We start from the raw sequence: 57,671 nt of genomic DNA, 5'->3' as shown, positions 1-57,671 counted from the left end.
ACGAGACCGACCCAGAGCCGCACATGGATGGCCGCCGCATGGAATGTGGCCGCGGCAAGGGCCTGGGTGGCTCTTCGCTGATCAACGGCATGTGCTACATCCGCGGTAACGCCATGGACTTCGACGGCTGGGCAGAACTGCCGGGCCTGGAAGACTGGACCTACCTGGACTGCCTGCCGTACTTCCGCAAAGCGGAAACCCGCGACATCGGCCCTAACGACTACCACGGTGGCGAAGGCCCGGTCAGCGTCGCCACGCCCAAGGCTGGCAACAACCCGCTGTTCCACGCCATGGTCGAGGCCGGCGTGCAAGCCGGTTACCCGCGCACCGAAGACCTCAACGGCTACCAGCAGGAAGGTTTCGGTCCGATGGACCGTTCGGTGACCAAGAACGGCCGCCGTTCCAGCACCGCGCGCGGCTACCTGGACCAGGCCAAAAAGCGCCCGAACCTGACCATCGTCACCCATGCCCTGAGCGACCGCGTGCTGTTCGACGGCAAGCGTGCCGTGGGCGTGACCTACCTGGTCGGCGACAGCGAAGAGCGCGTCGAAGCCCGCGCGCGCAAGGAAGTCATCGTCAGCTCCGGCGCCATCGCTTCGCCGCAACTGCTGCAGCGCTCCGGCGTCGGCCCACGCGCCCTGCTGGAAAGCCTCGACATCCCGGTCGTGCATGACCTGCCGGGCGTTGGCGAAAACCTGCAGGACCACCTCGAGCTGTACCTGCAGTACGCGTGCACCCAGCCGGTGTCGCTGTACCCGTCGCTGCTGTGGTGGAACCAACCGGCCATCGGCGCCGAGTGGCTGTTCAATGGCACCGGCATCGGCGCCAGCAACCAGTTCGAGGCCGGTGGTTTCATCCGCACCCGCCCTGAATTCGAGTGGCCGAACATCCAGTACCACTTCCTGCCGGTCGCGATTAACTACAACGGCTCCAATGGCGTGAAGGAACATGGCTTCCAGGCGCACATGGGTTCGATGCGTTCGCCAAGCCGTGGGCGCATCCAGGCCAAGTCGAAAGACCCACGCCAGCACCCGAGCATCCTGTTCAACTACATGGCCACCGAGCAGGACTGGCAAGAGTTCCGCGACGGCATCCGCCTGACCCGCGAAATCATGGCCCAGCCGGCGCTGGACCCGTACCGTGGTCGCGAGATCAGCCCGGGTGCCGACGTACAAACCGACGAGCAACTGGACAAGTTCATCCGCGAGCACGCCGAAACCGCCTTCCACCCGTCCTGCTCGTGCAAGATGGGCACCGACGACATGGCGGTGGTCGATGGTGAAGGCCGCGTGCATGGCATGCAGGGCCTGCGTGTGGTCGATGCGTCGATCATGCCGATCATCATCACGGGCAACCTCAACGCCACCACGATCATGATCGCCGAGAAAATCTCGGACAAGATCCGCAACCGCAAGCCACTGCCGCGCAGCACGGCCAAGTACTACGTGGCCAACGGTGCGCCGGTCAAAGGCAAGCCGATGCGTGAAGTGAAGCAAGGCTGATTGCCCTGAGGGCCGCTTTGCGGCCCATTCGCAGCACAAGGCTGCTCCTACCGGGGAACGCGCTCCCTTGTAGGAGCAGCCTTGCGCTGCGAAGAGGCCCACCCAGGCAACACAAAAGAAGGCACCCCTCGCGGTGCCTTTTTTTCATCTGCAGAAACGCTTTACATGCTGCCAATTCATCAGGTTAGAATCAGTTGGCACGCGACTTGCCAGTCAAGCCCCCTTCCCGCGATATCCCGGAGTACCTGCCTTTGGATGCCAGCACCATCAACAGCCTGTTTCTGATCGGCGCATTGCTGGTGGGTGCAAGTATCCTGGTCAGTTCGCTGTCCTCACGTTTGGGCATCCCTATTCTGGTCATCATTCTCGCCGTCGGCATGGTCGCCGGCGTGGACGGTGGCGGCATCATCTTCAACAACTACCCGACCGCCTACCTGGTGGGCAACCTGGCACTGGCGGTGATCCTCCTCGACGGCGGCCTGCGCACCCGCGTGGCGAGCTTCCGCGTGGCGTTGTGGCCGGCGTTGTCGCTGGCCACGGTCGGGGTGATGATCACCACCGCCCTCACCGGCCTGGTAGCGGCGTGGCTGTTCAACCTGAGCCTGATCCAGGGCCTGCTGATCGGCGCCATCGTCGGCTCCACCGACGCCGCGGCGGTGTTCTCGCTGCTGGGCGGCAAAGGCCTGAACGAACGGGTCACCGCTACGCTGGAGATCGAGTCGGGCAGCAACGACCCGATGGCAGTGTTCCTCACCGTCACCCTGATCGACATGATCGCCAGCGGCCAGACCGGGCTGCACTGGAGCCTGCTGACCCACCTGCTGCGCGAGTTCGGCATCGGTGGCCTGCTGGGCCTGGGCGGCGGCTGGCTGATGCTGCAACTGGTCAACCGAATCAACCTGGCCGGTGGCCTGTACCCGATCCTGGTGGTGGCGGGCGGCCTGGTGGTGTTCTCGCTGACCAACGCCCTGCATGGCAGCGGCTTCCTCGCCGTGTACCTGTGCGGCCTGGTATTGGGCAACAAGCCGATCCGCAGCCGCCACGGCATCCTGCACATGCTCGACGGCATGGCCTGGCTGGCGCAGATCGGCATGTTCCTGGTGCTGGGCCTGTTGGTCACGCCGCATGACCTGCTGCCGATCGCCCTGCCGGCCCTGGGCCTGGCACTGTGGATGATCCTCATTGCACGCCCGCTGTCGGTGGTCGCCGCGTTGCTGCCGTTCAAGGCCTTCCATGGCCGCGAGAAGGGCTTTATTTCCTGGGTCGGCCTGCGCGGCGCGGTACCGATCATTCTGGCGGTGTTCCCGCTGATGGCCGGGCTGCCCGATGCGCAGCTGTTCTTCAACCTGGCGTTCTTCATCGTGCTGGTGTCGCTGCTGGTGCAGGGCACCAGCCTGCCGTGGATGGCCAAGCTCCTGAAGGTCACGGTACCGCCAGACCCGGCGCCGATCTCCCGCTCGGCGCTGGAAGTGCACATCACCAGCGAGTGGGAGCTGTTCGTCTACCGCCTGGGCGCCGAAAAATGGTGCATCGGCGCGGCCCTGCGCGAGCTGAAGATGCCCGAAGGCACACGGATTGCCGCACTGTTCCGTGGCGAACAACTGCTGCACCCGTCGGGCAGTACGGTACTTGAGGTGGGCGACATGCTCTGCGTGATCGGCCACGAACATAACCTGCCCGCGCTGGGCAAGCTGTTCAGCCAGGCGCCGCAGCGTGGCCTGGACCTGCGTTTCTTCGGCGACTTCGTGCTCGAAGGCGATGCCGAACTGGGCGCCGTGGCTGCACTTTATGGCCTGAAACTCGACGGCCTGGACGCGAAAATGCCGCTGGCACAGTTCATCCGACAGAAGGTCGGAGGCGCTCCAGTAGTAGGCGACCAGGTCGAATGGCATGGCACGATTTGGACCGTGGCGACCATGGACGGGAACAATGTCCAGAAAGTGGGCGTCAGATTCCCCGAAGGAACGCGACCCGGACCAGGATTGTTCCTCTAAACTCCGTTTCTGCCTGATCCACAATGTAGTCTGCCTATGTCCCTGCGCGTGTACCTTCGCACAGCCCTGCTCGGGCTGTGCTTGTCCCTCTCGTTCGCGGCCACCGCGAACGCCGCGGCCGAAGCGCCGACCACCGCCAGCATCCAGCACAGCCTCGACAAGATCGCCGAGCGCAAGCTGCCCGAGGCCGATCAGAAGGCCCTGCAGCAGGTGCTCGAACAAACCCTGAGCCTGCTGGCCACCAAGGAAGACAACGAGCGCAAGTTGGCCGCGCTGAAGCAACAGCTGGCCGGCGCACCGAAAGAAACCAGCGACAGCCAAAAAGAATTGGCCCGGCTCAAGGAAAGCAAGCCGCAGCCCGTCGCCCAACGCTATGCCACCCTCTCGGTGCCCCAGCTGGAGCAACTGCTCAGCGAGCGCAGCACCCTGCAAGGCGAGCTGCAAAAGGCGCTGTCCGAAGCCAACAGCCTGATCATCAATTCCCAGACCCGCCCAGAGCGCGCCCAGGCCGAGATCAGCAACAGCCAGGCCCGCTCCCAGCAAATCAACAACGCCCTCAAATCCGGCAAGGACAACGGCAAGGCGCTCAACGCCGACCAGCGCAACCAGCTCAGTGCCGAGCTCGCTTCGCTCAACGCGCTGACCCTACTGCGCCGCCAGGAGCTGGCCGGCAACAGCCTGCTGCAAGACCTTGGCAATGCCCGCCACGACTTGCTGATCGAGCGCGCCGCACGCCTGGAGCAGGAAATCCAGGACCTGCAGACGCTGATCAACGACAAGCGCCTGGCCCAATCCCAGGAAGCGGTCACCCAGCAGTCGATCGAAGCCCAGAAGGCCGGCGGCAGCAGCCTGTTGGCCACCGAAAGCACGATCAACCTCAAGCTCTCCGATTACCTGCTTAAAAGCACCGACAGGCTCAACGAGCTGACCCAGCAGAACCTGCGCACCAAACAGCAGCTCGACAGCCTGACCCAGGCCGACCAGGCCCTGGACGAGCAGATCAACGTGCTCAAGGGCAGCCTGCTGCTGTCCAAGATCCTCTACAAGCAGAAGCAAACCCTGCCGCACCTGAAGGTCGACCGCGACCTCGCCGACCAGATCGCTGACACCCGCCTTTACCAGTTCGAGATCAACCAGCAGCGCGAGCAGATGAGCAGCCCGGTCACCTACGTCGACAAGCTGCTGGCCAACCAGCCGCCGGAAGACGTCACGCCGCAACTGCGCAAAGCCCTGCTGGAAGTGGCGATCACCCGCACCGACCTGCTGGAGCGCCTGAACCGCGAGCTGTCGGCGCTGCTCAACGAATCGATCACCTTGCAGCTCAACCAGAAGCAGTTGCTGGGCACGGCCCAAGGCCTGCGCACCACCCTCGACGAGCAGATGTTCTGGATCCCCAGCAACAAGCCGCTGGACTGGGACTGGCTGCGCTATGTGCCGGAGCGCTTTGCCAGCCAGGTCGCCGACCTGCCCTGGGGTTCCGGCCTCAAGGAGCTGGCCGATGGCTTGAGCCAGCGCCCGCTGCTGTTCCTGCCGCTGCTACTGGTGATTGGCGCCCTGTTGTGGCGGCGCAAATACCTCTACCTGCGCTTGAGCAAGGTCCACCAGGACATCGGCCACTTCCGCCGTGACAGCCAGTGGCACACGCCCCAGGCCATCCTGATCAACATTCTGTTGGCGATGCCGGTGAGCCTGGGCCTGGCCCTGTGCAGTTATGCCCTGCAGATCGACGCCCGCGGTCAAAACGCCAACCTCGGCGCGGCGCTGTGGCAGTTGGCCCAGGCCTGGCTGGTGTTCTACACCGCCTACCGCATCCTCGCCCCTGGCGGCGTGGCAGAAGTGCACTTCCGTTGGCACAAGCCGCAGGTCGAATTCCTCCGGGGCTGGGTGCGCAGGCTGGGCACCGTGGTGCTGGCACTGGTCGGCGTGGTGGCGGTTGCCGAGCACCAGCCTTCGGCACTGGCCGATGATGTACTCGGCATCGGCGTGGTGCTGACCTGCTACGCGCTGATGGCCTGGCTGCTCAGCCGCCTGCTGCTGAGCAGCCCGGCGCATCGCGACACGTCGCTGTTCCGCAAGGCCGTCGGCGTGGCGTTCACCGCCCTACCGATCGCCTTGTTCGTCGCGGTGTGCTTCGGCTACTACTACACCGCGCTGAAGCTGACCGACCGGCTGATCTACACCCTGTACCTGCTGCTGTTCTGGCTGGTGATCGAAGCGGCGTTCGTGCGGGGCCTGTCGGTGGCAGCACGGCGCCTGGCCTACCAGCGCGCCCTGAGCAAACGCGCAGCGGCAAAAGAAGGGCTGGATGGCGAAGTCATCACCGAAGAGCCGACGCTGGACATCGAGCAGGTCAACCAACAGTCGCTGCGCCTGATCCGCCTGGCCTTGCTGGGTGGCTTCATTGCCGGCCTGTACTGGGTGTGGTCGGACCTGATCTCGGTGTTCGCCTACCTCAACAACTTCACCCTGTACGAATACACCAGTGGCACCGGCACTGCCGCGAGCATGGTGCCTATCAGCCTGGGCGACCTGCTCGGCGCGCTGGTGATCGTCGGCATCACCTTCGCCCTGGCCGGCAACTTGCCGGGCTTGCTCGAGGTGCTGGTGCTATCACGCCTGAACCTGGCACAGGGCAGTGCCTACGCCACCACCACGCTGCTCTCGTACACCATCGTCGGTATCGGCATCGTCAGTACCCTGTCGACCCTCGGCGTGAGCTGGGACAAGCTGCAGTGGCTGGTAGCAGCCTTGTCGGTTGGCCTGGGCTTCGGCATGCAGGAGATTTTCGCCAACTTCATCTCCGGCATCATGATCCTGTTCGAGCGCCCGGTGCGCATCGGCGACACCATCACCATCGGCAACCTGTCCGGCACGGTGAGCAAGATCCGCATCCGCGCCACCACCATCACCGACTTCGACCGCAAGGACATCATCGTCCCCAACAAGACCTTCATCACCGGCCAGTTGATCAACTGGTCGCTGACCGACACGGTCACCCGGGTGACCTTGAAGCTGGGCATCGACTACGGCTCCGACCTCGACCTGGTGCGCGACCTGCTGCTCAAGGGCGCCCATGAGAACCCGCGGGTGCTCAAGGACCCGGAGCCGATCGTGTACTTCCTCAACTTCGGCGAAAGCTCGCTGGACCACGAACTGCGCATGCACGTGCGTGACCTGGGCGACCGTAACCCGACGCTGGACGAGATCAACCGCTACATCAACCGCGAGTTCAAGGCGCATAACATCAAGATCTCGGTACGTCAGGTCGAGGTGTTCTTGATGGATCAGAAGGGTGGCAAGCAGCAGTTGATTCCGCTGGAGCAGCCGAAATCGGATGGCACTGAAGCGGTATAAAGGGGCTCGAATACCGTATTCTGTTCTGAATCCTTGCGAGGGCTGCGCCCTCGATCGCAGGCAAGCCAGCTCCTACAGGGGCTGCGCCAGCCCCAAGCTCAGCGCTAATTCGGTAGGAGCTGGCTTGCCTGCGATGGGCCGCGAAGCGGCCCCCTTGGCACCGATTTCCAGGAGCAACCCGTGAAAGCCCTCGACCAACTCAGCTTCGACAACCGCTTCGCCCGCCTGGGCGATGCGTTCTCCACCCAGGTCCTGCCCGAACCTATCGCAGACCCGCGCCTGGTGGTGGCAAGCGAGTCGGCCATGGCCCTGCTCGACCTTGACCCCGCGCAAGCCGACTTGCCGGTGTTCGCCGAGTTGTTCAGCGGCCACAAGCTCTGGGAAGAAGCCGACCCACGCGCGATGGTCTACTCCGGCCACCAGTTTGGCTCGTACAACCCGCGCCTGGGCGACGGCCGTGGCCTGTTGCTGGCCGAAGTGCTGAACGAGGCAGGCGAACATTGGGACCTGCACCTCAAAGGCGCTGGCCAGACCCCGTATTCGCGCATGGGCGACGGCCGCGCCGTGCTGCGCTCGTCGATCCGCGAGTTTCTCGCTTCTGAAGCCCTGCACGCTCTGGGCATCCCGACCAGCCGGGCGTTGTGCGTGATCGGTTCGAGCACCGCGGTTTGGCGCGAAAGCCGTGAAAGCGCGGCCATGCTCACGCGCCTGGCACAGAGCCATGTGCGCTTCGGCCATTTCGAGTACTTCTACTACACCCGCCAGCCCGAGCAACAGCGCGTGCTGATCGACCATGTGCTGGAACAGCACTACCCCGAATGCCGCGAGGCCGAACAGCCCTACCTGGCCATGTTCCGTACGATCGTCGAGCGCAACGCCGAGCTGATTGCCCGCTGGCAAGCCTATGGTTTCTGCCACGGGGTGATGAACACCGACAACATGTCGATCCTCGGCATCACCTTCGATTTCGGCCCCTTTGCCTTCCTCGACGACTTCGACGCCAACTTCATCTGCAACCACTCCGACGACCGTGGCCGCTACAGCTACAGCAACCAGGTGCCTATCGCCCACTGGAACCTCAGTGCGCTGGCCCAGGCGCTGACCACGGTGATCGAGGTGGAACCGCTCAAAGAGGCGCTGGGGCTGTTCTTGCCGTTGTACCAGGCGCATTACCTGGACCTCATGCGCCGGCGCCTGGGCCTGACGACCGCCGAGGATGAAGACCTCGCCCTGGTCGAGCGCCTGCTGCAATGCATGCAAAAGGGCGGCGTGGACTACACCCTGTTCTTCCGCAAGCTGGGTGAACAGCCGGTCGCCGAAGCGCTGAAGGTCGTCCGCGACGACTTCATCGACCTGCTGGCCTTCGATGCCTGGGGCACAGACTACCTTGCCCGCTGCGCGCGTGAGGACGGCAACGGCGAAGGGCGGCGTGAACGCATGCATGCGGTGAACCCGCTGTACGTGCTGCGCAACTACCTGGCGCAGAAGGCCATCGAAGCGGCCGAGGCTGGGGATTACAGTGAAGTGCGCCGGCTGCACCAGGTGCTGAGCCGGCCGTTCGAGGAGCAGGCCGGGATGCAGGCATACGCCCAGCGGCCGCCGGAGTGGGGCAAGCACCTGGAAATCAGCTGTTCATCGTGATGCCTGGAAGGTGTTTGCCTTGAGGTTTTCTGTGCCTGTAAGACCGAGCGCCGCGCGGGCGGCGCTCGGTCTCTGCCCCACCACAACGCTCACGCCCTACCCTTGAACCCCTAAGCGTTTTCTTCCAACAACGAATGCAACGCCACAAACTGCTGGGTCAGCTTGTGCCGTGGTTCCAGGTGAATCAGCGGCAAGCTGGCGTGGTGCGACTCGCGCATCTTCACCGAACTGCCCAGGTACACCGGTAGCACTGGCAGGCCTTCGGCCAGCAGTTCGTCGAGCATCTGCTGGGGCAGGCTGGCGCGGGACTGAAACTGGTTGACCACGATGCCCTCGACCAGCAGGTCCTCATTGTGGTCATCTTTGAGCTCTTCGATTTCCGCCAGCAGGCCGTACAGGGCCTGGCGCGAGAAGCTGTCGCAATCGAAGGGGATGAGCACGCGATCGGCCGCGATAAGCGCAGAAACCGCATAAAAATTCAGCGCCGGCGGCGTGTCGATGTAGATCCGCTCGTAATCCTCGTCCAACTCGTCGAGCAACTTACGCAGCTTGTTGATCTTGTGCTTGGCCTCAAGCTTGGGCTGCAGGTCAGCCAGCTCGGCGGTGGCCGTCACCACGTGCAGGTTGTCGAACGGCGTTTCGTAGATATCGACCTTGTTCTTCTTGCTGAAAGGCCCGCTGGACAGGCTTTGCTTGAAGAAATCGGCGATCCCCATGGGGATATCTTCACCCGTCAGGCCGGTGAGGTACTGAGTCGAGTTTGCCTGGGCATCCAGGTCGATCAACAAGGTCCGGTAACCTTCGCTGGCACTGACCGCCGCCAGGTTACAAGCGATGCTCGACTTGCCCACGCCACCTTTCTGATTGAACACCACGCGCCGCATGAGAGACCTCCGTGTATCAACGAATGCCCGAGTATGTGGTGGCTCGCCAGCTAAGGCCAGCGGCAATTGTCAGGTGATGATGGCGAACTGATCGCGATGCCCGAGCGTGCCTACGAAGGCTTCGTGACCTGCCCGGTCAACAGCTCGGCAAACGCCTTGGCCATCGCTGAACTGCCGTGTTCGCGCTGCACCAGCCATACTGCGGTCATCGCGCCTTCATCCAGCAAGGTCCGGTACACCACACCCTCGATGCGCATGCGCTGGAACGAGGCCGGCAATACCGAAACCCCTAGCCCCGCCGACACCAGGCCGATGATGGTCATCGCCTCCCCCGCCTCCTGGGCGAAATGCGGGCTGAACCCGGCGTGCCGCGCCAGGCTGAGCAATTGCGCATGCAGCCCACTGCCATAGCTGCGCGGAAAGAACACGAACGGCTCATGCGCCAGGGAGGCGATGTGCACCCCCAGCTCCGTGCCCACGGCCAAGGGGTGCGAGGCATTGATCACGGCCACCAGCGGCTCGCGAAACAGCTCGGTCGCCACCAGCCCCTCCGGCAACGGCATGGGCCGCATCAGCCCCACCTCGATGGACTCGTCAAACACCGCTTCAGCCACATCACGGCTGCTCAACTCCTTGAGGTTCAGGTGCACGGCCGGGAAGCGCTGGCGGAAAGCATGGATGGCCTTGGGGATTTTCGACGTGAACGGTGCCGATGACGTGAAACCGATCTTCATCTCGCCGAGCTCCCCCAACTGGGCGCGCCGGGCCACATCGGCCGCTTTCTCGACCTGCGCGAGCACCTGACGCGCTTCTTCCAGAAACAACCGCCCGGCCTCGCTCAGTTCGACCCGACGATTGGTACGGTCGAACAGACGGGCACCCAGCTCTTGCTCCAGCGCCTGGATTTGCTGGCTCAAGGGGGGCTGCGAAATACCCAGTTGCTGGGCCGCGCGGCCAAAGTGCAGCTCTTCTGCCACAGCAATGAAGTAACGCAGATGGCGCAGTTCCATGATCGGCTCCAAACAAGTCGCTAGACGTCTTAAATAGGTCGAACAATATATTGGATCTAATCATTAGCCAGCTATATGCTTTTTTCATTGCGCCAGAGGTACCCGCCCGTGAAAACTGCTGTAGCTCCCCTTCCCGTCGACCCAGAACCTGCCCCCCTTAACGAAATGTGGATCGAGAAAGGCACCCCCGCCTTCATGAAGACCGTGCTGGCCCTGTTCAGCGGCGGCTTTGCCACCTTCGCCCTGCTGTACTGCGTGCAGCCGATGATGCCCCTGCTGTCGCAGGAGTTTTCCATCAACGCGGCACAGAGCAGCCTGGTGTTGTCGGTGTCGACTGCCATGCTGGCGTTCGGCCTGTTGATCACCGGGCCGATCTCCGACCGCATCGGGCGCAAGCCGGTGATGGTGTTTGCGCTGGTTTGCGCGGCCCTGTCGACCCTGGCCAGCGCGGTGATGCCGACCTGGGAAGCGGTATTGGCGACACGTGCACTGGTCGGCCTGTCGTTGAGCGGCCTGGCGGCGGTGGCCATGACTTACCTGAGCGAAGAAATCCACCCGCAGCACATCGGCCTGGCCATGGGCCTGTACATCGGCGGCAATGCCATCGGCGGCATGTGCGGGCGCCTCATCACCGGGGTACTGATCGACTTCGTCAGCTGGCACACAGCCATGCTGACCATCGGCGGCCTGGCACTGGTCGCGGCGCTGGTGTTCTGGAAGGTCCTGCCCGAATCACGCAACTTCCGCCCGCAGGCCGTGAACCCGCGCAGCCTGCTGGACGGCTTCGTCATGCACTTCAAGGACGCCGGGCTGCCTTGGCTGTTCCTCGAGGCATTCCTGCTGATGGGCGCCTTCGTCACGCTGTTCAACTACATCGGCTACCGCCTGCTGGCAGGGCCTTATCACATGAACCAGGCGTTGGTCGGCTTGTTGTCGGTGGTGTACCTGTCGGGTATCTACAGCTCTGCGCAGGTCGGCGCACTGGCGGACAAGCTGGGGCGGCGCAAGGTGTTCTGGGTCAGTATCGTGGTGATGGCGGGCGGCTTGCTGATGACCTTGGCCAGCCCGCTGTTGATGGTGATTCTCGGCATGCTGGTGTTCACCTTTGGCTTCTTCGGTGCCCACTCGGTGGCCAGCAGCTGGATCGGGCGGCGGGCGTTGAAGGCCAAGGGGCAGGCTTCGTCGCTGTACCTGTTCTGCTATTACGCGGGGTCGAGTGTGGCCGGGACGGCAGGTGGGGTGTTCTGGCATGCATGGGGGTGGAATGGCATCGGGCTGTTCATCGGCAGCCTGTTGGCCGTGGCGTTGCTGGTGGCGTTGCGCCTGAGCAAGCTTCAGCCGAAAACGGCTTGAGGGCCATTCGCGGGTAAACCCGCTCCCACAGGTATGGCGCTGGCCTCAAGGGTAGTGCAATCCTGTAGGAGCGGGTTTACCCGCGAAAGGGGCCTCGGATCAGTTTATGATCTCGACGATATCCACATCCACTTCACGGCTCATCAGGTGCTTCTCGACTTCGCCGGTCAGCTTGACCTTGGTCTTGTCGTTGAACGGGGTCGGTGGCAGGTCCTCATCGTCGATCTCGACGGTGATGGTGCCGGTGTTGTCCTTGAATTCGTACTTGTCGTCGTTGTTGATCTTCTTGGTCACATAACCCTGCAGCACCACCGGGGTGTCGTCGGCTGCGTCGTTGGCGGCGGCGACAGTAGTGACCGACTGGGCACCTGGGCCGGTATAACCAGCGGCCAGTGCAGCGGTGCTGAACAAAGGGGCGAGGATCAGGGCGAGGTAACGAGCTTTCATGGGGATCAGGTCCTGTTTCGGTTTCGATGGGACCAGATTAACGACGATCGCTGAATCTAAACTTAATCCAACAAAAAACCGGCACTGAGGCCGGTTTCCTGTTTGCTGCATCACCTCACTGGTGATACTGCGCCGACAACTCGTGCACGGCGTTGATGAACGCACCCGCGTGCTCTGGGTCGACTTCCGGGGTAATACCGTGGCCGAGGTTGAACACATGGCCGGTGCCCTTGCCATAGCTGGCCAGAATACGCGCCACTTCCTTGCGGATGGCTTCGGGCTTGGCGTACAGCACGGTTGGGTCCATGTTGCCTTGCAGCGCAACTTTGTCACCGACACGGCGGCGGGCATCGCCGATCTCGCAGGTCCAGTCCAGGCCCAGCGCATCGGCACCGGCTTCGGCGATGCTTTCCAGCCACATGCCGCCGTTTTTGGTGAACAGAATGACCGGCACCTTGCGCCCGTCGTGCTCGCGGATCAGCCCGCTGACGATCTTGCGCATGTAGGCCAGGGAGAACTCCTGGTAGGCCGCCGCCGACAGGTTGCCGCCCCAGGTGTCGAAGATCTGCACAGCCTGGGCACCGGCCAGGATCTGGCCGTTGAGGTAGCTGGTGACCGACTGGGCCAGCTTGTCCAGCAACAGGTGCAGGGCTTGCGGGTTGTCGTAGGCCATGGCCTTGGTCTTGCGGAAGTCCTTGGACGAACCGCCTTCGACCATGTAAGTGGCCAGGGTCCATGGGCTGCCCGAGAAGCCAATCAGCGGGACACGGCCGTTGAGCTCGCGACGGATGGTGCTGACGGCGTCCATCACGTAGCCCAGGTCCTTCTGCGGATCAGGGATCGGCAGTGCCTCGATGTCAGCCGGGGTGCTGATGACTTTCTTGAAGCGCGGGCCTTCGCCGGTTTCGAAGTACAGGCCAAGGCCCATGGCATCGGGGATGGTGAGGATGTCCGAGAACAGGATCGCCGCGTCCAGTGGGTAGCGGTCCAGCGGCTGCAGGGTGACCTCGCAGGCAAACTGCGGGTTCATGCACAGGCTCATGAAGTCACCGGCCTTGGCACGGCTGGCGCGGTACTCCGGCAGGTAACGGCCAGCCTGGCGCATCATCCAGACCGGGGTGACGTCTACGGGTTGCTTGAGCAGTGCACGCAGGAAACGATCGTTCTTCAGGGCAGTCATGTCGGCATCCGGCAAAAAAGTGCGGGCATTTTCTCAGACGCCAGCACAAAAGGCACGGCCAAGGCCATGCGTTTTGTCTATTGGGTGCCTTGGATCAAGCAATTTTGTATACAAAACGCCAAAGGGGCTGCTTTGCAGCCCATCGCGGCACAAGGCCGCTCCCACTGCAGGAATGCACTTCCCTGTGGGAGCGGCCTTGTGCCGCGATGGGCCGCAAAGCGGCCCCAGCATTCAATCAGACTTCCAGGTAATCCAGGATACCTTCAGCAGCGGTGCGGCCTTCGAAAATGGCGGTTACCACCAGGTCCGAACCGCGCACCATGTCGCCGCCCGCAAAGATTTTCGGGTTGCTGGTTTGGTGCTTGAACTTGCCCTTTTCCGGCGCAACAACGCGGCCCTGGGTGTCCATCTGGATACCATGCTGCTCGAACCATGGCGCCGGGCTCGGGCGGAAACCGAAGGCGATCACCACGGCATCGGCCGGCAGGATCTCTTCAGAACCCGGGATCGGCTCAGGGCTGCGGCGGCCACGGGCGTCCGGCTCGCCGAGACGGGTCTCGACCACCTTCACGCCTTCGACCTTGTCTTCACCGACGATGGCGATCGGCTGGCGGTTGTAGAGGAACTTCACGCCCTCTTCCTTGGCGTTCTTCACCTCTTTGCGCGAACCCGGCATGTTGGCCTCGTCACGACGATAGGCACAGGTCACCGACTTGGCGCCCTGGCGGATCGAGGTGCGGTTGCAGTCCATCGCGGTGTCACCACCGCCCAGCACCACGACCTTCTTGCCCTGCATGTCGACGAAGTCTTCCGGCGACTTCTCGAAGCCCAGGTTGCGGTTGACGTTGGCGATCAAGAAGTCCAGCGCGTCATGCACGCCCGGCAGGTCCTCGCCCGGGAAGCCGCCCTTCATGTAGGTGTAGGTGCCCATGCCCATGAACACCGCGTCGTACTCGGCCAGCAACTGCTCCATGGTGATGTCGGTGCCCACCTCGGTGTTCAGGCGGAACTCGATGCCCATGCCGGTGAAGACTTCGCGGCGGTTGCTCAGCACGGTCTTTTCCAGCTTGAACTCGGGGATACCGAAGGTCAGCAGGCCGCCGATTTCCGGGTTCTTGTCGAACACCACCGGGGTCACGCCGGCGCGCACCAGCACGTCGGCACAGCCCAGGCCCGCCGGGCCGGCACCGATGATGGCGACACGCTTGCCAGTCGGCTTGACCTTGGACATGTCTGGGCGCCAGCCCATGGCGAAAGCGGTGTCGGTGATGTACTTCTCCACCGAGCCGATGGTCACCGCGCCAAAACCGTCGTTCAGGGTGCAGGCACCCTCGCACAGGCGGTCCTGCGGACAAACACGGCCGCACACTTCAGGCAGGGTGTTGGTCTGGTGCGACAGTTCTGCCGCCGCCAGGATGTTGCCCTCGGACACCAGCTTCAACCAGTTGGGGATGAAGTTGTGCACCGGGCACTTCCATTCGCAATACGGGTTACCGCAGCCCAGGCAACGGTGCGCCTGCTCCACGGACTGCTGCGGCTTGAAGGGTTCGTAGATCTCGACGAACTCTTTCTTGCGCTGGCGCAGCAGCTTTTTCTTTGGGTCTTTACGCCCCACTTCGATGAACTGGAAGTCGTTGCTCAGACGTTCAGCCATTTTTCAAAACCTCTTTACCGCAGTCGCAAGCTACAAGCCGCAAGCTGCAAGTCGATCACTTGGGTCCGGCAAACCTCGCACTGCGTTTACTCGCAGTTTGAGGCTTGCCACTTGCAGCTGTTGTTACTGCGGGTTGGCACGGGTGCTGGACAGCAGTTGCTTGAGGTTGGCCGCCTTCGGCTTGACCAGCCAGAAGCGCCGCACGTAGTCGTCCAGGTTCTCGAAGAGCTCACGCCCCCACTCGCTGCCGGTCTCGTCCACGTATTCGCCAAGGACGCGCGCCAGGTGGCTGCGGTACGCCTCCATCGCTTCACCACTGATGCGCTGGATTTCCACCAGTTCATGGTTGAGCTTGTCGACGAAGCTGTTGTCCATGTCGAGCACGTAGGCGAAGCCGCCGGTCATGCCAGAGCCGAAGTTGTAACCGGTCTTGCCCAGGACGCAGACAAAGCCGCCGGTCATGTATTCACAGCAGTGATCGCCAGTGCCCTCGACAACAGCGTGGGCGCCAGAGTTACGCACAGCGAAGCGCTCGCCCGCGGTACCGGCGGCGAACAGCTTGCCGCCAGTGGCACCGTACAGGCAGGTGTTGCCGACGATGGCGCTGTGCTGGGTTTCGAACGGGCTGCCGGCAGGTGGCACGATGGTGACCTTGCCACCGGTCATGCCTTTGCCGACGTAGTCGTTGGCGTCGCCTTCCAGGTGCAGGTTCAGGCCACCGGCGTTCCACACGCCGAAACTCTGGCCCGCAGTGCCCTTGAAGCGGAAGGTGATCGGTGCAGCGGCCATGCCCTGGTTGCCGTGCAAGCGGGCGATCTCACCCGAGATGCGCGCACCGATGGAGCGGTCGCAGTTGCAGATGTCGAGGCTGAACTCGCCACCGGACTGGTCGCGGATCGCCGGCATGGCCATTTCGACCATTTTCTCGGCCAGCTCGCCCTTGTCGAACGGCGGGTTCTTGTCGACTTCGCAGAACTGCGGCTTGTCCGCCGGAATGTGCGAACTGCCCAGCAGCGGCGACAGGTCCAGGTACTGCTGGCGCTCGGTGTCGCCTGGCAGGATGTCGAGCAGGTCGGTGCGGCCGATCAGCTCGCCCAGGCTACGCACACCCAGTTTGGCCAGCCACTCGCGGGTCTCTTCGGCGACGAAGGTGAAGAAGTTGATCACCATGTCGACGGTGCCGATGTAGTGGTCCTTGCGCAGCTTGTCGTTCTGGGTGGCGACGCCGGTGGCGCAGTTGTTCAGGTGGCAAATACGCAGGTATTTGCAGCCCAGGGCGATCATCGGCGCGGTGCCGAAGCCGAAGCTCTCGGCGCCGAGGATGGCCGCCTTGATCACGTCAAGGCCGGTTTTCAGGCCACCGTCGGTCTGCACCCGCACTTTGCCGCGCAGGTCGTTGCCGCGCAGGGTCTGGTGGGTTTCGGCAAGGCCGAGCTCCCACGGTGCGCCCGCGTACTTGATGGAGGTCAGTGGCGAAGCACCGGTACCGCCGTCGTAGCCCGAGATGGTAATCAGGTCGGCATAGGCCTTGGCCACGCCGGCGGCGATGGTACCCACGCCTGCTTCGGCGACCAGTTTGACCGAGACCAGCGCCTGCGGGTTGACCTGCTTGAGGTCGTAGATCAGCTGGGCCAGGTCTTCGATCGAGTAGATGTCATGGTGCGGCGGTGGCGAGATCAGGGTCACGCCCGGTACCGCGTAGCGCAGCTTGGCGATCAGGCCGTTGACCTTGCCGCCTGGCAGCTGGCCGCCCTCACCCGGCTTGGCGCCTTGGGCTACCTTGATCTGCAGCACTTCGGCGTTGACCAGGTATTCCGGGGTCACGCCAAAGCGGCCGGTGGCCACCTGCTTGATCTTGGAGCTGCGCACGGTGCCGTAGCGCGACGGGTCTTCACCGCCCTCGCCCGAGTTGGAACGCGCGCCCAGGCGGTTCATGGCCTCGGCCAGCGCCTCGTGGGCTTCTGGCGACAAAGCGCCCAGCGAGATACCGGCGGAATCGAAGCGCTTGAGGATGGCCTCCAACGGTTCGATCTGCTCGATCGCCAGCGGCTGGTCAGCCACTTTGACCTTGAGCAGGTCGCGGATCATGGACACCGGGCGCTGGTCGACCAGCGAGGTGTATTCCTTGAACTTGGCGTAGTCGCCCTGCTGCACAGCCGCCTGCAGGGTGTTGACCACATCCGGGTTGTAGGCGTGGTATTCGCCACCGTGGACGAATTTGAGCAGGCCACCTTGCTGGATCGGCTTGCGCGCGCTCCAGGCTTCGGCTGCGAGCAGCTTCTGGTCGCTTTCCAGGTCTTCGAAACGCGCACCCTTGATGCGGCTCGACACGCCCTTGAAGCTCAGGCCGACCACTTCCTCGGCCAGGCCGATGGCTTCGAACAGCTGCGCACCCCGGTACGAAGCGATGGTGGAGATGCCCATCTTGGACAGGATCTTCAGCAGGCCCTTGGAGATGCCTTTGCGGTAATACTTGAACACCTCGTCCAGATCGCCCAGCACTTCGCCGGTACGGATCAGGTCGGCCAGCACTTCGTACGCCAGGTACGGGTAGACGGCCGAGGCACCGAAGCCCAGCAGCACAGCGAAGTGGTGCGGGTCACGGGCGGTAGCGGTTTCGACCAGGATGTTGCTGTCGCACCGCAGGCCCTGCTCGGTCAGGCGGTGGTGTACGGCACCCACGGCGAGCGAAGCGTGCACCGGCAACTTGCCCGGGGCGATGTAACGGTCGCTCAGCACCAGTTGAGTCTTGCCACTGCGCACCGCTTCTTCGGCTTGGTCGGCGATGTTGCGGATGGCCGCTTCCAGGCCGACGCCTTGCTCGTAGTTGAGGTCGATCAGTTGGCGGTCGAAGCCTTCGCGCTCCAGGTTCATCAGCGAGCGCCACTTGGCAGGCGAGATGACCGGCGAGCTGAGGATGACCCGCGAGGCATGCTCCGGGGATTCCTGGAAGATGTTGCGCTCGGCGCCCAGGCAAATCTCCAGCGACATGACGATCGCTTCGCGCAGCGGGTCGATCGGCGGGTTGGTGACCTGCGCGAACTGCTGGCGGAAGAAGTCATACGGCGAACGCACGCGCTGCGACAGCACAGCCATCGGCGTGTCGTCACCCATCGAGCCGACCGCTTCCTGGCCCTGCTCACCCAGCGGGCGCAGCACCTGGTCACGCTCTTCGAAGGTGACCTGGAACATCTTCATGTATTGCTTGAGCTGGTCAGCATCGTAGCTGGCCGCGCCCTGGTCGTCGGTCAAGGTCGCCTGGATACGCGTGGCGTGCTGACGCAGCCAGCGCTTGTACGGGTGGCGCGACTTCAGACGGTTGTCGATGGCGTCGGTGTCGAGGATCTGGCCGGTTTCGGTGTCCACGGCGAAGATCTGGCCCGGGCCGACACGGCCCTTGGCGATGACGTCTTCAGGCTTGTAGTCCCATACGCCGATTTCCGACGCGATGGTGATGTAGCCATTGGTGGTGGTCACCCAACGCGCCGGGCGCAGGCCGTTACGGTCGAGCAGGCACACCGCGTGGCGGCCTTCGGTCATGACGATACCGGCCGGGCCATCCCACGGCTCCATGTGCATGGAGTTGTATTCGTAGAAGGCGCGCAGGTCGGCGTCCATGGTCTCGACGTTCTGCCAAGCCGGCGGTACCAGCATGCGCACGCCGCGGAACAGGTCGATGCCACCGGTGACCATCAGCTCGAGCATGTTGTCCATGCTCGACGAGTCGGAGCCCACACGGTTGACCAGCGGGCCGAGTTCTTCGAGGTCAGGGATCTGGTCATTGGCGAACTTGGTGCGACGGGCCATGGCCCAGTTACGGTTGCCAGTGATGGTGTTGATCTCGCCGTTGTGGGCGAGGAAGCGGAACGGCTGCGCCAGCGGCCATTTCGGCAGGGTGTTGGTGGAGAAGCGCTGGTGGAACACGCAAATCGCGGTCTGCAGGCGCTCGTCACCCAGGTCTGGATAGAACGCCGCGAGATCGCGCGGCATCATCAGGCCTTTGTAGATGATGGTCTTGTGCGAGAAGCTGCAGATGTAGTGGTCGGTGTCGTGAGCGTTGGCCACGGACGAACGACGACGGGCACTGAACAGCTTGATGGCGAATTCCTGATCGCTCAGGCCTTCACCGCCGATGAACACCTGCTCGATCTGCGGCAGGCGCTCCAGCGCCAGGCGACCCAGCACGCTGGTGTCGATCGGCACCTTGCGCCAGCCGACCAGCTTGAGGCCAGCGGCGAGGATCTCGCGGTCCATGTTGGCGCGGGCGGCTTCTGCTTTGACCGGGTCCTGGTTGAAGAACACCATGCCGACGGCGTACTGCTTGGGCAGCTCGACGGCAAACTGTTCCTGGGCCACGGCCCGCAGGAATTGATCGGGCTTCTGCATGAGCAGACCGCAACCGTCACCGGTTTTGCCGTCGGCGTTGATACCGCCGCGGTGGGTCATGCACGTCAGTGCCTGCATGGCGGTTTGCAGAAGGTGGTGACTTGGCTCGCCCGTCATATGGGCGATCAGGCCAAAACCACAGTTGTCCTTGAATTCTTCGGGATGGTACAGACCTGTTTTCATAGACACTTTCTCACCAGGTTCACCTCTCAACGGAGGCAAATCTCTTTTTTAACAACCACTTACCATCCACGCCGATCAAACGCCAGCTTTTTTGCGGTGGTCATGGAAAACCATTGTTGCACAGCGACAGCGATGCCCACAAATTTTCATGTCTCACCATTGAAAATTTATGTCGCGAATTTGAATGTTTTTGCGCCATGCGCCGTGATAGCGGCTTGGCTCGAGTCTGAAGCGTTTCAGCCATGACTGCAAGAGAGGCTTGTGGCCGGCAGCCTGGGACAGAAAAGCCTGCCGCGCTCGGGCGCAGCAGGCTAGTCGAAAGCTAGAATTCGCTCAGCAACTGGGCGGCGGGGTGGTGCCGCCCGGCAGGTATCAGCGGGCCGTGGCCAGCTCTTGTTGGACGCTGGCGACGGTACGTGGCCAAGGTTTACCAGCCTGGACCTTCGCTGGCAAGTTCTTGATTGCCGCAACCGCTGCGTCACGGTTGGCGAAGCTGCCGTAAGTCACGACATACAACGGCTTGCCCTGCAGGTTTTTCTTGAAGTAGCGATAGTCGCCACCCTGGGCTTTGACGAAGGCCTGGGCCGAGGCTTCGGAGCTGGTGCCGAGGATCTGCACCACGTAATTGCCCGGTTTCTGGCCTGCATACCAGCCACCGCCGCTGCTGGCGGTAGCCGCAGGCTTCTCGACAGGCTTGGCAGCTGGCTTGGCTGAGGCGACCTGGGTTGGCGCAGGCGCAGGCTTAGCAGGTGCAACCGGTTTTGCAGGCTGGGTTGCGACCGGTTTTGGCGCAGGCGCAACCGGCTGAACCGGTGCACTGGCAGTCGGCTTCGACAGCGTCGGGGCTGGGCCGGCAGGCACGCCTTGCGGCGGAGCGATGGTGGTCACGGTCGGCGGGTTGCCAGGCTGCAGCGCGGTATTGCCGGCCGGGCTGCCCTCTTCGCCATCCCCCATGCCAGCGGCCTGGGCCAATGGTTCGCGCATCACCGGCTGCGACTGCCCTACCAGCGGCAGTGGCATCGGCTGCGACGAGCCGGAGAATTCGATGGCTGGGTTGCCATTATTGGCCTGGGCGGCGCCCGGCTGGCCTTCACCTAATGGCAATTGAGCCTGGGCGGCCGGCACCTCGGCAGGTGCCTTGTCGCCTTTCTTGGGCATGAGAACCGCGGCAGCAACGGCGACCACGACCACAGCGGACAGCGCGAGCACATGTTTCTTAGGCATTTTCAACCCCATGGATGGTCGCTTGGCCGTCGAGCGGCTGGCGATCATGGCTTCGATCAAAGTGTCACGGGCGACCTGGTTGATTGTGCCAGGCCAACCGTCGGAGTGTTCATGGATATCGACGATCTGTTCGCGGGTGAACACCTCGATGCCCCGGCCAGCGCCATCCAGACGCTGCTCCAGGTACTCGCGGGTCTCCTCTTCGCTGTACGGGGCAAGCTCGATAACGTGGAAACGCTCTTCCTCGATACTCAGCTCATCCAGCCCGGCAATCAGCGACGGTTCGCCGAACAGGAACACGTGCGGGCGCCCTTCCGGAACACCCGCCGCCAGCTCCAGCAACGCTTGGAGTGCCGACTCGTCGAGTTGTTCCGCATCGTCCACCAGCAAATAGACTTCCTGCCCGGTCAGCGCCAGTTGCACCACCTTCGACAGTATGGCCTGGACCTCAGGCTGGGCGACCTCAAGCGACTGCGCGACCTGGGCGAGCACGCTGGCCGCATCGCTGGCGCCACGGGCAGACACCACCACGCTCTGCACCGATTGCTTGTTGGTACTGGCCACCAGGGCCTGGCGCAGCAAGGTCTTGCCGCTACCCAGGGGGCCGGTGACCACCAGCATCAGCTGGCTGTAACGGGCCAGGTGATGCAGCTGGCCCAGCACAGGCTTGCGCTGTGCCGGGAAGAATTTGAAGCCGGGCACGCGGGGCGCGAACGGATCGTGGCTCAACTGGTAATGGTCGAGAAAGGCCTCATCGGCATGCAAACTGGTCATTGCGCTGTCACAACCTCAAAGCTGGGCCACGATCGCGCGGTAATCCGCCGACAGCGTGGCCTGAAGAATCTCTTTCGGATAGTCGTCGGTGATCACGGCTTCGCCCATCTGGCGCAACAGCACCAGACGCAGACGCCCGTCGAGCACCTTCTTGTCGACCGCCATGTGCTCCATGAAATGCGCCGGGGTCATTTCCTGTGGTGGCACCACCGGCAAACCTGCATCCTGCAACAGGCGGATTCCGCGATCGCGCTCGGTCTGGTCGATCCAGCCGAGCCGCATGGACATTTCCAGGGCCATCACCGTGCCCGCCGACACGGCTTCGCCGTGCAGCCAGACGCCGTAGCCCATATGGGTTTCGATGGCATGGCCGAAGGTATGCCCAAGGTTCAGGGTCGCCCGCACGCCGGATTCGCGCTCATCGGCACCGACCACCGCAGCCTTGGCTGCGCAGGAACGGCGGATGGCTTCGGTCAGGGCCGTGGAGTCCAGGGCACGCAGGGCCTTCATATTGTCTTCGAGCCAACCAAGGAACGGCTTGTCGCAGATCAGGCCGTACTTGATCACTTCGGCCAGGCCTGCGGACAGCTCACGCGCCGGCAGGGTCTTGAGGCTGGTGGTGTCGATCAGCACCGCGTTGGGCTGATAGAAGGCACCGACCATGTTCTTGCCCAGCGGGTGGTTGATACCGGTCTTGCCGCCGACCGAAGAGTCGACCTGGGACAACAGGGTGGTCGGCACCTGGATGAAATCGACGCCGCGCTGGTAGCAGGCAGCGGCAAAGCCAGCCATGTCGCCAATCACACCGCCACCAAGGGCCACCACGGTGGTACGACGGTCGTGCCGGGCAGTGAGCAGGCCATCGAAGATCAATTGCAGCGTTTCCCAGTTCTTGTGGGCTTCGCCGTCAGGCAACACCACGGGCAGCACCGAATAGGCACCCAGGGTCTTGGCCAGGCGTTCGAGGTACAGAGGCGCGACGGTTTCGTTGGAAACGATGGCGACCTGCCGCCCGGCAATGTGCGGCGCCAGCAACTCGGGCTGGTCCAGCAGGCCTTCGCCAATGTAGATCGGGTAGCTACGCTCGCCCAGGTCGACCTTTAGTGTCTGCATGTATCCCCACAATGTACTTGGGCGCGGCGCCGCTTGGGCGACGCACGCGGTAAGTTGAACCTCGCCTCGGCGCTGGTGGCCGAGAATAGTCCCGGCTTATCGGGGCGGCAACTGCTGCAAGCGTTCGAGAATATCGATCACCACCATGCGCGGTGGCCGCTCGTCGGTTTCAACGACCAGGTCGGCGATCTCGCGGTAGAGCGGATCACGCGCTTCGAGCAGGGCGCGAAGGGTCGCTTCCGGGTTGGCGGTACGCAACAGGGGGCGATTGCGATCACGTGCGGTGCGACCAACCTGCTGCTCAACCGAAGCATGCAGGTAGATCACCCGGCCGCCCTGGCGCAACGCCTGGCGGTTGGCATCGCGCATTACCGCGCCGCCGCCGGTGGCCAGGACCACGCCGTCGAGCCCGCAGAGCTCGGCGATCATCGCCTGCTCACGGTCACGGAAGCCCGGCTCGCCTTCCTTGTCGAAGATCCACGGGATGTTGGCGCCGCATCGCAGTTCGATTTCCTTGTCGGAATCTTTGAACAGCAGGCGCAGCTCTTTGGCCAATAGGCGTCCAATGGTGCTTTTACCAGCGCCCATTGGCCCCACAAGTATCAAATTTCGCACAGAATCAACGACTCACAGCAATCGCCTGGTCACTCATGATACGCGGAGTCAGGAAGACCAGCAGCTCGGATTTTTTCTCTTGTAATACATCGCGTCGAAACAGCCGCCCAACATACGGCAGATCGCTGAAAAATGGCACCTTGTCGACCACATTGTTTTGCGTGGTCGAGTAGACGCCACCGATCACGATCGTCTCGCCGTCCGCCACGCGAACCTTGGCATTGACCTCGTTCTTGCGGATCGGCGGTACGTTGTTCAAAGCATTGACGTAATCAGGCTCGTCCTTGGTCACCCTGACCGTCATGATGACCTTATTGTCCGGGGTAATCTGCGGGGTGACTTCAAGCGACAGGGATGCTTCGCGAAACGACACGGACGTGGCGCCGCTCTTGCTGGTTTCCTGGTAAGGCACCTCGGTACCTTTGAGGATCCTGGCCGTTTCCTTGTCGGCCGTGACCACCTTGGGCTGCGAGATGATTTCGCCATTGCCGCTCTTTTCCATGGCGCTGAGCTCAAGGTCCAGCAGGATGCCCCCACGCAGCAGGCCCAGGCCGACACTGGAGCCGGCACGCTCCACCCCAAGGTCGACGAACAGCTCCTTGCCTGGCCTTACGTTCTCACCATACAAGGGCCCACCCCAACGCACCCCAAGGCTCTTTTCGTAATCGACATTGGCCTCGACGATGCGTGCCTCGATTGCCACCTGACGCACCGGCACATCCAGCTGCGCCACAAGGTGGCGCAGCTCGGCAAGGCGGTCAGCGGGCTGGTAGGCCACCAGGGTATTGGTGCGCGCATCCACGCTCAAACTGCCTCGCCCAGTGAGGATGCCGTCGTCTGCCAGGGTTGCCAGCAACAGCTCTGCGAGCTCGGAGGCTACGGCATGGTGGATCGGCATCAGTTCACGCTGCAGCGGCTGCAATTGCGCATCCAGCGCCTGGCCTAGTCGGGCGTCGAGTGATTGCCCGGCAAGCTCCGCCGCCGGCGCCACGAGCAGTACATTGCCCTCTTCACGCCGTGCCAGGCCCTTACTGCGCAGCACCAAATCCAGCGCCTGCTCCCAGGGCACATCCTGAAGCCGCAAGGTGATATTGCCCTGCACCGAATCGCTGGCAACCAGGTTCACGCCGGCATGGTCTGCCAGCACCTGCAATACGGCGCGCACCTGCACATCCTGAAAGTTCAGCGACAGTGGCTCACCCCGAGTGGGGGCTGCCGTCGCCAGCGGGATCGACAAGACGAACGCCGCCGCCCCTCTCCATAGCCTTTTCATCCTTGTCCATGACCTCCTTGTCCAGGGGTTTTCGGAGGGTGAGTACAGCTGTGCGCTCATGCCACTCACGCGCCACGAACCACCGCTCGCGCACGTCGACCCGCTGCTCGTCGATGTGCACCACAACACCCTCATCGCGCCCGAGCCGGTCGCCCAGGCGCACGCGATACAACTGGCCTGCAGACAACAACAGCGCTTCATGCGCGCCGCCTTGCGCCAGGCTCCCAACCATTTCCAGCTGCGCCAAGGGCACACGGCCCAATTCGCCAGGTGCCACTTTCGCCGGGGCTGCGGAGAACGGATCGACCAACGGCGGCACGGCCACTGCCCGAGCGGGCAAATCTGCCAACGACGCAACGGCCGGCGTCGTAGCATCGGCATGATGCGCGTGAACCCTCAGGCGAACGCGCAACAATCCAGGCCGCCCATCGACTTCGTTGATGCTCAGGTCACTCACGCGCAGCAGCCGCAGCTGCCCAAGCCATTCATCCAACCACAGGCGCAGTGCTGCATACCGGCCCACCACCTGAACATCGAGGGGAATGGTTCGGTAGTGCGCCTGCTCCACCGCCTCATGCACATCGAGCCGCTCGAACAGCAGGCCAAATTCATGCCCTGAGGCGGCAAGCGAATCGAGCAGGTCACTCATGCCCTCGCCTGCGGCCAGACGCCACCGGGCAACGTGCAGCGCCTGCTGTGCGGCGGCCAGCGCAGCGCGCATGCGTGCCAGCTCCCGCACCTGCGCTGCCTTGGCCGAATGTTCCTCGCTCAACTGCTCATGCTGCGCATTCACTTGCCCATGGGCGTGCCGCAACTCCGGCAGGCGTAGCCCACACCCCAGCGCCAGCACCAACACACCCAAACCGACCGAAGCGCCCCACCTGAAGCGAGCGGAACGTTCGGCCATGCCCTGCCAGCTCCCCCACCAGACTGCATTCACGACCAAAACGCCGACACACGCGCTGTCAGGACAAACTCATCGCCCGAAGGCAGGTGCTTCACATGCTTTAGCTCCAGGCCTTGCAGCACCGCGGACCGCTCGAGGTCGCGCATGAACTGAGCGACCACAGCACCGGACGCGGCCTGGCCGGTCACCTGCAAACGGCCGCCTGCCAACGTGAGCTCAGTAAGCTGCAGACCAGCAGGCAACGCGGCCTCCAGGTCGCTAAGCAACGCGGGGAATACACCTTGATCGGCGCGCAGGCTGGCCAACACCGCAGCGTGTGCCTGGGCAGCATCGTGGGCGGCACGCACTTCAGCGTGCTGCTCCAATTGTTCATCCAGCAGCGCAATGGCGGATTGACGGCTAACAGTGCTCAACCCTTGCTGCTGCGCACGTTGGCGTGCCAGTTGATCGATCAGCATCACGGCGCACAGGGCCAGCGCCGCACTGCCAAGCAACATCCACTGAAAGCGCCGAAGCATCGACCGGCGCTGCCGCTCGCGCCAGGGCAAAAGGTTCAGACGCATCATGGCTGCATGCCTCCGAGCGCCAAGGCGCATGCCAAGAGCATCTCGCCCCCACCAGGCTCCAACCCCACAATAGAAGGCAGGGGCCGACAGGGCAGCTTCACCTCTGCACTCAGGTTATCCAGCCACGCTTGCTCGATCGGTGAACTGCCAGCGACCAGCACGCATTCCAGTTGACTGTCGTCGCCCAGAAGCACCGGCCATTGGCCAAGTGCTTGGCCAAGGTGCACTTCGCGGCGCTGCGCGGGCATACCCTGCCGCCAACAATGCAGCGTCGCGCCTTGCGCTTCGATGCGCAGCAATGCCGAACCCGCAAGCGCGCCCTGCGGCAACATCCGCCGCAACGCGATACTGTCGACCTCCATCGCCTCGGCCTGCAGCCCGGCTGCATCAAGCAGGGCTTCAACGGGCTCCAGCGCACGCTGGCGACAGGCAGCCACCATGACCTCCTGGCAATCGGCCTGGGCCTCGGAGGCCCCGAGCAACTGGAAGTCCAGCGCCAGATCATCAAGCGGAAATGGAAACAGGCGATCCGCATCAGCCAGCAACTGGGCCTCGATGTCGGCTTCACTCAGGCCCGCTGGCAGTTGGCACACCTTGCAGATCACCTGATTTGCCGGCAGCGCCACCGCAACGCGCCGCTGCCGACTGCCGCTGCGCCTGCAGGCACGGCGCAACGCAGCCACTAGCCGGGCAGGGTCGGTCGCCCAATCAGCCCCACTGTACGGTTCATACGGCTCGTGCGCCCAGGCCGCGACCTGGCAACGCCCCTTGCGTCGCTGCAGCTGCACAATCCGAACGGAGTCGGGGGCAATTTCCACCCCCAAGAGTGAACCGGCATCCATGCCGAAACGTCCAAGCATCGCTGTTCCTTTGCTGTATGCCGCAAACCCGCGTCAGCACTAGGCCTCAGCGGCCAAACGGTTCGACGGGCCACCTGGCCGGTCACCCGGCAAGGCGAAAAAATGCTTATAATGCCCAGCGTTTTTGGTCCGCCGGACCCGTACGCAATTCACTTATCAACCTGGACGCCCAAAAGCCTTGATACGTCTGCTGAAGTTCTTCTGGTGGTCTTCCGTCGCAGTCATTAGCGCGCTCGTACTCGGTGTGAGCGGTGCGTTTCTGTATCTTAGCCCTAGCCTGCCCTCGGTCGAGTCCCTCAGAAGCATCCAGTTGCAGATCCCCCTCAGGGTGTACAGCAGCGACGGCAAGCTGATTGCCGAGTTCGGCGAAATGCGCCGCTCGCCGATCCGTTTCGCGGAAATCCCCCCACAATTTATCCAGGCGCTTCTGTCAGCCGAGGACGACAATTTCCTCAACCACTACGGCGTTGACCCCAGCAGCCTGATGCGCGCCGCGACTCAGCTGGTAAAAACCGGCCACATCCAGACCGGCGGCAGCACCATCACCATGCAGGTGGCGAAGAACTTCTTCCTCACCAGCGAGCGCAGTTTTTCGCGCAAGACCAACGAGATTCTGCTGGCCCTGCAGATCGAGCGTGAGCTGACCAAGGACGAAATCCTTGAGCTGTACGTGAACAAGATCTACCTGGGCAACCGGGCGTACGGCATCGATGCCGCCGCACAGGTTTATTACGGCAAGTCGATCCGCGACGTGAGCCTGGCGCAAATGGCGATGATCGCCGGCCTGCCCAAGGCACCTTCGCGCTTCAACCCCCTGGCCAACCCGGTGCGCGCCAAAGAGCGTCGCGACTGGATTCTTGGCCGCATGTACAAGCTCGGCAAGATTGACCAGGCCAGCTACCAGGCCGCCCTGGCCGAGCCGCTCAACGCCAGCTATCACGTGCCGACACCTGAGGTGAATGCCCCGTACGTCGCCGAGATGGCCCGCGCCGAGATGGTCGGCCGTTATGGCAGCGATGCCTACACCGAGGGCTTCCGCGTCACCACCACCGTGCCGAGCGACATGCAGGAGATGGCCAACAAAGCCATTCTCACGGGCCTTTCCGATTACGATGAACGCCACGGTTACCGTGGCCCCGAGGCACGCTTCCCAGGCAAGACCCACGCGGCCTGGCTGCTGGAACTGAGCAAGCAGCGCACCCTGGGCGGTCTTGAGCCGGCCATCGTCACCCAGGTCGACAAGACCGACCTCAAGGTGCTGACCCGCAGCGGCCAGGAAGAAACCGTCGCCTGGGACACCATGAAGTGGGCGCGCCCGTTCCTCAATAGCAATTCCCAGGGCCGCGCACCGCAAAGCCCCGCCGATGTTGCCCAGGTAGGTGACCTGGTGCGCCTGCAGCGCCTGGACGACGGCAAGCTCAAGTTCAGCCAGGTGCCGGGCGCACAAAGCGCGCTGGTCACCCTCGACCCTTACAACGGCGCCATTCGTGCGCTGGTAGGCGGCTTCTCGTTCGAGCAAAGCAACTACAACCGTGCCATGCAGGCCAAGCGCCAACCTGGCTCGAGCTTCAAGCCCTTCATCTATAGCGCGGCGCTCGACAGCGGCTACACCGCGGCCAGCCTGGTCAACGATGCACCGATCGTGTTCGTCGACGAGTACCTGGACAAGGTCTGGCGGCCGAAGAACGACACCAACACCTTCCTCGGCCCGATCCGCATGCGCGAGGCGCTGTACAAGTCGCGCAACCTGGTATCGATCCGCCTGCTGCAGGCCATGGGCGTCGACCGCACCATCGACTACATCGCCAAGTTCGGCTTCAACAAGCAGGACTTGCCGCGCAACCTGTCGCTGGCACTGGGCACCGCAACCCTCACGCCGATGGAAATCGCCACGGGCTGGAGCACCTTTGCCAACGGCGGTTACAAGATCACCCCGTACTTGATCGACCGCATCGAGAGCCGCAGCGGCGAGACCCTGTTCACCGCCAACCCACCCCGCGTGCCGCAAGGCGCCCAGGACCAGGCAGGCCTTGCCGCGCCAGAGCAGCCGATCAGCACCGCAGCCATGCCGGGCGAGGCGCCGGCCGCCTTTGGCCAAGTCACGCCAGCACCGCAAACGCCGGCAGTGGCGGAACAGATCATCGACGGCCGCACCACCTACATCCTCACCAGCATGCTGCAGGACGTGATCAAACGGGGCACTGGCCGCCGTGCGCTGGCCCTGGGCCGCACCGACCTGGCCGGCAAGACCGGTACCACCAACGAGTCCAAGGATGCCTGGTTCTCCGGCTACAACGCCGATTACGTGACCACGGTATGGGTCGGCTTCGACCAGCCCGAGACCCTGGGCCGCCGCGAATACGGTGGCACTGCAGCGCTGCCGATCTGGATGAGTTTCATGGGTGCTGCGCTGAAGGACAAACCCAACCACGTACCGGCTGAGCCGGAAGGCATCCTTAGCCTGCGTGTCGACCCGGTCAGCGGCCGCGCGGCCTCGCCGGGCACGCCTAACGCCTACTTCGAGCTGTTCAAGGCCGAAGACTCGCCACCATCCGGGGATGAACTGGGCAACGGCGCGGCACCGGGAAGCCCGCTGCCGGCGGATGAAGCGGCGCCGATGGACCTGTTCTGATCGGAGATAGGGATCTCATCCGAGATTGACGTACGCCGTATCAGTGCTTATATTTGGCACTTCGAAGCGACTGACCGGATGAGATTGAGCGCTTCCCAGCGGCCTAGGCCGTAATCGCGCAAGGCGGTTCGCAAGTGGTGTCCGGATCTGCTTTAAGCAACAAAAGAAGACGCCTTGAGCGTCTTTTTTTGTGCCCGAAGCTTCAACGCCTAGTCGCTGTCGGTTGCTGCAAGTACACCTTGCTGCAAAGCAGGGTGAACAGCATGCGCCCCCTCAATACGGGACCACCCTGCTCACCTTGATGGTAAGCACTTTCGACAACCAGCCTAAGCTCCTGCCACTGCTTTTGACCCCCTGTTGCGCGCCGTACTTCGAAGAACACATGGTACGGCCCCTGTGGGTCTTCCACGAGTATCGAGTAGCACCAATTCCGCCCCGTGGCTGTTTCATAGACTCGCACTCCTGACGCCTGCAAACCCTCGATTACACCCCTGAGCCTGAAAGAGAGACGGTAACGAACCAAACAAAATGTTCGCTCCTGACGGCCATCGCGAATAATCGGACCTACCAGGGGCTGGGCCTTAGGATCATATGCCTTACTGAAACAGTGGTTAGAAAAAGTCACTCTCACCCGCAGCTGCCGATTGGCTCGCTCACTGTGAAACATGAAGGTGAAAGGCTCAAGGTGAGCAAAATGAAAGACCTGACCACAGATGGTAAGGGAGGGGAAATAGGCTGGCACAACAGATCCTTTGGAAAGCTATCCGATCACGTTATGCACCATATTGATTGATACTCCTCGGCAAGAGCTGGGGGCACACTCAAAACAGAAACGTCTGACACCCCATTACACGAAAAAGCCCCGACTCTCACGAGCCGGGGCTTTTTGTACTTACGACCAGAATCAGCCGTTGAACACTTCATCCACGCTGTTCAGCGGGTAGTGCTTAGGATACGGCAGGGTCGCCACACCGGACTCGATAGCAGCCTTGGCGACAGCATCGGAAACAACGGTGATCAGACGGGCATCCAGAGGCTTCGGAATGATGTACTCACGGCCGAATTCCAGGCCTTCTACGCCGTAGGCTTCGCAAACTTCCTTAGGCACCGGCAGCTTGGCCAGGTCTTTCAGGGCGATGGCGGCGGCAATCTTCATTTCTTCGTTGATGCGCTTGGCACGTACGTCCAGGGCGCCACGGAAGATGAAGGGGAAGCCCAGTACGTTGTTGACCTGGTTCGGGTAGTCGGAACGACCGGTGGCCATGATCACGTCGTTACGGGTGGCGTGAGCCAGCTCTGGGGAGATTTCCGGATCGGGGTTCGAGCAAGCGAACACGATCGGGTTGGCCGCCATCGACTTCAGGCCTTCTGCGCTCAGCAGGTTCGGGCCGGACAGGCCAACGAACACGTCAGCACCGTTCAAGGCGTCAGCCAGGGTGCGCTTGTCGGTCGCGTGGGCGAACTGCGCCTTGTACTGGTTCAGGTCGTCGCGGCCAGCGTGGATCACGCCGCTGCGGTCGATCATGTAGATGTTCTCGACCTTGGCACCCATGCTGACCAGCAGCTTCATGCACGAGATGGCGGCAGCGCCGGCACCCAGGCAGACGATCTTGGCTTCTTCCAGCTTCTTACCGGCGATTTCCAGGGCGTTGATCATGCCGGCCGCGGTGACGATCGCGGTGCCGTGCTGGTCATCGTGGAAGACTGGGATGTCGCACTGCTCGATCAGGGTGCGCTCGATTTCGAAGCACTCTGGAGCCTTGATGTCTTCGAGGTTGATGCCACCGAAGGTGATCGAAATGCGGCGAACGGTGTCGATGAAAGCTTGCGGGCTTTCCGACTCGACTTCGATGTCGAACACGTCGATGCCAGCGAAACGCTTGAACAGAACACCCTTGCCTTCCATGACCGGCTTCGAGGCCAGTGGGCCGAGGTCGCCCAGACCGAGGATGGCAGTACCATCCGAAATCACCGCAACCAGGTTGCCTTTACCGGTGTATTTGTAGGCCAGCTCTGGATCACGGCCGATTTCGCGCACGGGTTCTGCAACACCTGGGCTGTAGGCCAGGGCGAGGTCACGGGCGGTGGCGGTGGGCTTCGAGAGCTCGACGCTCAGTTTCCCCGGACGAGGTTGAGCGTGGTATTCGAGAGCGGCGGTTTTCAGGTCTGACATGGTGGGCATTCCGCTATTTACTGTTCTGACGGACCGCCGAGGATACGCAAAGAGCCGGGGAGTCACAAGACTGGTCGGTCACTTGTGTCAAGGCCTTTAGCCTACGACTTTACGCTATAACCCACGGGGCATACGAATCACAGTGTGTACAATCCAATACCGAAATGTCTACATCTTTTCAGCCTGAAATGCGTTCTAACATGCTCGGATCGGTCAATGGCAACACCCAGCGTCGCTGACCGGGCTTCAGGCCACCCTTGCGGGAACGATCCAGCACCCAGCCACGCGCTTCGACTTGGCGCCCTTTGAGATTATCGAAGAAGCTGGCCGGGAAGTTGCGTTGCAGACGAGCGGGAACCTGCAGCACCACGGTGCTATCCAGGGTCAGCCAGACGCCGCCGCGGTTACGTTCAACTGCCTCGATTCGGCCACCGATGACAGCGAACCCAGACTGCCTGACATCCCGTGCGCGCAGCACCGGGGAGCTGCGCCACAGCCCGACACCCGCCTTACGCGCCGCTTGCTCGGCCAATTGTTGGCACCCCACCAGGCGCACATTGGGGGCAACGGCAACGCGGTAGCCGAGCCCCTCGCTGAGCAGTTGTGCTTCTAGATTGTTGCCAGTGCGGCCGTAGATGTGCGCCAGTGTGCGGCCGTATTTGTCTTTGCCCTCGACGCCTTGCACCAGCCCTACACGCCCGTCACTGGCTTTGACCAGGGCTTGCAAGCGCCGCTTGGCCGCCTCGGCATAGGGCTCGCTGGTCCGCCCTTTGCGACCAATCTCCGGGGCGTTGATGCCGATCATGCGCACGCTGCGGCCGTCGGTCAGGCGCAGGGTATCGCCATCCACCACCTGCCGCACTGCTACCTGCTGAGGATTGGCCGGCAGCGGACAGAACGCCAGGGCAGGAAGATGCCAAATCGCACCCACAAAAAAAGCGCCCACAAGGGGCGCTTTTTTTTGCAACAGCGCGAAACCCGAGGGATTCGCCATGCGCATTATTACTTCTTGGCACCGAACATGCCGAAGCGATCGGCAAACTTCTGTACGCGACCACCGGTGTCCAGGACTTTCTGCTTACCGGTGTAGAACGGGTGGCACAGGTTGCAAACGTCGATCGACAGGGTGCTACCCAGGGTCGAACGGCTTTCAAACTTGTTGCCGCAGCTGCAGGTGACTGCAACTACTTCGTAGTTCGGATGAATATTTGCTTTCATGGTCACTTCCTCGAGCTGCGTGCCGCCACCCAACACCAATTGTTGAATACCGCACGTAATTAGGCGGCGAATAATACCAGAGCCCAGCCTCAGCGCAAGTTGTCGCTTGCACCGACTGTCGTCTGCTAGGCTCGCCAGTCTTTGAAATGCCCTTGCGAGACCTTCCGCGTGTCCGACGTCATCCTGCGCCTTGCCCTGCCCTCCCCGCTGCGTCGCCTGTTCGACTACAGGGCGCCGGCGAGCATGGCGCGCCAGCCCCTCACACCGGGCATGCGCATTCGTGTGCCATTCGGGCGCCGCGAGATGATCGGCGTGCTGGTGGAGGTGTGCGACCAAAGCGAAGTGCCCGCCGACAAGCTCAAGCCGGCCATTGCGCTGCTGGACCCGGTGTCGCCGCTGCCGCCGGCCCTGCTCAAGCTGTGCCTGTGGACGGCCCAGTACTACCAGCACAGCCTGGGCGATACCCTGAGCTGGGCCCTGCCGACCCTGCTGCGCCAGGGCGAACTGGCCGAGATGCGCCAGGAACGCTTCTGGCACGTCGCCGCCGATGCCCGCCACGATGACCCTCGCATCGCCCGCGCACCGCGCCAGCGCGATGCCCTGAAAACCCTGGCGCAGCACCCACACGGCGTGGCCCACAGCCTGCTGGGCAAGCTCAACCTGAACAAGGACAGCCTCGACCTGCTGCTGGCCAAGGAACTGGTCACCGTCGAAGTACGCCGCCACCTGCCGACGCCGCGCCACGAGCACTGGCTGGCGCAGCCCGAACTGCCCCTCAACGAAGAGCAGCGCAACGCCTTCGATGCCGTGTGCCTGGGCCTTGGCAGTTTCAACGCGTTTCTGCTGGCCGGGGTTACCGGCAGCGGCAAGACCGAGGTCTACCTGCAGTTGATCCGCGAAACTCTGGAGGCCGGCAAGCAGGCGCTGGTGCTGATCCCGGAAATCAACCTCGGCCCGCAAACACTGGCGCGCTTCGAGCAACGCTTCAACGCCCGCATCGCCTTGCTGCACTCGGCGGTCGGCGACCGCGAGCGGCTGGACGCCTGGCTGGCAGCCCGTGACGGCGAGGCCGACATCATCATCGGCACCCGCTCGGCGCTGTTCACGCCGATGAAAAACCCCGGCCTGATCATCATCGACGAAGAGCACGACGGCTCTTATAAACAGCAGGAAGGCCTGCGTTACCACGCCCGCGACCTGGCCCTGGTGCGCGCCCACCAGGAGAACATCCCGATCCTCCTCGGCTCGGCCACGCCGTCGCTGGAAACCCTGCACAACGCCCAGACCGGCCGCTACACCTTGCTGCGCATGAACCAGCGCGCCGGCGGTGCGCGCCCGCCGCGCATGCTGCGCCTGGACGTGAAAAGCCTGCCGCTGGACAGTGGCATCAGCGGCCCGTTGCAGCAGGCCATCCGCCAGACCCTGGAAGCAGGCCAGCAAGTGCTGGTGTTCCTCAACCGCCGCGGCTTTGCCCCGACGTTGCTGTGCCACGATTGCGGCTGGTTGTCCGAATGCCCTCGCTGTGATGCCCGCATGACCGTGCACCAGCGTTCCGGCGTGCTGCGTTGCCACCACTGCGGTTATGACGAACGCCTGCCGCACCAGTGCCCGCAGTGCAACCATGTCGACTTACGGCCGGTGGGTGCAGGCACCGAGCGTGCCGAAGAGCGCCTTAAGGTGCTGTTCCCGGACTACCCGATCCTGCGCGTGGACCGCGACAGCACGGCGCGCAAAGACGCCATGCACAACCTGTTCGGCACCATCCAGCGTGGCCAGCCGAGCATCCTGGTGGGCACCCAGATGCTCGCCAAGGGGCACCACTTCCCACGCGTGACCCTGGTGGCCATCCTCGACGCCGACGGCGGGCTGTTCTCCGGCGACTTCCGTGCCAGCGAGCGCATGGCGCAATTGATCGTGCAGGTTGCCGGGCGTGCCGGGCGCGCCGAAGAGCCCGGCAAGGTGATCATCCAGACCCACCTGGCCGACCACCCCTTGCTGGTACAACTGACCGAACAAGGCTATTTCGCCTTCGCCGAGCAAGCCCTGGACGAGCGCCGCGCCGCCGGCCTGCCGCCTTTTTCGCACCTGGCCTTGCTGCGCGCCGAAGCGCACAAACCGGGCCAGGCCGAAGGCTTCCTCGATGAAGCCTGCAGCGCAGCAGAGCGCCTGGTGGCCGAACAGCGCCTGCCAGGCATTGAACTGTTGGGCCCGGTACCGGCTCCCATGGAGCGCCGAGCAGGCCGCTTCCGCGCCCAACTATTGATACAGGCCAACACCCGGGCACCCCTGCATCGACTGATCAGCGCCTGGTTGCTAGTGTTGGAGCAAATGCCGAGCGGCCGACAGGTTCGCTGGTCGCTGGACGTGGACCCGGTAGACCTCTACTGACACCCTGAGCCTTGGCAAAGGTTGGCAACCCGCTCCCGGCAACGGATAATGCCCAGTTTTTCCACCTGCGCATCGAAGCGCTCCACCGCGCTTGCGGTCGAAAAGAGAACCCCATGAAAGACACCATTCGCCAGCTGATCCAGCAAGCCCTCACCCAACTCGTCACCGACGGTGTGCTGCCTGAAGGGCTATCGCCGGCGATCCAGGTGGAAAACGCCCGGGACAAGACCCACGGCGACTTCGCCAGCAACATCGCGATGATGCTGGCCAAGCCTGCCGGCATGAAGCCGCGCGACCTGGCCGAAAAACTGATCAACGCGCTGCCCGCCAGCGACGACATCAGCAAGGTCGAGATTGCCGGCCCAGGCTTCCTCAACTTCTTCCAGAACACCAGCGCCCTGGCCGACCGCCTGGACGCCGCCCTGGCCGACGGCCACCTGGGCGTGCGCAAGGCAGGCGCCGCCGAGAAGGTGGTGATCGACCTGTCGGCGCCGAACCTGGCCAAGGAAATGCACGTTGGCCACCTGCGCTCGACCATCATCGGCGACAGCGTCGCCCGTGTGCTGGAGTTTCTCGGCGACCAGGTCATCCGCCAGAACCACGTGGGCGACTGGGGCACCCAGTTCGGCATGTTGATGGCCTACCTGCAGGAAAACCCGATCACCAGCGACGAACTGTCGGACCTGGAAAACTTCTACCGCGCCGCCAAGAAACGCTTCGACGAGTCCGAAGAATTCGCCACCCGCGCCCGCGGCCTGGTGGTCAAGCTGCAGGCCGGCGACCCTGAGTGCCTGGCCCTGTGGACGCGTTTCAAGGACATTTCCCTGTCCCACTGCCAGAAAACCTACGAGCTGCTCAACGTCAAGCTGACCATGGCCGACGTCATGGGCGAAAGCGCCTACAACGACGACCTGGCCAACGTAGTCAGCGACCTCAAGGCCAAGGGCCTGCTGGTCGAGGACCAGGGCGCGCAGTGCGTATTCCTCGAAGAATTCAAGAACAGCGAAGGCGAGCCGCTGCCGGTAATCGTGCAGAAGGCTGACGGCGGCTACCTGTACGCCACCACCGACCTGGCCGCCGTACGCTACCGCAGCAATGTGCTCAAGGCCGACCGTGCCCTGTACTTCGTCGACCAGCGCCAGGCGCTGCACTTCAACCAGGTGTTCGAAGTGGCGCGCCGTGCAGGCTTCGTCGGCCACCCGATGCAAATGGAACACATGGGCTTCGGCACCATGAACGGCGCCGACGGCCGCCCGTTCAAGACCCGTGACGGCGGCACCGTGAAGCTGATCGACCTGCTCACCGAGGCCAAGGAGCGTGCCTACGCCCTGGTCAAGGAGAAGAACCCGAGCCTGGCCGAAGACGACCTGCGCCACATCGGTGAAGTGGTCGGGATCGGCGCAGTGAAGTACGCCGACCTGTCCAAGCACCGCACCAGCGACTACAGCTTCAACTTCGAGCTGATGCTCAACTTCGAAGGCAACACCGCGCCCTACCTGCTGTATGCCTACACCCGCGTGGCGGGCGTGTTCCGCAAGCTGGGCAAGGGCTTCGACGAGGTCGACGGCAAGATCGTGCTGCAGGCCGAGAAGGAGCTGGACCTCGCCGCGCGCCTGGCGCAATTCGGCGAAGTGCTTAACAGCGTGGCCGACAAGGGTACGCCGCACGTGCTGTGCAGCTACCTGTACGACCTGGCTGGCCTGTTCTCGAGCTTCTACGAGAACTGCCCGATCCTCGCCGCCGAAACCCCGGAACAGCAACAGAGCCGCCTGCGCCTGGCTGCCCTGACCGGTCGTACCCTCAAGCAAGGTCTGGAACTGCTCGGCCTGGAAACCCTGGAGCGCATGTAAGTTGGCTGCCAAGAAAAAACCTGCTCCAAAACGCGGCGCCAGCCGCCAACAGGCGCCGGCCAAGCAGCCGATCCCGGGTTGGGTATGGCTGGCAGTCGGGTTGACCGTGGGCGCTTTCATCGTCTTTTTGATGAAGCTCGAACCAGGAGGCGCGGACATCAAGCGCACCAAGCCTGAACAGCAAAAACCGGAAAAGGTGGCCGAAGCCAGCAAGACCACCCCGGCCACCCCGCAGCAGCCGGTGAAGCCGAAGTATGACTTCTACACCCTGCTGCCGGAGTCCGAGGTCATCGTGCCGCCGGAAGCCGTGCCAGAGAAGACGCCACCGGTGCCTGCCCAGCCAGTGACCCCGGTCACCCCGGCAGAAGCAGCGAAGATCGACACGGCACGCGCCCAGGCCGCCTTGCTGGGCCAGACGCCACCACCGGCACCGCCGGTGATCAAGCCTGCGGCCACCACGCAGTTCTTCCTGCAGGCCGGCTCGTTCCGCAAGCAGGCGGATGCCGACAAGGTCCGTGCGCAAATCATCCTGCTCGGCCAGTCGGTGAAGGTGGAGTCGGGGACGGTCAAGGATGAAACCTGGTACCGCGTACTGGTCGGCCCGTTCAGCAACCGCGAACAACTGACCGGCGCGCAGAAACAGCTTGCCGGCGCAGGCTTCAGCAACCTGCTGCTGCAACAGCGCCAGACCCGCCAGTAAAACCCGGTAGGCGCAGCCTTGTGCTGCGCCTACACGATCTGCAATCAGCGACGATCGCTGTTGGCTTCGGAAATCTGACTGTTCAAAGTCCAGAAGTCGTACAGCACGCCGACCAGGAACAGGCCGCCCGTGAAGAAGTAGATGATCGCGGTGATCCACTTGCCCTGGTACAGGCGATGCAGGCCAAAAATGCCCAGGAAGGTCAGCAGAATCCAGGCGATGTTGTAGTCGATCCGACCGGACCGGAAGCGCAGGTCCGCCTCCTTGTCCATCGCCGGGATCAGAAACAGGTCGATCAGCCAGCCGATGCCCAGCAGGCCCAGGGTAAAGAACCAGATCGTCCCAGTGATCGGCTTGCCGTAGTAGAAACGGTGCGAGCCGGTGAAGCCGAAAATCCACAACAAGTAGCCGATGACCTTGCTGTGGGTGTCGTGAAGCGGCTCACCCTGTTGATAACTGTTCATTCATAGCCCTCGTGGGTTATCCGAAAATTTTCTAAGAAAAAATGTGACTTTCTCGTCGCAGGCCGACGTATGGCACCCTGCCAATCGACCAACGGATCAGAAATTGATCAAAAAGCTGTTATAAAGTTGCGCGCCTAACACATAACTATTCATAAAGAGCTTCATCTATGCCGCCTTTACTCAAGACATGGCTGACCCTCTGTCTATTATTGCCCCTGGCCGCCCACGCCACCAATCGTGAGCAACGTCTTCCCAATGGTTTCACCGGCTATACCACCAATGCCTCGGTGAAACACGCGCCTGCCAAGCACACCACGCTGCGCGCACGCCCAAGCAACGCGGCCAGCAGCCGTGGGCTGCCGGTTGCCTCCATGTCGCCGAAGCAGAGCAGCGATGTGCTCAGCCGTGCGGTGAATGTGCTCGGTACGCCCTATGTCTGGGGCGGCAGCAGCCCGAAAAAGGGCTTCGACTGCAGCGGGCTGGTGAAATACGCCTTCAATGATGTGGCCGATGTCGACTTGCCACGCACCTCCAATGCCATGGCCCAGGGCCACGGTGTGAAGGTGGCGAAGGGCGACCTCAAGCCTGGCGACCTGATCTTCTTCAACATCAAGAGCCGACGGGTCAACCACGTTGCCATCTACCTGGGCAACGACCGCTTCATCCATGCCCCCCGTCGCGGCAAGCGGGTGAGCATCGACACCCTCAGCAAGCCTTACTGGCAGAAGCACTATGTCGTGGCCAAGCGGGTGTTGCCGAAAGAACAGCAGCAGCTGGCCCTGGCCAAGCGCTGATCGAGCCTCGACCACGGCTCTGGTAGGAGCAGCCTTGTGCTGCGAAGAGGCCAGTGAAAACACAGCGGATCGTCGCTGACGTCACCGGCCTCTTCGCAGCACAAGGCTGCTCCTACACCCATCCCATTACTTTCAGCCTTTGCATCGCCCCTTCCATCGTCCGCATCCCCTCCGCCGCCCCCGTCTGCATCACCGAACTCAGCTGCGCCATCCGCCCTTCGCGAATCAGGTTACGCACTGCCGTGTTAGCCACCAACACCTCCCGCGCCGCTACCCGCCCACCGCCCCCGCGCTTGACCAGCACTTGCGCCACCACCAGGCGCAGCGACTCGGCCAGCATCGCCCGCACCAGCGGTTTTTCCTCGGCGGCAAACACCTCCACCAGCCGATCGATGCTGCCTGCAGCCGAGCGCGTGTGCACGGTTGCCAGCACCAGGTGCCCCGTTTCTGCCGCCCGCAATGCTAGGCGAATCGTCTCCAGATCGCGCAACTCGCCGATCATGATCACATCCGGGTCCTGACGCAGCGCACTGCGCAGCCCTTGCGCAAACCCGCGGCAATCGCGGCCCATCTCGCGCTGGTTGATAAGGCTCCGTTGGCTGCTGTGGATAACTTCCACAGGGTCTTCCAGGGTGATGATATGCAGTGACCGCTCGCGGTTGAGCTGATCGAGCAGCGCCGCCAAGGTGCTGGACTTGCCACTGCCGGTGGGCCCGCCCACCAGAATCAGGCCATCGGAACACTGCGCAACAGCTTGAAACACTTCCACAAGGTCGAGCTCGTCCAAAGTCGCAATGCGTCTGGGTATCAGGCGAAAGGTCGCCGCAACCCCATTCAACTGGCGGAACAGGTTCAGGCGAAAACGGCCTAACGCTGGCAGCGCCAACGCAAGGTCCAGCTCATCCCCCTGCGCCCATTGCCGGCAAGCGTCATCGCCCAGCAAGGGCGCCATGGCATCACTCAGCGCCGCTGCCGTCAGCGGCGGCAGGTCCATGCGTTGCAGCTCGCCATCCAGGCGCAGCATCGGTACCTGGCCCGCGGCCAGGTGCAGGTCCGAAGCCCGCGCATCCACAGCACGGGCCAACAGGTCGGTCACATCCATGAGACTCCCCAAAGGCGATCAAGCAGGTAGAATGCCGCAGACCCTTTCGCCGCCGGCATCGATCCATGTCCACCATAGCAGACAACCTATCCGCCCTTGCCGCCCGCATCGCCAGCGCCGCCCAGGCCGCCGGGCGGGACCCGGCCAGCATCCAGTTGCTGGCTGTGAGCAAGACCAAGCCCGCCAGCGCCATCCGTGAAATCTACGCCGCTGGCGTGCGCGATGTCGGCGAAAACTACCTGCAGGAAGCCCTGACCAAGCAGGAAGCGTTGCGCGACCTGCCCTTGATCTGGCACTTCATCGGCCCCATTCAGTCGAACAAGACCAAAGCTATTGCCGAGCATTTCGACTGGGTACATTCCGTGGACCGCCTGAAGATCGCCCAACGCCTCTCGGAGCAACGCCCTGCTGCACTGGCACCGCTGAACATCTGCCTGCAGGTGAATGTCAGTGGCGAAGACAGCAAGTCCGGCTGCGCACCGGCCGACCTGCCAGCGCTGGCCGAGGCCGTCGCGAAACTGCCCAATCTGCGCCTGCGCGGGTTGATGGCCATCCCGGAGCCCAGCGATGACCGCGCCGCCCAAGAGGCCGCTTTTGCCAGCCTGCGCACCTTGCAGCAGCGCCTGGGCCTTGGCCTGGACACCTTGTCCATGGGCATGAGCCACGACCTGGAGGCGGCGATTGCCCAGGGAGCGACCTGGGTGCGTATCGGCACCGCCCTGTTCGGTGCCCGCGACTACGGGCCCGTCTGATTCCATGCTTTACTCACTCTTTCCTACAAGGACCTGACATGAGCAAGACACGTATTGCCTTTATCGGCGCCGGCAACATGGCCGCCAGCCTGATCGGCGGCCTGCGTGCCCAGGGCCTGGAGGCTTCGCAGATCCGCGCCAGCGACCCGGGCGCCGAGACCCGTACCCGCATCCAGGCCGAGCACGGCATCGAAACCTTCGAAGACAATGCCCAGGCAATCGCTGACGCCGACGTGATCGTACTGGCGGTCAAGCCGCAGGTCATGAAGGCCGTTTGCCAAGCCCTGCAAGCCCACCTGCAGGAAGGCCAGCTGATTGTTTCCATCGCCGCCGGCATCACCTGCGCCAGCCTGCAGAGCTGGGTAGGCCCACGCCCGGTGGTGCGCTGCATGCCCAACACGCCAGCGCTGCTGCGCCAAGGCGTCAGCGGCCTGTACGCCACCCAGGAAGTCAACGCAGAACAGCGGCAACAGGCCGAACAGCTGCTGTCTGCCGTGGGCACCGCCCTGTGGCTGGACCAGGAGCAGCAACTGGACGCAGTGACCGCCGTCTCCGGCAGCGGGCCGGCGTACTTCTTCCTGCTGATCGAAGCGATGACCGCCGCAGGCGAAAAGCTCGGCCTGCCTCGCGAAACCGCCTCCCAGCTGACCCTGCAGACCGCGCTGGGCGCGGCGCGCATGGCCGTGGCCAGCGATGTCGACGCTGCCGAACTGCGCCGCCGTGTCACCTCGCCAGCCGGCACCACCGAAGCTGCGATCACGTCGTTCCAGGCCAACGGCTTCGAAGCCATCGTCGAGCAAGCGCTGCAGGCCGCAGCGACGCGCTCCGCCGAGCTGGCCGAACAACTGGGCAAATAAGGAGCTTTAGATGAATGCACTGTCTGGCGCCGCGATCTTCGTGGTGCAAACCCTGGTCAGCCTGTACTTGGTGATCGTCCTGCTGCGCTTCGTGCTGCAACTGGTCAAGGCCAACTTCTACAACCCGCTGTGCCAGTTCGCGGTACGCGCCACCCAGCCGCTGCTCAAGCCGATCCGCCGGGTCATCCCCAGCGTTGGCGGCCTGGACACCTCGTCGCTGCTGCTGGCAGTGGTCATCCAGGCGCTGCTGATGGGCTTCGTGCTGATGGTCACCTACGGCACCTTCGGTGACGTGCTGCACCTGCTGATGTGGGCCATCATCGGCATCACCTCGCTGTTCCTGAAGATCTTCTGGGTGGCGATGATCGTCATGGTGATCGTCTCCTGGGTCGCGCCCAACAGCCACAACCCGGCTGCGGAGCTGGCCTACCAGATCAGCGAACCGGTGCTGGCACCGTTCCGCCGCCTCGTGCCTAACCTGGGCGGCATGGACATCTCGCCCATCTTCGCCTTCCTGGCGATCCAGGTGATCCAGTCGTTCGTCATGCCGCCGCTGGCTGCCTATGCCGGCATGCCTCAAGAACTGTGGCGGATGATCTGATCCAACGCCCTTGAACATCGACGCCCCCTGCGGCAAGCCTTTGCTTGCCGCAGGGGGTAGCGCTCTTTAGACTTACGCCTCCGTCAAGCGTGAGCAGGGTCGATGTCCACTGTCCTTCCCGAAGATTCCGTCGGTCTGGTTACACCGCAAACAGCCCGGTTCGAAGAACCGCTGGCCCTGGCCTGTGGCCGCTCGCTGGCCAGCTACGAGCTGGTCTACGAGACCTATGGCACCCTGAACGCCAGCGCCAGCAATGCCGTGCTGATCTGCCATGCCTTGTCCGGCCACCACCATGCCGCCGGCTACCATGCCGCCACCGACCGCAAGCCGGGCTGGTGGGACAGCTGTATCGGCCCCGGCAAGCCAATCGACACCAACCGTTTCTTCGTGGTCAGCCTGAACAACCTCGGCGGCTGCAATGGCAGTACTGGCCCGAGCAGCCTCAACCCGGCTACCGGCAAGCCCTATGGCGCTGACTTCCCGGTGCTGACCGTGGAAGACTGGGTGCACAGCCAGGCACGCCTGGCTGACCGCCTGGGCATTGGCCAGTGGGCGGCGATCGTGGGCGGCAGCCTTGGCGGCATGCAGGCGTTGCAATGGACCATCACCTACCCCGACCGCGTGCGGCACTGCGTCGATATCGCCTCGGCGCCCAAGCTCTCGGCACAGAACATTGCCTTCAACGAAGTAGCGCGCCAGGCCATCCTCACCGACCCGGAGTTCCACGGCGGTTCGTTCCAGGACCAGGGCGTGATCCCCAAGCGCGGGCTGATGCTGGCGCGCATGGTGGGCCATATCACCTACCTGTCCGATGATTCGATGGGTGAAAAATTCGGCCGTGAGCTCAAGAGCGACAAGCTCAACTACGACTTCCACAGCGTCGAATTCCAGGTCGAAAGCTACCTGCGCTATCAGGGCGAGGAGTTTTCCGGCCGTTTCGACGCCAACACCTACCTGCTGATGACCAAGGCCCTGGACTACTTCGACCCGGCCGCAGCCCACGGCGGCGACCTTGCCGCCACCCTGGCGTCTGTCACCGCAGACTACTGCATCATGTCGTTCACCACCGACTGGCGCTTCTCGCCTGCCCGTTCACGCGAGATCGTCGATGCGTTGATGGCAGCGCGCAAGAACGTGTGTTACCTGGAGATCGATTCACCTTATGGGCACGATGCCTTCCTGATCCCCACACCTCGCTACATGCAGGGTTTCTCGAACTACATGAACCGCATCGCCATCTGAGGACAGCATGAGAGCCGATCTGGAAATCATCCACGACTGGATTCCCGCCGGCAGCCGGGTACTCGACCTGGGCTGCGGCAGTGGCGAACTGCTTGCCTCGCTGCGTGACCGCAAGCAGGTCACCGGTTACGGCCTGGAGATCGACGCCGACAATATCGCCGCGTGCGTGGCCAAGGGCGTCAACGTCATCGAACAGGACCTGGACAAGGGCCTGGGCAACTTTGCCAGCAACAGTTTCGATGTGGTGATCATGACCCAGGCCCTGCAGGCCGTGGAGTACCCCGACCGCATCCTCGACGAGATGCTGCGCGTGGGCCGTCAGTGCATCATCACCTTCCCCAACTTCGGCCACTGGCGCTGCCGCTGGTACCTGGCGACCAAAGGCCGCATGCCGGTTTCGGACTTCATGCCGTATACCTGGTACAACACGCCGAACATCCACTTCTGCACCTTCGCCGACTTTGAAGAGCTGTGCCACGAGCGCCACGCCAAGGTCCTCGACCGCCTGGCCGTCGACCACTTGCACCGTAATGGGTGGGGCGGCCGGCTATGGCCTAATCTTCTAGGTGAGATCGGCATCTATCGCGTCAGCAGCCCTGGCCTGCAGGAGCACCAGCTCGCGGTCTGACGCCCACCGGAGGAATCGCACCATGCGTCGCCTAGCCCTGTTCCTGATCAGCCTGTGCCTGGCCCTGCCTGTACTGGCTGCCGATGCCGCCCGTCCCGAGCGCAAGGAAGTGTTTGGCGACGTGACGGTACACTACAGCGCGTTCACCTCAAGCATGCTGACGCCGGAGGTGGCCGCGGCCACGGGCCTGGTGCGCAGCAAGAACCAGGGCGTGCTCAACATTGCGGTGATCAAGGCCAACAAGCCGGCCATGGCGGTCGTCAGCGGCACGGTGAAAGACCTGACCGGGCGCAGCAGCCCGTTGTCCTTCAAGCAGATCACCGAACAGGGCGCGATTTACTACATCGCCCAGTTCAAGATCGAACAGCCAGAAACCGTGACCTTCGACATCAATGTCGAAACCGGCGGCATCAGTAACTCTCTTAGCTTCAACCAGGAAGTGTTCCCAGGCGAATGATGAATTTCCAGCAACTCGTATTGGCCAGCCACAATGCCGGCAAACTCAAGGAACTCCAGGCCATGCTTGGCGCGTCCGTACAGCTGCGCTCGATCGGTGAATTCAGCCAGGTCGAGCCAGAGGAAACCGGCCTGTCGTTCGTCGAGAACGCCATTCTCAAGGCACGCAATGCCGCGCGCATCTCTGGCCTGCCAGCACTGGCCGATGACTCGGGCCTGGCCGTGGACTACCTCGGCGGCGCGCCGGGTATTTATTCTGCTCGCTATGCCGATGGCAGGGGTGACGCGGCAAACAACGCCAAGCTGCTGGACGCCTTGAAAGACGTGCCCGAGGCCGAGCGCGGCGCTCAGTTCGTCTGCGTGCTGGCGCTGGTGCGTCACGCCGACGACCCGCTGCCGATCCTGTGCGAAGGCCTGTGGCACGGGCGCATCATGTTTGAGGCCAGCGGTGAGCACGGCTTTGGCTACGACCCGCTGTTCTGGGTGCCAGAGCGCAATTGCTCGAGTGCGGACCTCGCCCCTGTCGACAAGAACCAGCTCAGCCACCGCGCCCGCGCCATGGTCCTGCTGCGTCAACGCCTGGGCCTGGCATGATCGAAACGTTGTCCATCCAACCGCACCCGGCGGGTGCGGCTGGTTTCGCCGTGCTGCCGCCCTTGGCGTTGTACATCCACATCCCGTGGTGCGTACGCAAATGCCCTTATTGCGACTTCAATTCCCACGCGGCGGGCCCGGAGCTACCTGAAGAGGCTTATGTCGACGCCCTGCTGACCGACCTCGATCAAGAGCTGGCAGCCGTACAAGGCCGCCCGATCAGCTCGATCTTCTTCGGTGGCGGTACGCCGAGCCTGTTCAGTGCCAACGCCCTTGGGCGGCTGCTGCGTGGCGTTGAACAACGCATCCCGTTCGCGCCGGACATCGAGATCACCCTGGAGGCCAATCCCGGTACGTTCGAGCAAGAGAAGTTCAAGGCGTACCGGCAGACGGGCATCAATCGCCTGTCCATCGGCGTGCAGAGCTTCCAGCCCGCCAAGCTGGAGGCGCTCGGGCGCATCCACAATGGTGACGAAGCGATCCGTGCCGCCGACATGGCGCGCGCCGCCGGGTTCGACAACTTCAACATGGACTTGATGCACGGCCTGCCCGACCAGTCGCTGGACGACGCGCTGGGTGACGTGCGCCAGGCCATCGCGCTAGGGCCGACCCACTTGTCGTGGTACCAGCTGACCGTAGAGCCGAACACGGTGTTCTGGAACCAGCCGCCCGAGCTGCCCGAAGACGACATCCTGTGGGATATCCAGGAGGCCGGCCAAAGCCTGATGGCCGAGCACGGCTACCGCCAGTACGAAGTGTCGGCCTATGCCCAGCCAGGCCGTGCTGCCAAGCACAACCTCAATTACTGGCGCTTCGGTGATTTCATCGGCATCGGCGCGGGTGCCCACGGCAAGCTGACCTTCGCTGACGGGCGCATCCTGCGCACCTGGAAAACCCGCCTGCCTAAGGACTACCTGAACCTGGCCAAACCGTTCAAGGCTGGCGAAAAGCGGCTGCCGGCGGACGAGCTGCCCTTCGAGTTCCTGATGAACGCCTTGCGCCTGACCGATGGCGTCGAAGCCGAACTGTTCACCCAGCGTACCGGCCTGCCGCTGGCGCAACTGGCCGAGGCCCGTCGCGCGGCCGAACAAAAGGGCCTTTTGCAGGTCGAACCGGATCGATTGGTGGCCACGCCGCGCGGCCAGTTGTTCCTCAATGACCTGCTGCAGTATTTCTTGACCTAAGGATGACCCATGGACCTGGTACTTGATCTGCTTGCAACGGCTTCCCGCTGGAGCCGCAGCAACCTGTCGGAGATTTCGCTGGCCTTGGTAGGCTGCCTGCTGGTGCTGTTCGGCACCGATATCAAAGCCACGGTGGAACAACGCCTAGGGAGCCTGGCCGGCGCCCTGCGCGTGCCGTTCATGGCCCTGCTGGTGATGATCGGCAGCGGTGCAGCGCTGATCTATGCCACGCCGTGGGTGGTGAAGGGGCTGGGCCAGTTCAATAATTATGCGTTGGCACCCGTGCTGCTGGTGGTGCTGGTGTTGATCGGCGTGGTGGCTGATCGGCGGGGGTAAGGCACGACTACAGCATTTCACTTTCCCTGTGGGAGCGGGTTTACCCGCGAACACGGGCGAAGCCCGTGCCATGTACCGCGTCGCATTCTTCGCGGGTAAACCCGCTCCCACAGAATCCCTCGCGGTCTTGAGTACAAACAAGGATCCTCAGTCTGATCGCTTCAATAAAAAAACCGCCCTTCTCAGGCGGTTTTTTTGTCTGTCATTTCAGCAGGCTGAGCTCGAAAGGCTCAAGCGCCCAATCAATCCACCTTCTCGAACTTCAAATCCCAAACCCCATGCCCCAAGCGCTCACCACGGCGCTCGAACTTGGTGATCGGCCGCTCTTGCGGGCGTGGCACATACGCGCCATCCGCCGCCTGGTTACGGTAACCGGGCGCAGCGCTCATCACTTCCAGCATGTACTCGGCATACGGTTCCCAGTCGGTCGCCATGTGGAACACGCCACCCGGCTTGAGCTTGCGGCGTACCAGCTCTGCGAACTCCAGCTGCACGATGCGGCGCTTGTGATGGCGCGCCTTGTGCCAAGGGTCTGGGAAGAACAGCATCAAACGGTCGAGGCTGTTATCGGCCACGCAGCGGTTGAGCACTTCGATGGCATCGCAGTCATACACCCGCAGGTTCGTCAGCCCTTGGGTCAGCACGCCATTGAGCAGCGCGCCAACGCCCGGACGGTGCACTTCGACACCAATGAAATCCTGCTCAGGCGCGGCAGCGGCCATCTCCAGCAGGGAGTGGCCCATGCCGAAACCGATCTCCAGGGTGCGCGGCGCCGAACGGCCGAACACCTGGTCGTAGTCCACCGGGCTGTCGGCCAGGGGCAGGATGAACAGGGGGCCACCCTGGTCCAGGCCGCGTTGCTGACCTTCCGTCATGCGCCCGGCGCGCATCACGAAGCTCTTGATACGGCGGTGTGGGCGCTCTTCGCCTTCGGCGGTGATCGGCGTTTCTTGCGATTCAGTCATCAGGAGCTCTTACTTGATCAGACCATCCAGCGGCGAAGAGGCGCTGGCATAGAGTTTCTTCGGCATGCGGCCGGCCAGGTAGGCCAGGCGACCTGCCACGATGGCGTGCTTCATGGCTTCAGCCATCAACACCGGTTGCTGGGCATGGGCGATGGCCGAGTTCATCAGCACCGCCTCGCAGCCCATCTCCATGGCGATGGTGGCGTCGGAGGCAGTACCCACGCCGGCATCGACCAGCACCGGCACCTTGGATTCTTCGAGGATGATCTGCAGGTTGTAGGGGTTGCAGATGCCCAGGCCGGTACCGATCAGGCCAGCCAGCGGCATGACCGCAATACAGCCCGCTTCGGCCAGCTGACGGGCGATGATCGGGTCGTCGCTGGTGTAGACCATCACGTCGAAACCGTCCTTGACCAACACTTCGGCGGCCTTGAGGGTTTCGATCACGTTGGGGAACAAGGTTTTCTGGTCGGCCAGCACTTCCAGCTTGACCAGGTTGTGGCCATCCAGCAGTTCACGGGCCAGGCGGCAAGTGCGCACGGCTTCGACAGCGTCGTAGCAGCCCGCAGTGTTCGGCAAGATGGTGTAACGGTCGGGTGGCAGCACGTCGAGCAGGTTCGGCTCGCCCGGGTTCTGACCGATGTTGGTACGGCGCACAGCGACGGTGACGATCTCGGCACCCGAGGCCTCGATGGCCAGGCGGGTTTCTTCCATGTCACGGTATTTGCCGGTGCCGACCAGCAGGCGCGACTGGAAAGTGCGCCCGGCCAGGGTAAAGGGCTTGTCGCTACGAACGTTGCTCATCGTTGTTCCTCGGGAAAAGGTTACTGGGCTTGCGTGTGAACCGCCGAGTCGCTATCAGCCGCCGCCGATGGCGTGGACCACTTCGACCTGGTCGCCTTCGTTCAGCGCAGTGCTGTCGTGCTGGCTACGCGGCACGATATCCAGGTTGAGTTCCACTGCTACCCGGCGCCCGGTGAGGTCCAAGCGCGTCAGCAGGGCCGCGACGCTTTCGCCAGCGGGCAGTTCGTAAGGTTCACCGTTCAGTTGAATGCGCATGCGCACGGCCACCATTGTGCTTTGGGGCACGCATTCTAGCGCCGAACACCCCGTTTACCCAAGGCCGGTGCACGCCATTAGTCGCGATTGTGGACCACTCGGTCAGCCCAGCCGCCAGGCTGCCAGGCCCAGGCACAGCCACCCGGCGAGGAAGCACAGGCCGCCAAAGGGCGTGATGATGCCGAGCTTGCTCACGCCTGTCAGGGTCAGCAGGTACAGGCTACCGGAGAACAGCAGGATACCCAGCGCGAACAGACCGCCGGCCCAGCCCACCAGGCGCCCCGGCAAATGCGCTGCCAGCACGGCAACACCGAAAATCGCCAAGGCATGCACCAGCTGGTAGGTCACGCCGGTGTGGAAGATGGCCAGGTAGTCTGGCGTCAGGCGGTTTTTCAGCCCATGCGCGGCGAAAGCGCCCAGGGCCACACCGGTAAAGCCGAAAAAGGCGGCAAGCATGAGGAAGCTGCGAAGCATGGGACGACTCCTTGTATCGGGTCTGTATAATGGCCCGTTCCACCCGCCCGGCCAAGCCATCGACATGCTGCCATCCCTTATCCGCCGCCTCACTCGCGCCCTGCTCTGGTTCGCTGCCGGCAGTATCGTATTGGTGCTGGTGTTTCGTTGGGTGCCGCCCCCTGGCACGGCGTTGATGGCCGAGCGCAAGGTCGAGTCCTGGCTGAATGGCGAGCCTATCGACCTGCAGCGCGACTGGGAACCGTGGGAGAACATCTCCGATGAGCTCAAGGTCGCAGTCATTGCCGGTGAGGACCAGAAGTTCGCTACCCATTGGGGTTTTGACATCCCGGCCATTCAGGCAGCGCTGGCCTACAACGAACGCGGCGGCAACATTCGCGGGGCCAGCACGCTGACCCAGCAGGTGGCCAAAAACCTGTTCCTGTGGTCGGGCCGCAGTTGGTTCCGCAAGGGCCTAGAGGCCTGGTTCACAGCGCTGATCGAGCTGTTCTGGTCGAAGGAGCGCATCCTCGAGGTCTACCTGAACAGCGCTGAGTGGGGCAATGGCGTATTTGGCGCCCAGGCGGCGGCGCGCTACCACTTCGGGGTCGACGCCGGCCGGCTCAATCGGCAACAGGCCGCGCAACTGGCTGCGGTATTGCCCAGCCCGATCAAGTGGAGCGCCAGCCGGCCCAGCGCCTATGTGGCCAGTCGGGCCGGGTGGATTCGGCGGCAGATGAGCCAGTTGGGTGGGCCTAGCTACCTGATGCAGCTGGATGCTTCGCGCAGGCTTTGAATCATCGATGGGCTTTACGGGCCCTTTCGCAGCACAAGGCTGCTCCTACAGGTATTAGCGCAAGACCTGTAGGAGCAGCCTTGTGCTGCGAAAGGGCCCGCAAAGCCAACACAAACAAAAAAGCCGCCAACCCTCTTCAGGCCAGCGGCTTTTTGGTACAGCCAAACGTGAATCACACCGTGATCAACGCCTTGACCTTGTTCATCGCATTCTTTTCCAGCTGACGAATACGCTCAGCCGACACGCTGTACTTGTCCGCCAACTCATGCAACGTCGCCTTCTCTTCCGCCAACCAGCGTTGGTAGAGAATGTCACGGCTGCGCTCGTCCAGGCCTTGCAGCGCTTCATGCAGGTTGCTGGTGGAGTTGTCGCTCCAGTCGGCATCCTCAAGCTGTACGGCCGGGTCGTAGCGGTGGTCTTCCAGGTAATGCGCAGGCGACTGGAACGCGCTGTCATCATCGGCTTCCGCCGCTGGGTCAAAGGCCATGTCCTGACCACTCAGTCGGCTTTCCATCTCGCGCACTTCACGCGGTTCGACGCCCAGGCTCTCTGCCACGCGATGAACTTCATCGTTGTTCAGCCAGGCCAGACGCTTCTTCTGGCTGCGCAGATTGAAGAACAGTTTGCGCTGGGCCTTGGTGGTCGCCACCTTGACGATGCGCCAGTTGCGCAGGATGAATTCGTGGATTTCGGCCTTGATCCAGTGCACGGCAAAGGACACCAGGCGCACGCCCATCTCTGGGTTGAAGCGTTTGACGGCCTTCATCAGGCCGACGTTGCCTTCCTGGATCAGGTCAGCCTGGGCCAGGCCGTAGCCTGCATAGCTACGGGCGATATGTACGACGAAACGCAGGTGGGCCATCACCATTTGCCGAGCGGCCTCAAGATCCTGCTCGTAATAGAGACGCTCGGCCAGATCACGCTCCTGCTCGACCGTCAGCAACGGGATGCTGTTGACCGTGTGCACATAGGCTTCCAGGTTTGCACCGGGCACCAGGGCATAGGCAGGTTGCAACGATGTGGTCATTCAAGAACCTCCGACTTACTAGACTCGCGCCTTGTGGGCACTGCCAACATTGACCGGAAACCGGCAAACAAGTTCCCAAAACGGTAATAAAGTCAATGCTGGCACGGGAAAAACTATCGTGGCGCCAGCTCGTTCAAATGGCGAGCGACCGCGATCCATGCACCGATATACCCCAACAGTACCGCTCCAATCAAGAGCGACAGACCATCGGACGCCGGCACCCCACCCAGGGCGAAGTCACTGCCATACAGCCCGGAGAGCCCGACGACCGCCTGGTTCAGCCAGTTCAGGCCGAATGCCAGGATGCCCCAGGCCAACAGCCCCGCGCCCAGGCCATACAAGGCGCCCATGTACAGGAACGGCCGGCGTACATAGCTATCGGTGCCGCCGACCAGCTTGATCACTTCGATCTCGGTACGACGGTTTTCAATATGTAGACGAATTGTGTTACCGATTACTAACAGCAGCGCAGAAATCAGCATGACAGCCAGGCCGAAGACAAAGCGATCGCCCAGCTTCAGGATTGCCGCCAGGCGCTCGACCCAGACCAGGTCCAGCTGTGCCACTTCGACCTTTGGCAGCTCCGACAGGCGCTGACGCAAGGCTTCAAGTGCTGGCTTGTCGACCTCGGTCGGGGTCACCACCACCACGCCAGGCAGCGGGTTCTCGGGGAGCTCGCGCAACGCCTCACCCAGGCCGGACTGCTGCTGGAACTCTTCCAGCGCTTGGTCGCGGCTGACATACAGCGCGTCGGCCACCCCGGGCATGTGCTTGATCTCGTCGCGCAGCGCTTCACCTTCCTTGCTGCCAGCGTCGAGTTTGAGGTACAGCGAAATCTGCGCGGCGCGCTGCCAGGAGCCGCCGAGCTTTTCGACGTTCTTCAGCAGCAACGACAGGCCCATGGGCATGCTCAACGCCACTGCCATTACCAGGCAGGTGAAGAAGCTGCCGATCGGCTGCTTGCCGAGGCGACGCAAGCTGTCGGCCATGCTCGCGCGATGGCTTTCCAGCCAGGCGTGCAGCAGTGTGCGGAAATCTGGGCCGTCATCGTCGTCGCGCTTTTTCTTCGCCGGTTGCGGGTCGGCGGGTTTCGGCGCAACCCGTTCGGAAACCTTCGGCGTACGTGTAGTGCTCATTGCCCGGCCTCCCCATCGCCGATCAAACGGCCGCGCTGCAGGGTCAGCATGCGATGCCGCATGCGCGCGATCAATGCCAGGTCGTGGCTGGCGATCAATACCGTGGTGCCCAGGCGGTTGATGTCTTCGAACACGCCCATGATCTCTGCGGCCAGGCGCGGGTCAAGGTTGCCGGTGGGTTCGTCGGCCAGCAACAGGGCCGGCTGATGGACGATGGCACGTGCGATACCGACCCGTTGTTGCTGCCCCGTGGACAAATCGGCCGGGAACAGTTCGCCTTTGTCGGCCAGCGAGACACGCTCCAAGGCCGAGTCGACGCGTTTGGTGATCTCGGCCTTGGACAGGCCGAGGATCTGCAGCGGCAAGGCGATGTTGTTGAACACCGTGCGATCGAACAGCAGCTGGTGGTTCTGGAACACCACACCGATCTGCCGGCGCAGGAACGGGATCTGCGCATTGCTGATCTGGCCCAGGTCCTGCCCTGCCAGCAGCAGCTTGCCGCTGGTCGGGCGCTCCATGGCCAGCAGCAGGCGCAGCAAGGTGCTCTTACCGGCACCCGAGTGCCCGGTGACGAACAGGAATTCGCCCCGGCGCGCCCGGAAACTCAGCTCATGCAAGCCTACATGGCCATTGGGATAGCGCTTGGCAACCTGTTCGAATCGGATCATGGATGCTCTCGCTCGGCGAACAGCGCTTTGACGAACGGCTCGGCTTCGAAGGTGCGCAGGTCGTCGATACCTTCACCCACACCGATGAAACGGATCGGAATGCTGAACTGCTTGGCCAGGGCGAAGATAACGCCGCCTTTGGCGGTGCCGTCCAGCTTGGTCAAGGCCAGGCCGGTCAGTTCGACGCTCTGGTTGAAGTACTTGGCCTGGCTGATGGCGTTCTGGCCGGTGCCGGCGTCGAGCACCAGCAGCACCTCGTGCGGCGCCTCGGCGTCGAGCTTGCCGATCACTCGGCGCACCTTCTTCAGCTCTTCCATCAGGTTGTCTTTGGTGTGCAGACGGCCGGCGGTATCAGCGATCAGCACGTCGACGCCACGGGCCTTGGCGGCCTGCACGGCGTCGAAAATCACCGAGGCCGAGTCGGCACCGGTGTGCTGGGCGATTACCGGGATCTGGTTGCGCTCACCCCAAACCTGCAACTGCTCGACCGCCGCGGCGCGGAAGGTGTCGCCCGCAGCCAGCATGACCTTCTTGCCTTCCAGCTGCAGCTTCTTGGCCAGCTTGCCAATGGTGGTGGTCTTGCCGGCGCCGTTCACGCCGACCACCAGGATCACGTAGGGCTTGTTTTGCGCCTGGATCTTCAGCGGCTGCTCGACCGGACGCAGCAGTGCGGCCAGTTCTTCCTGCAGCGACTTGTACAGCGCATCGGCATCGGCCAACTGCTTGCGGGCGACCTTCTGGGTCAGGTTCTGGACGATGGCCGAAGTCGCTTCCACGCCAACGTCGGCGGTCAGCAGGCGGGTCTCGATCTCGTCGAGCAGGTCGTCATCGATGACTTTCTTGCCCAGGAACAGGCTGGCCATGCCTTCGCCGATACTGGCGCTGGTCTTGGACAGGCCCTGCTTGAGGCGGGCGAAGAAGCCGGGTTTGGACTGTTCAGTGGCGACCGGCGCGGCAACGGGTTCGGGTTCGACCGGGGCCGGAGCTGGAGCTGCTGGAGCTGGAGCTGGAGCTGGAGCTGGAGCCGCCACCGAGGCGGGCTCGGCAACCACCGGCGCTGGCTGGGGTGCGGCTGCCACCGGCGCGGCGGGCTCGACCGCTGGTCGCTCGGGAATTGCAGGCGGGGCCGTGGGTTCAAGGTCCGGCACGAGGGCCACAGGCTCTTCGGCAACTGGCAATACCAGATTGCTGACAGGCGGCTCGACGGCGCGAATTACCGGGGCTTCGGGGGCAGTCACCACCGGCGCTGGGCGTTCGACCTGCGGCGCGCTGGCTTGCGCGTTCGCGGGCATGCTCGCCGCCACAGGGGGCTGGCCAGGCTGAGAAGGCTCTGGGTCAGCCAGGGCCGGCACAGGTTGAGGCGGCTCGGGCGCAACAGGGGCTTGTGCGGCCACCGGCTCGACCGGCGCCACAGCAGGCTGCTCGACGGCAGGCTGCGCTGCTACCGGCGCTTCAGCCTGTGGCTCGGGTGTTTGCGGCTGTTCGGCGACAGGTTGCTGCGGCTTCTTGCGAAACCAGCTGAACAGGCCTTTCTTTTCGCCAGACTCGGCCGGCGCTTTTTTGTCGTCGTTGGAACCAAACATGGAGGACGGCTATCTCAGGGTAGCGATGCGCCAGCAATGACGCATCGGGAATTCTCTATACGCAGAACAGACTATCTTGAAGCCGGCTGGTTCATGCGCAACGTTTTGTCTTAGTGTCCTGTGGGCCAGAACGGCGACAGGCATGGTCGCCAGGCAACCGGATCAGTATCCTAGCACCTCCTGGCCCGCCGACGCTAAACCCTGCGGGCCGCCGAACAGGTTAAACACCGTATGAATGCTCTAGCCCGCCGCGCCGCTGGCCTGTTGCTCGGCACGCTCTGCCTGCCGCTCGCGGCCTTCGCCGCCGATGTGCAACCGACCCACGAATTCATCCTCGACAACGGCCTCAAGGTGGTCGTGCGCGAAGACCACCGCGCGCCGGTGGTGGTCTCGCAGATCTGGTACAAGGTGGGCTCCAGCTACGAGACCCCGGGCCAGACCGGCCTGTCCCACGCCCTTGAACACATGATGTTCAAGGGTAGCGCCAAAGTCGGCCCCGGCGAGGCCTCGCGCATCCTGCGCGACCTGGGTGCGGAAGAGAACGCCTTCACCAGCGACGACTACACGGCCTATTACCAAGTGCTGGCCCGCGACCGCCTGCCGGTGGCCCTTGAGCTGGAGGCCGATCGCCTGGCCAGCCTGCGCCTGCCCGCCGACGAGTTCAGCCGCGAAATAGAGGTGATCAAAGAGGAGCGCCGCCTGCGCACCGACGATCAGCCCAATGCCAAGGCGTTCGAGCTGTTCCGCGCGATGGCCTACCCTGCCAGTGGCTACCACACCCCGACCATTGGCTGGATGGCCGACCTCGATCGCATGAAGGTCGAAGAGCTGCGCCATTGGTACGAATCCTGGTATGCGCCCAACAATGCCACCCTAGTGGTGGTCGGCGATGTCACCGTCGATGAGGTCAAGGGCCTGGCGCAAAAGTACTTCGCCGGCATTCCCAAGCGTGCGGTGCCGCCCGCCAAGCTGCCGCTTGAGCTAGCCGAGCCCGGCCAACGCCAGTTGACCTTGCACGTGCGCACCCAGTTGCCGAGCCTGATCTACGGCTTCAACGTACCTGGCCTGCCGACCGCCAAGGACCCGCGCACGGTGCATGCCCTGCGCCTGATCTCGGCCCTGCTCGATGGCGGCTACAGCGCACGGATGCCAGCCCGCCTGGAGCGCGGCCAGGAACTGGTGGCCGGGGCGTCGTCCAGCTACAACGCCTTTACCCGTGGCGACAGCCTGTTCCTGATCTCGGCCACGCCGAACGTGCAGAAGCAAAAAACCATGGAAGACGTGGAAAAGGGCATCTGGCAGTTGCTTGAAGAACTCAAGACCACCCCACCCAGCGCCGAAGAACTCGAACGCGTGCGCGCCCAGGTGATCGCCGGCCTGGTCTACGACCGCGACTCCATCAGCAGCCAGGCTACCACCATCGGCCAGCTGGAGACCGTGGGCCTGTCCTGGAAGCTGATCGACAGCGAGCTGGACGAGCTCAAGCGCGTGACCCCACAAGACATCCAGAACGCTGCGCGCACCTATTTCACCCGCGAACGCCTGAGCGTTGCCCATGTATTGCCCGAGGAGTCCGCTCATGAGTGATCGCAGCGCACCACGCCGCACCCTGCTGGCCACGGGCATACGCGCCCTGGCGCTGGCGGCGGTATTGACGGCCCCGGCCCTGGCCGACAACGCGGCCAAGGCTGACAGCACCGCGGCCCGCCCCGCCAACACCCTGCAGTCGCTGGCCGAGCTGGACGGCAAGGCCCCCAGCCGACGTCAGCTGAACATCCAGCACTGGAACACCGCCGAAGGCGCCCGGGTACTGTTCGTCGAAGCCCGCGAACTGCCGATGTTCGACCTGCGCGTCACCTTCGCCGCCGGTAGCAGCCAGGACGGCGGCACGCCAGGCCTGGCCGCCTTGACCAACGCCATGCTCAACGAGGGCGTGGCCGGCAAGGACGTGACCGCTATTGCCGAAGGCTTCGAGGGCCTGGGCGCAGACTTCGGCAACGGCTCGTACCGCGACATGGCCGTGGCATCGCTGCGCAGCCTGAGCACCAAGGACAAGCGCGAACCGGCGCTCAAGCTGTTCGCTGAAGTGGCAGGCAAGCCGACCTTCCCCGAGGACGCCCTCAAGCGCATCAAGAACCAGATGCTGGCCGGCTTCGAATACGACAAGCAGAACCCCGGCAAGCTCGCGGGCAAGGCCTTGTTCGGCAAGCTGTACGGCGACCACCCGTACGCCCACCCGAGCGACGGCAGCGCCGAGAGCATCAACGGCATCACCCTGGCACAGCTGCGCGCCTTCCACGCCAAGGCCTACTCGGCCGGCAACGCGGTCATCGCCCTGGTCGGCGACCTCAGCCGCGCCGAAGCCGAAGCCATTGCCGCCCTGGTATCCGCCGGCCTGCCGAAAGGCCCGGCGCTGGCCGCACCGGCACAACCGACCGACCCCAAGGCGGGCCTGACCCACATCGACTTCCCGTCCAAGCAGACCCACCTGATGCTGGCCGAGCTGGGTATCGACCGCCAGGACCCGGACTGGCCGGCCTTGTCGCTGGGCAACCAGATCCTCGGCGGTGGTGCGTTCGGCACCCGCCTGATGAGCGAAGTGCGTGAAAAACGCGGGCTCACTTACGGCGTCTACTCGGTGTTCAGCCCGATGCAGGTACGTGGTCCGTTCATGATCAACCTGCAAACCCGCGCCGAACTCAGCGAAGGCACCCTCAAGCTGGTCCAGGACATCCTGGCCGATTACCTCAAGAGCGGCCCGACCCAGCAAGAGCTGGACGATGCCAAGCGCGAGCTGGCCGGCAGCTTCCCGCTGTCCAATGCCAGCAACGCCAGTATCGTCGGCCAACTGGGGGCCATTGGCTTCTACAACCTGCCGCTGACCTGGCTGGAGGACTTCATGCAGCAGTCCCAGGCGCTCACCGTCGAGCAGGTCAAGGCCGCCATGAACAAACACCTGTCAGCCGATAAACTGGTGATCGTCACCGCGGGCCCCAAGGTGCCGCAAAAACCGCTGCCAGCCCCCACTGACAAGCCTTCCGAGCAACCGCTCGGCGTACCGGAGCACTAATGCCAAGATCCACCCCTCCCGCC

The 57,671-nt window shown here is 63.2% G+C and carries 48 protein-coding genes (1 of these 48 running past the window's edge); 22 read left to right on the top strand and 26 right to left on the bottom strand.

What is annotated here, in order from left to right; all coding sequences use genetic code 11:
• From betA to selO, 4 genes are all read left to right on the top strand, one after another.
• Positions 1-1,502, top strand: partial view of a choline dehydrogenase gene (gene betA, locus MFF34_RS17845; protein ID WP_099430670.1) — the 3' portion only. It extends 196 nt beyond the left edge of the window; the window shows 1,502 of its 1,698 coding nt (coding positions 197-1,698); its start codon lies off the left edge, out of view; it ends in the stop codon at positions 1,500-1,502.
• A gap of 251 nt (positions 1,503-1,753) precedes the next feature.
• Positions 1,754-3,496 carry a potassium/proton antiporter gene (locus MFF34_RS17840; protein WP_027592369.1) on the top strand — a complete coding sequence of 581 codons (1,743 nt, stop codon included), beginning with the start codon at positions 1,754-1,756 and terminating at the stop codon, positions 3,494-3,496.
• A gap of 36 nt (positions 3,497-3,532) precedes the next feature.
• Positions 3,533-6,850, top strand: a complete 3,318-nt coding sequence (gene mscK / locus MFF34_RS17835; RefSeq protein ID WP_099430671.1) for a mechanosensitive channel MscK — start codon at positions 3,533-3,535, stop codon at positions 6,848-6,850.
• Between the two features lie 180 nt (positions 6,851-7,030).
• Positions 7,031-8,491 carry a protein adenylyltransferase SelO gene (selO, locus tag MFF34_RS17830; RefSeq protein WP_238215611.1) on the top strand — a complete coding sequence of 487 codons (1,461 nt, stop codon included), beginning with the start codon at positions 7,031-7,033 and terminating at the stop codon, positions 8,489-8,491.
• Positions 8,492-8,601: 110 nt separating this feature from the next.
• Here the strand turns inward: selO and MFF34_RS17825 are convergent, their stop codons facing one another.
• Together MFF34_RS17825 and MFF34_RS17820 are read right to left on the bottom strand one after the other, a co-directional pair.
• Complete coding sequence (locus tag MFF34_RS17825; protein ID WP_027592366.1) at positions 8,602-9,375, bottom strand: ParA family protein; 774 nt, start codon at positions 9,373-9,375, stop codon at positions 8,602-8,604.
• A 110-nt stretch (positions 9,376-9,485) separates the two neighbouring features.
• Positions 9,486-10,385 (bottom strand): LysR family transcriptional regulator, encoded by a 900-nt coding sequence (locus MFF34_RS17820; protein WP_238215609.1) that lies wholly within the window; start codon positions 10,383-10,385, stop codon positions 9,486-9,488.
• A gap of 165 nt (positions 10,386-10,550) precedes the next feature.
• Between MFF34_RS17820 and MFF34_RS17815 the strand changes: the two genes are divergently transcribed.
• Positions 10,551-11,738 (top strand): MFS transporter, encoded by a 1,188-nt coding sequence (locus MFF34_RS17815; protein WP_238215769.1) that lies wholly within the window; start codon positions 10,551-10,553, stop codon positions 11,736-11,738.
• 99 nt (positions 11,739-11,837) lie between these two features.
• On the opposite strand, the gene MFF34_RS17810 is transcribed toward MFF34_RS17815, so the two are convergent.
• The 11 genes from MFF34_RS17810 to pilM form a co-directional block, all read right to left on the bottom strand.
• Entirely contained in the window at positions 11,838-12,185 is a 348-nt protein-coding gene (locus tag MFF34_RS17810; RefSeq protein ID WP_099430675.1) for a YgiW/YdeI family stress tolerance OB fold protein, read from the bottom strand.
• A gap of 115 nt (positions 12,186-12,300) precedes the next feature.
• On the bottom strand, positions 12,301-13,365 hold the full coding sequence (gene hemE, locus MFF34_RS17805; protein ID WP_027592362.1) for a uroporphyrinogen decarboxylase: 1,065 nt from the start codon (positions 13,363-13,365) through the stop codon (positions 12,301-12,303).
• A 235-nt stretch (positions 13,366-13,600) separates the two neighbouring features.
• Positions 13,601-15,019, bottom strand: coding sequence for an FAD-dependent oxidoreductase (locus MFF34_RS17800; RefSeq protein ID WP_027592361.1), 1,419 nt, complete (start codon positions 15,017-15,019; stop codon positions 13,601-13,603).
• A 123-nt stretch (positions 15,020-15,142) separates the two neighbouring features.
• Positions 15,143-19,588: a glutamate synthase large subunit gene (gene gltB, locus MFF34_RS17795; protein WP_238215607.1), complete on the bottom strand. Its 4,446-nt coding sequence runs from the start codon at positions 19,586-19,588 to the stop codon at positions 15,143-15,145.
• Positions 19,589-19,960: 372 nt separating this feature from the next.
• Positions 19,961-21,586, bottom strand: a complete 1,626-nt coding sequence (locus MFF34_RS17790; RefSeq protein ID WP_238215605.1) for an SPOR domain-containing protein — start codon at positions 21,584-21,586, stop codon at positions 19,961-19,963.
• A gap of 15 nt (positions 21,587-21,601) precedes the next feature.
• A complete protein-coding gene (aroB, locus tag MFF34_RS17785) occupies positions 21,602-22,699 on the bottom strand; it encodes a 3-dehydroquinate synthase (protein ID WP_238215603.1) in 1,098 nt (365 codons plus the stop codon).
• Positions 22,700-22,795: 96 nt separating this feature from the next.
• Complete coding sequence (gene aroK, locus MFF34_RS17780; protein WP_027592357.1) at positions 22,796-23,314, bottom strand: shikimate kinase AroK; 519 nt, start codon at positions 23,312-23,314, stop codon at positions 22,796-22,798.
• A 4-nt stretch (positions 23,315-23,318) separates the two neighbouring features.
• Positions 23,319-24,587, bottom strand: coding sequence for a type IV pilus secretin PilQ (locus MFF34_RS17775; RefSeq protein ID WP_238215601.1), 1,269 nt, complete (start codon positions 24,585-24,587; stop codon positions 23,319-23,321).
• The gene (locus MFF34_RS17770) at positions 24,511-25,494 is read right to left on the bottom strand and encodes a pilus assembly protein PilP (RefSeq protein ID WP_238215599.1); all 984 of its coding nucleotides are present in this window, start codon (positions 25,492-25,494) and stop codon (positions 24,511-24,513) included. The genes MFF34_RS17775 and MFF34_RS17770 overlap by 77 nt, the downstream gene beginning before the upstream one ends.
• Positions 25,495-25,523: 29 nt before the next feature.
• Entirely contained in the window at positions 25,524-26,060 is a 537-nt protein-coding gene (locus MFF34_RS17765; RefSeq protein ID WP_027592354.1) for a PilN domain-containing protein, read from the bottom strand.
• The gene (gene pilM, locus MFF34_RS17760; protein ID WP_238215597.1) at positions 26,057-26,920 is read right to left on the bottom strand and encodes a type IV pilus biogenesis protein PilM; all 864 of its coding nucleotides are present in this window, start codon (positions 26,918-26,920) and stop codon (positions 26,057-26,059) included. Before pilM ends, MFF34_RS17765 begins: the two co-directional genes overlap by 4 nt.
• A 181-nt stretch (positions 26,921-27,101) precedes the next feature.
• Between pilM and MFF34_RS17755 the strand changes: the two genes are divergently transcribed.
• Positions 27,102-29,552, top strand: coding sequence for a penicillin-binding protein 1A (locus MFF34_RS17755; protein WP_371918104.1), 2,451 nt, complete (start codon positions 27,102-27,104; stop codon positions 29,550-29,552).
• A 904-nt stretch (positions 29,553-30,456) separates the two neighbouring features.
• Here the strand turns inward: MFF34_RS17755 and MFF34_RS17750 are convergent.
• The 3 genes from MFF34_RS17750 to rpmE form a co-directional block, all read right to left on the bottom strand.
• Positions 30,457-31,725, bottom strand: coding sequence for a malic enzyme-like NAD(P)-binding protein (locus MFF34_RS17750; protein ID WP_027592351.1), 1,269 nt, complete (start codon positions 31,723-31,725; stop codon positions 30,457-30,459).
• Positions 31,726-31,903: 178 nt separating this feature from the next.
• Complete coding sequence (locus tag MFF34_RS17745) at positions 31,904-32,725, bottom strand: thermonuclease family protein (RefSeq protein ID WP_238215595.1); 822 nt, start codon at positions 32,723-32,725, stop codon at positions 31,904-31,906.
• Between the two features lie 2 nt (positions 32,726-32,727).
• Positions 32,728-32,943 (bottom strand): 50S ribosomal protein L31, encoded by a 216-nt coding sequence (gene rpmE, locus MFF34_RS17740; RefSeq protein ID WP_027592349.1) that lies wholly within the window; start codon positions 32,941-32,943, stop codon positions 32,728-32,730.
• Between the two features lie 168 nt (positions 32,944-33,111).
• Here rpmE and MFF34_RS17735 point away from each other — a divergent pair, with 168 nt between their 5' ends.
• The 3 genes from MFF34_RS17735 (at position 33,112) to MFF34_RS17725 (ending at position 37,881) form a co-directional block, all read left to right on the top strand.
• A complete protein-coding gene (locus MFF34_RS17735) occupies positions 33,112-35,331 on the top strand; it encodes a primosomal protein N' (protein ID WP_027592348.1) in 2,220 nt (739 codons plus the stop codon).
• A 113-nt stretch (positions 35,332-35,444) separates the two neighbouring features.
• Positions 35,445-37,181 (top strand): arginine--tRNA ligase, encoded by a 1,737-nt coding sequence (argS, locus tag MFF34_RS17730; protein WP_099430684.1) that lies wholly within the window; start codon positions 35,445-35,447, stop codon positions 37,179-37,181.
• A gap of 1 nt (position 37,182) precedes the next feature.
• Positions 37,183-37,881 (top strand): SPOR domain-containing protein, encoded by a 699-nt coding sequence (locus tag MFF34_RS17725; RefSeq protein ID WP_027592346.1) that lies wholly within the window; start codon positions 37,183-37,185, stop codon positions 37,879-37,881.
• A gap of 44 nt (positions 37,882-37,925) precedes the next feature.
• On the opposite strand, the gene MFF34_RS17720 is transcribed toward MFF34_RS17725, so the two are convergent.
• On the bottom strand, positions 37,926-38,345 hold the full coding sequence (locus MFF34_RS17720) for a TM2 domain-containing protein (RefSeq protein WP_085272247.1): 420 nt from the start codon (positions 38,343-38,345) through the stop codon (positions 37,926-37,928).
• 167 nt (positions 38,346-38,512) lie between these two features.
• Here MFF34_RS17720 and MFF34_RS17715 point away from each other — a divergent pair, with 167 nt between their 5' ends.
• A complete protein-coding gene (locus MFF34_RS17715; protein WP_027592344.1) occupies positions 38,513-39,139 on the top strand; it encodes a C40 family peptidase in 627 nt (208 codons plus the stop codon).
• 112 nt (positions 39,140-39,251) lie between these two features.
• Here the strand turns inward: MFF34_RS17715 and MFF34_RS17710 are convergent, their stop codons facing one another.
• On the bottom strand, positions 39,252-40,241 hold the full coding sequence (locus tag MFF34_RS17710) for a type IV pilus twitching motility protein PilT (protein ID WP_238215593.1): 990 nt from the start codon (positions 40,239-40,241) through the stop codon (positions 39,252-39,254).
• Positions 40,242-40,306: 65 nt separating this feature from the next.
• On the opposite strand from MFF34_RS17710, the gene MFF34_RS17705 reads away from it, so the two are divergent.
• From MFF34_RS17705 to MFF34_RS17665, 9 genes are all read left to right on the top strand, one after another.
• Complete coding sequence (locus tag MFF34_RS17705; RefSeq protein ID WP_238215592.1) at positions 40,307-40,993, top strand: YggS family pyridoxal phosphate-dependent enzyme; 687 nt, start codon at positions 40,307-40,309, stop codon at positions 40,991-40,993.
• Positions 40,994-41,031: 38 nt separating this feature from the next.
• Positions 41,032-41,850, top strand: a complete 819-nt coding sequence (proC, locus tag MFF34_RS17700) for a pyrroline-5-carboxylate reductase (RefSeq protein WP_027592341.1) — start codon at positions 41,032-41,034, stop codon at positions 41,848-41,850.
• Between the two features lie 10 nt (positions 41,851-41,860).
• On the top strand, positions 41,861-42,451 hold the full coding sequence (locus tag MFF34_RS17695; RefSeq protein WP_027592340.1) for a YggT family protein: 591 nt from the start codon (positions 41,861-41,863) through the stop codon (positions 42,449-42,451).
• A gap of 102 nt (positions 42,452-42,553) precedes the next feature.
• Positions 42,554-43,693, top strand: a complete 1,140-nt coding sequence (locus tag MFF34_RS17690) for a homoserine O-acetyltransferase (RefSeq protein WP_099430689.1) — start codon at positions 42,554-42,556, stop codon at positions 43,691-43,693.
• Between the two features lie 7 nt (positions 43,694-43,700).
• On the top strand, positions 43,701-44,321 hold the full coding sequence (metW, locus tag MFF34_RS17685) for a methionine biosynthesis protein MetW (protein ID WP_008092977.1): 621 nt from the start codon (positions 43,701-43,703) through the stop codon (positions 44,319-44,321).
• A 22-nt stretch (positions 44,322-44,343) separates the two neighbouring features.
• Entirely contained in the window at positions 44,344-44,778 is a 435-nt protein-coding gene (locus MFF34_RS17680; protein WP_186676962.1) for a DUF4426 domain-containing protein, read from the top strand.
• Positions 44,775-45,371 carry an RdgB/HAM1 family non-canonical purine NTP pyrophosphatase gene (gene rdgB / locus MFF34_RS17675; RefSeq protein ID WP_238215590.1) on the top strand — a complete coding sequence of 199 codons (597 nt, stop codon included), beginning with the start codon at positions 44,775-44,777 and terminating at the stop codon, positions 45,369-45,371. Before MFF34_RS17680 ends, rdgB begins: the two co-directional genes overlap by 4 nt.
• A complete protein-coding gene (gene hemW / locus MFF34_RS17670; protein WP_099430692.1) occupies positions 45,368-46,555 on the top strand; it encodes a radical SAM family heme chaperone HemW in 1,188 nt (395 codons plus the stop codon). The genes rdgB and hemW overlap by 4 nt, the downstream gene beginning before the upstream one ends.
• A gap of 9 nt (positions 46,556-46,564) precedes the next feature.
• On the top strand, positions 46,565-46,891 hold the full coding sequence (locus MFF34_RS17665; RefSeq protein ID WP_027592335.1) for a DUF3392 family protein: 327 nt from the start codon (positions 46,565-46,567) through the stop codon (positions 46,889-46,891).
• 242 nt (positions 46,892-47,133) lie between these two features.
• Here the strand turns inward: MFF34_RS17665 and trmB are convergent, their stop codons facing one another.
• From trmB to MFF34_RS17645, 4 genes are all read right to left on the bottom strand, one after another.
• Positions 47,134-47,856, bottom strand: coding sequence for a tRNA (guanosine(46)-N7)-methyltransferase TrmB (gene trmB, locus MFF34_RS17660; protein ID WP_238215588.1), 723 nt, complete (start codon positions 47,854-47,856; stop codon positions 47,134-47,136).
• A gap of 9 nt (positions 47,857-47,865) precedes the next feature.
• Entirely contained in the window at positions 47,866-48,660 is a 795-nt protein-coding gene (locus MFF34_RS17655) for a thiazole synthase (protein WP_027592333.1), read from the bottom strand.
• 54 nt (positions 48,661-48,714) lie between these two features.
• The gene (gene thiS / locus MFF34_RS17650) at positions 48,715-48,915 is read right to left on the bottom strand and encodes a sulfur carrier protein ThiS (RefSeq protein WP_033693942.1); all 201 of its coding nucleotides are present in this window, start codon (positions 48,913-48,915) and stop codon (positions 48,715-48,717) included.
• Between the two features lie 102 nt (positions 48,916-49,017).
• Positions 49,018-49,389, bottom strand: a complete 372-nt coding sequence (locus MFF34_RS17645; RefSeq protein ID WP_027592331.1) for a DUF423 domain-containing protein — start codon at positions 49,387-49,389, stop codon at positions 49,018-49,020.
• A 64-nt stretch (positions 49,390-49,453) separates the two neighbouring features.
• On the opposite strand from MFF34_RS17645, the gene mtgA reads away from it, so the two are divergent.
• Entirely contained in the window at positions 49,454-50,164 is a 711-nt protein-coding gene (mtgA, locus tag MFF34_RS17640; protein ID WP_238215586.1) for a monofunctional biosynthetic peptidoglycan transglycosylase, read from the top strand.
• Positions 50,165-50,336: 172 nt separating this feature from the next.
• Here mtgA and rpoH read toward each other — a convergent pair whose 3' ends face one another.
• From rpoH to ftsY, 4 genes are all read right to left on the bottom strand, one after another.
• On the bottom strand, positions 50,337-51,191 hold the full coding sequence (gene rpoH / locus MFF34_RS17635; protein WP_023378197.1) for an RNA polymerase sigma factor RpoH: 855 nt from the start codon (positions 51,189-51,191) through the stop codon (positions 50,337-50,339).
• Between the two features lie 113 nt (positions 51,192-51,304).
• Positions 51,305-52,327: a permease-like cell division protein FtsX gene (gene ftsX / locus MFF34_RS17630; protein WP_085272240.1), complete on the bottom strand. Its 1,023-nt coding sequence runs from the start codon at positions 52,325-52,327 to the stop codon at positions 51,305-51,307.
• Complete coding sequence (ftsE, locus tag MFF34_RS17625) at positions 52,324-52,995, bottom strand: cell division ATP-binding protein FtsE (protein ID WP_027592328.1); 672 nt, start codon at positions 52,993-52,995, stop codon at positions 52,324-52,326. The genes ftsX and ftsE overlap by 4 nt, the downstream gene beginning before the upstream one ends.
• Complete coding sequence (gene ftsY, locus MFF34_RS17620) at positions 52,992-54,578, bottom strand: signal recognition particle-docking protein FtsY (RefSeq protein ID WP_238215584.1); 1,587 nt, start codon at positions 54,576-54,578, stop codon at positions 52,992-52,994. The genes ftsE and ftsY overlap by 4 nt, the downstream gene beginning before the upstream one ends.
• 231 nt (positions 54,579-54,809) lie before the next feature.
• Between ftsY and MFF34_RS17615 the strand changes: the two genes are divergently transcribed.
• Positions 54,810-56,165 (top strand): pitrilysin family protein, encoded by a 1,356-nt coding sequence (locus tag MFF34_RS17615; RefSeq protein ID WP_186683357.1) that lies wholly within the window; start codon positions 54,810-54,812, stop codon positions 56,163-56,165.
• Positions 56,158-57,648: a pitrilysin family protein gene (locus tag MFF34_RS17610; RefSeq protein ID WP_238215582.1), complete on the top strand. Its 1,491-nt coding sequence runs from the start codon at positions 56,158-56,160 to the stop codon at positions 57,646-57,648. Before MFF34_RS17615 ends, MFF34_RS17610 begins: the two co-directional genes overlap by 8 nt.
• Positions 57,649-57,671: the final 23 nt, after the last annotated feature.

This window comes from Pseudomonas sp. PAGU 2196 (assembly GCF_022179005.1).
GTDB lineage: Bacteria > Pseudomonadota > Gammaproteobacteria > Pseudomonadales > Pseudomonadaceae > Aquipseudomonas > Aquipseudomonas kermanshahensis.
The sequence above is the reverse complement of the archived record's forward strand: the minus strand, read 5'-3'. Positions and strand labels throughout refer to the sequence as shown.

Excerpts from the sequence above, each read along its gene's own strand:
- mscK (WP_099430671.1), top strand. The coding sequence starts at position 3,533 with ATGTCCCTGCGCGTGTACCTTCGCACAGCCCTGCTCGGGCTGTGCTTG.
- MFF34_RS17825 (WP_027592366.1), bottom strand. The coding sequence starts at position 9,375 with ATGCGGCGCGTGGTGTTCAATCAGAAAGGTGGCGTGGGCAAGTCGAGC.
- MFF34_RS17820 (WP_238215609.1), bottom strand. The coding sequence starts at position 10,385 with ATGGAACTGCGCCATCTGCGTTACTTCATTGCTGTGGCAGAAGAGCTG.
- MFF34_RS17815 (WP_238215769.1), top strand. The coding sequence starts at position 10,551 with ATGTGGATCGAGAAAGGCACCCCCGCCTTCATGAAGACCGTGCTGGCC.
- MFF34_RS17810 (WP_099430675.1), bottom strand. The coding sequence starts at position 12,185 with ATGAAAGCTCGTTACCTCGCCCTGATCCTCGCCCCTTTGTTCAGCACC.
- hemE (WP_027592362.1), bottom strand. The coding sequence starts at position 13,365 with ATGACTGCCCTGAAGAACGATCGTTTCCTGCGTGCACTGCTCAAGCAA.
- MFF34_RS17800 (WP_027592361.1), bottom strand. The coding sequence starts at position 15,019 with ATGGCTGAACGTCTGAGCAACGACTTCCAGTTCATCGAAGTGGGGCGT.
- gltB (WP_238215607.1), bottom strand. The coding sequence starts at position 19,588 with ATGAAAACAGGTCTGTACCATCCCGAAGAATTCAAGGACAACTGTGGT.
- MFF34_RS17790 (WP_238215605.1), bottom strand. The coding sequence starts at position 21,586 with ATGACCAGTTTGCATGCCGATGAGGCCTTTCTCGACCATTACCAGTTG.
- aroB (WP_238215603.1), bottom strand. The coding sequence starts at position 22,699 with ATGCAGACACTAAAGGTCGACCTGGGCGAGCGTAGCTACCCGATCTAC.
- MFF34_RS17775 (WP_238215601.1), bottom strand. The coding sequence starts at position 24,587 with ATGAAAAGGCTATGGAGAGGGGCGGCGGCGTTCGTCTTGTCGATCCCG.
- MFF34_RS17770 (WP_238215599.1), bottom strand. The coding sequence starts at position 25,494 with ATGGCCGAACGTTCCGCTCGCTTCAGGTGGGGCGCTTCGGTCGGTTTG.
- MFF34_RS17765 (WP_027592354.1), bottom strand. The coding sequence starts at position 26,060 with ATGATGCGTCTGAACCTTTTGCCCTGGCGCGAGCGGCAGCGCCGGTCG.
- pilM (WP_238215597.1), bottom strand. The coding sequence starts at position 26,920 with ATGCTTGGACGTTTCGGCATGGATGCCGGTTCACTCTTGGGGGTGGAA.
- MFF34_RS17750 (WP_027592351.1), bottom strand. The coding sequence starts at position 31,725 with ATGTCAGACCTGAAAACCGCCGCTCTCGAATACCACGCTCAACCTCGT.
- MFF34_RS17745 (WP_238215595.1), bottom strand. The coding sequence starts at position 32,725 with ATGCGCATGGCGAATCCCTCGGGTTTCGCGCTGTTGCAAAAAAAAGCG.
- rpmE (WP_027592349.1), bottom strand. The coding sequence starts at position 32,943 with ATGAAAGCAAATATTCATCCGAACTACGAAGTAGTTGCAGTCACCTGC.
- argS (WP_099430684.1), top strand. The coding sequence starts at position 35,445 with ATGAAAGACACCATTCGCCAGCTGATCCAGCAAGCCCTCACCCAACTC.
- MFF34_RS17720 (WP_085272247.1), bottom strand. The coding sequence starts at position 38,345 with ATGAACAGTTATCAACAGGGTGAGCCGCTTCACGACACCCACAGCAAG.
- MFF34_RS17715 (WP_027592344.1), top strand. The coding sequence starts at position 38,513 with ATGCCGCCTTTACTCAAGACATGGCTGACCCTCTGTCTATTATTGCCC.
- MFF34_RS17710 (WP_238215593.1), bottom strand. The coding sequence starts at position 40,241 with ATGGATGTGACCGACCTGTTGGCCCGTGCTGTGGATGCGCGGGCTTCG.
- MFF34_RS17705 (WP_238215592.1), top strand. The coding sequence starts at position 40,307 with ATGTCCACCATAGCAGACAACCTATCCGCCCTTGCCGCCCGCATCGCC.
- proC (WP_027592341.1), top strand. The coding sequence starts at position 41,032 with ATGAGCAAGACACGTATTGCCTTTATCGGCGCCGGCAACATGGCCGCC.
- MFF34_RS17695 (WP_027592340.1), top strand. The coding sequence starts at position 41,861 with ATGAATGCACTGTCTGGCGCCGCGATCTTCGTGGTGCAAACCCTGGTC.
- MFF34_RS17690 (WP_099430689.1), top strand. The coding sequence starts at position 42,554 with ATGTCCACTGTCCTTCCCGAAGATTCCGTCGGTCTGGTTACACCGCAA.
- metW (WP_008092977.1), top strand. The coding sequence starts at position 43,701 with ATGAGAGCCGATCTGGAAATCATCCACGACTGGATTCCCGCCGGCAGC.
- MFF34_RS17680 (WP_186676962.1), top strand. The coding sequence starts at position 44,344 with ATGCGTCGCCTAGCCCTGTTCCTGATCAGCCTGTGCCTGGCCCTGCCT.
- rdgB (WP_238215590.1), top strand. The coding sequence starts at position 44,775 with ATGATGAATTTCCAGCAACTCGTATTGGCCAGCCACAATGCCGGCAAA.
- hemW (WP_099430692.1), top strand. The coding sequence starts at position 45,368 with ATGATCGAAACGTTGTCCATCCAACCGCACCCGGCGGGTGCGGCTGGT.
- MFF34_RS17665 (WP_027592335.1), top strand. The coding sequence starts at position 46,565 with ATGGACCTGGTACTTGATCTGCTTGCAACGGCTTCCCGCTGGAGCCGC.
- trmB (WP_238215588.1), bottom strand. The coding sequence starts at position 47,856 with ATGACTGAATCGCAAGAAACGCCGATCACCGCCGAAGGCGAAGAGCGC.
- MFF34_RS17655 (WP_027592333.1), bottom strand. The coding sequence starts at position 48,660 with ATGAGCAACGTTCGTAGCGACAAGCCCTTTACCCTGGCCGGGCGCACT.
- thiS (WP_033693942.1), bottom strand. The coding sequence starts at position 48,915 with ATGCGCATTCAACTGAACGGTGAACCTTACGAACTGCCCGCTGGCGAA.
- MFF34_RS17645 (WP_027592331.1), bottom strand. The coding sequence starts at position 49,389 with ATGCTTCGCAGCTTCCTCATGCTTGCCGCCTTTTTCGGCTTTACCGGT.
- mtgA (WP_238215586.1), top strand. The coding sequence starts at position 49,454 with ATGCTGCCATCCCTTATCCGCCGCCTCACTCGCGCCCTGCTCTGGTTC.
- rpoH (WP_023378197.1), bottom strand. The coding sequence starts at position 51,191 with ATGACCACATCGTTGCAACCTGCCTATGCCCTGGTGCCCGGTGCAAAC.
- ftsX (WP_085272240.1), bottom strand. The coding sequence starts at position 52,327 with ATGAGCACTACACGTACGCCGAAGGTTTCCGAACGGGTTGCGCCGAAA.
- ftsE (WP_027592328.1), bottom strand. The coding sequence starts at position 52,995 with ATGATCCGATTCGAACAGGTTGCCAAGCGCTATCCCAATGGCCATGTA.
- ftsY (WP_238215584.1), bottom strand. The coding sequence starts at position 54,578 with ATGTTTGGTTCCAACGACGACAAAAAAGCGCCGGCCGAGTCTGGCGAA.
- MFF34_RS17615 (WP_186683357.1), top strand. The coding sequence starts at position 54,810 with ATGAATGCTCTAGCCCGCCGCGCCGCTGGCCTGTTGCTCGGCACGCTC.
- MFF34_RS17610 (WP_238215582.1), top strand. The coding sequence starts at position 56,158 with ATGAGTGATCGCAGCGCACCACGCCGCACCCTGCTGGCCACGGGCATA.